Source organism: Streptomyces sp. NPDC027185 (genome assembly GCF_055567035.1).
The window spans coordinates 171,788-229,458 of sequence record NZ_JBVHRF010000002.1 but is presented as its reverse complement, the minus strand read 5'-3'; the positions used below and the strand labels follow the sequence as shown (position 1 = coordinate 229,458).

General features: G+C 72.7%; 45 protein-coding genes (2 of these 45 running past the window's edge). 29 read left to right on the top strand and 16 right to left on the bottom strand.

Annotated features, from left to right (window positions below; translation table 11 throughout):
• Both ACZ4M8_RS06265 and ACZ4M8_RS06260 read left to right on the top strand, forming a co-directional pair.
• A protein-coding gene (locus ACZ4M8_RS06265) for an LLM class F420-dependent oxidoreductase (RefSeq protein ID WP_467603782.1) crosses the window boundary here: on the top strand, positions 1 to 865 show its 3' portion. Its footprint begins 44 nt before the window's first position; 865 of the gene's 909 nt are visible here — the last part of the coding sequence; its start codon lies beyond the left edge, outside the window; the stop codon is at positions 863 to 865.
• 350 nt (positions 866 to 1,215) lie between these two features.
• Complete coding sequence (locus tag ACZ4M8_RS06260; protein ID WP_467603780.1) at positions 1,216 to 1,860, top strand: hypothetical protein; 645 nt, start codon at positions 1,216 to 1,218, stop codon at positions 1,858 to 1,860.
• Between the two features lie 254 nt (positions 1,861 to 2,114).
• Here the strand turns inward: ACZ4M8_RS06260 and ACZ4M8_RS06255 are convergent, their stop codons facing one another.
• Both ACZ4M8_RS06255 and ACZ4M8_RS06250 read right to left on the bottom strand, forming a co-directional pair.
• Positions 2,115 to 3,272 carry a PQQ-dependent sugar dehydrogenase gene (locus ACZ4M8_RS06255; protein WP_467603779.1) on the bottom strand — a complete coding sequence of 386 codons (1,158 nt, stop codon included), beginning with the start codon at positions 3,270 to 3,272 and terminating at the stop codon, positions 2,115 to 2,117.
• 485 nt (positions 3,273 to 3,757) lie between these two features.
• Positions 3,758 to 4,789 carry an aldo/keto reductase gene (locus tag ACZ4M8_RS06250; RefSeq protein ID WP_467603777.1) on the bottom strand — a complete coding sequence of 344 codons (1,032 nt, stop codon included), beginning with the start codon at positions 4,787 to 4,789 and terminating at the stop codon, positions 3,758 to 3,760.
• Positions 4,790 to 4,877: 88 nt separating this feature from the next.
• On the opposite strand from ACZ4M8_RS06250, the gene ACZ4M8_RS06245 reads away from it, so the two are divergent.
• The 7 genes from ACZ4M8_RS06245 (at position 4,878) to ACZ4M8_RS06215 (ending at position 16,088) form a co-directional block, all read left to right on the top strand.
• Complete coding sequence (locus ACZ4M8_RS06245) at positions 4,878 to 5,855, top strand: 2-hydroxyacid dehydrogenase (RefSeq protein WP_467603776.1); 978 nt, start codon at positions 4,878 to 4,880, stop codon at positions 5,853 to 5,855.
• 291 nt (positions 5,856 to 6,146) lie between these two features.
• The gene (locus ACZ4M8_RS06240) at positions 6,147 to 9,098 is read left to right on the top strand and encodes a putative bifunctional diguanylate cyclase/phosphodiesterase (protein WP_467603774.1); all 2,952 of its coding nucleotides are present in this window, start codon (positions 6,147 to 6,149) and stop codon (positions 9,096 to 9,098) included.
• A gap of 207 nt (positions 9,099 to 9,305) precedes the next feature.
• Entirely contained in the window at positions 9,306 to 11,168 is a 1,863-nt protein-coding gene (locus ACZ4M8_RS06235; protein ID WP_467603773.1) for an acetolactate synthase large subunit, read from the top strand.
• 35 nt (positions 11,169 to 11,203) lie between these two features.
• Complete coding sequence (ilvN, locus tag ACZ4M8_RS06230) at positions 11,204 to 11,728, top strand: acetolactate synthase small subunit (RefSeq protein ID WP_399085432.1); 525 nt, start codon at positions 11,204 to 11,206, stop codon at positions 11,726 to 11,728.
• Between the two features lie 122 nt (positions 11,729 to 11,850).
• The gene (gene ilvC / locus ACZ4M8_RS06225; RefSeq protein ID WP_467603771.1) at positions 11,851 to 12,849 is read left to right on the top strand and encodes a ketol-acid reductoisomerase; all 999 of its coding nucleotides are present in this window, start codon (positions 11,851 to 11,853) and stop codon (positions 12,847 to 12,849) included.
• A gap of 281 nt (positions 12,850 to 13,130) precedes the next feature.
• On the top strand, positions 13,131 to 14,729 hold the full coding sequence (gene serA / locus ACZ4M8_RS06220; protein WP_467603770.1) for a phosphoglycerate dehydrogenase: 1,599 nt from the start codon (positions 13,131 to 13,133) through the stop codon (positions 14,727 to 14,729).
• A gap of 309 nt (positions 14,730 to 15,038) precedes the next feature.
• A complete protein-coding gene (locus ACZ4M8_RS06215) occupies positions 15,039 to 16,088 on the top strand; it encodes a PRC and DUF2382 domain-containing protein (protein WP_467603767.1) in 1,050 nt (349 codons plus the stop codon).
• A 162-nt stretch (positions 16,089 to 16,250) separates the two neighbouring features.
• Here ACZ4M8_RS06215 and ACZ4M8_RS06210 read toward each other — a convergent pair whose 3' ends face one another.
• Positions 16,251 to 17,597, bottom strand: coding sequence for a helix-turn-helix domain-containing protein (locus ACZ4M8_RS06210; RefSeq protein WP_467603766.1), 1,347 nt, complete (start codon positions 17,595 to 17,597; stop codon positions 16,251 to 16,253).
• Positions 17,598 to 17,866: 269 nt separating this feature from the next.
• Between ACZ4M8_RS06210 and ACZ4M8_RS06205 the strand changes: the two genes are divergently transcribed.
• Both ACZ4M8_RS06205 and pruA read left to right on the top strand, forming a co-directional pair.
• On the top strand, positions 17,867 to 18,793 hold the full coding sequence (locus ACZ4M8_RS06205) for a proline dehydrogenase family protein (protein ID WP_467603764.1): 927 nt from the start codon (positions 17,867 to 17,869) through the stop codon (positions 18,791 to 18,793).
• Positions 18,794 to 18,935: 142 nt separating this feature from the next.
• Positions 18,936 to 20,567 (top strand): L-glutamate gamma-semialdehyde dehydrogenase, encoded by a 1,632-nt coding sequence (gene pruA, locus ACZ4M8_RS06200; RefSeq protein WP_467603763.1) that lies wholly within the window; start codon positions 18,936 to 18,938, stop codon positions 20,565 to 20,567.
• 148 nt (positions 20,568 to 20,715) lie between these two features.
• Here the strand turns inward: pruA and ACZ4M8_RS06195 are convergent, their stop codons facing one another.
• Complete coding sequence (locus ACZ4M8_RS06195; protein WP_467603762.1) at positions 20,716 to 21,342, bottom strand: Uma2 family endonuclease; 627 nt, start codon at positions 21,340 to 21,342, stop codon at positions 20,716 to 20,718.
• A gap of 438 nt (positions 21,343 to 21,780) precedes the next feature.
• Between ACZ4M8_RS06195 and ACZ4M8_RS06190 the strand changes: the two genes are divergently transcribed.
• From ACZ4M8_RS06190 to ACZ4M8_RS06175, 4 genes are all read left to right on the top strand, one after another.
• A complete protein-coding gene (locus tag ACZ4M8_RS06190) occupies positions 21,781 to 21,912 on the top strand; it encodes a hypothetical protein (RefSeq protein ID WP_467603759.1) in 132 nt (43 codons plus the stop codon).
• 143 nt (positions 21,913 to 22,055) lie between these two features.
• Positions 22,056 to 22,757, top strand: a complete 702-nt coding sequence (locus tag ACZ4M8_RS06185; protein WP_467603758.1) for a TetR/AcrR family transcriptional regulator — start codon at positions 22,056 to 22,058, stop codon at positions 22,755 to 22,757.
• Positions 22,758 to 22,796: 39 nt separating this feature from the next.
• Positions 22,797 to 23,576 carry an SDR family NAD(P)-dependent oxidoreductase gene (locus tag ACZ4M8_RS06180; RefSeq protein ID WP_467603756.1) on the top strand — a complete coding sequence of 260 codons (780 nt, stop codon included), beginning with the start codon at positions 22,797 to 22,799 and terminating at the stop codon, positions 23,574 to 23,576.
• A 72-nt stretch (positions 23,577 to 23,648) separates the two neighbouring features.
• Complete coding sequence (locus ACZ4M8_RS06175; RefSeq protein ID WP_467603754.1) at positions 23,649 to 24,689, top strand: NAD(P)-dependent alcohol dehydrogenase; 1,041 nt, start codon at positions 23,649 to 23,651, stop codon at positions 24,687 to 24,689.
• A 7-nt stretch (positions 24,690 to 24,696) separates the two neighbouring features.
• Here ACZ4M8_RS06175 and ACZ4M8_RS06170 read toward each other — a convergent pair whose 3' ends face one another.
• Positions 24,697 to 26,301, bottom strand: a complete 1,605-nt coding sequence (locus ACZ4M8_RS06170; protein ID WP_467603753.1) for a purple acid phosphatase family protein — start codon at positions 26,299 to 26,301, stop codon at positions 24,697 to 24,699.
• A gap of 129 nt (positions 26,302 to 26,430) precedes the next feature.
• On the opposite strand from ACZ4M8_RS06170, the gene ACZ4M8_RS06165 reads away from it, so the two are divergent.
• The 8 genes from ACZ4M8_RS06165 (at position 26,431) to cimA (ending at position 37,005) form a co-directional block, all read left to right on the top strand.
• Entirely contained in the window at positions 26,431 to 27,471 is a 1,041-nt protein-coding gene (locus tag ACZ4M8_RS06165) for a 3-isopropylmalate dehydrogenase (RefSeq protein WP_467603750.1), read from the top strand.
• A 349-nt stretch (positions 27,472 to 27,820) separates the two neighbouring features.
• Entirely contained in the window at positions 27,821 to 28,906 is a 1,086-nt protein-coding gene (locus ACZ4M8_RS06160; protein WP_467603748.1) for a branched-chain amino acid aminotransferase, read from the top strand.
• A 217-nt stretch (positions 28,907 to 29,123) separates the two neighbouring features.
• Positions 29,124 to 29,813 (top strand): urease subunit gamma, encoded by a 690-nt coding sequence (ureA, locus tag ACZ4M8_RS06155; protein ID WP_467603746.1) that lies wholly within the window; start codon positions 29,124 to 29,126, stop codon positions 29,811 to 29,813.
• Positions 29,814 to 29,818: 5 nt separating this feature from the next.
• Positions 29,819 to 31,510, top strand: a complete 1,692-nt coding sequence (locus ACZ4M8_RS06150) for an urease subunit alpha (protein WP_467605264.1) — start codon at positions 29,819 to 29,821, stop codon at positions 31,508 to 31,510.
• Positions 31,511 to 31,595: 85 nt separating this feature from the next.
• Positions 31,596 to 32,636: an agmatine deiminase family protein gene (locus tag ACZ4M8_RS06145; RefSeq protein WP_467603744.1), complete on the top strand. Its 1,041-nt coding sequence runs from the start codon at positions 31,596 to 31,598 to the stop codon at positions 32,634 to 32,636.
• Between the two features lie 75 nt (positions 32,637 to 32,711).
• A complete protein-coding gene (locus ACZ4M8_RS06140) occupies positions 32,712 to 33,320 on the top strand; it encodes a TetR/AcrR family transcriptional regulator (RefSeq protein ID WP_467603742.1) in 609 nt (202 codons plus the stop codon).
• A gap of 135 nt (positions 33,321 to 33,455) precedes the next feature.
• Positions 33,456 to 34,769 carry an MFS transporter gene (locus ACZ4M8_RS06135; RefSeq protein ID WP_467603741.1) on the top strand — a complete coding sequence of 438 codons (1,314 nt, stop codon included), beginning with the start codon at positions 33,456 to 33,458 and terminating at the stop codon, positions 34,767 to 34,769.
• Positions 34,770 to 35,349: 580 nt separating this feature from the next.
• Positions 35,350 to 37,005, top strand: coding sequence for a citramalate synthase (cimA, locus tag ACZ4M8_RS06130; RefSeq protein WP_399085378.1), 1,656 nt, complete (start codon positions 35,350 to 35,352; stop codon positions 37,003 to 37,005).
• An 82-nt stretch (positions 37,006 to 37,087) separates the two neighbouring features.
• Here the strand turns inward: cimA and ACZ4M8_RS06125 are convergent, their stop codons facing one another.
• Positions 37,088 to 37,699 carry a YceI family protein gene (locus ACZ4M8_RS06125; RefSeq protein ID WP_467603739.1) on the bottom strand — a complete coding sequence of 204 codons (612 nt, stop codon included), beginning with the start codon at positions 37,697 to 37,699 and terminating at the stop codon, positions 37,088 to 37,090.
• Between the two features lie 339 nt (positions 37,700 to 38,038).
• On the opposite strand from ACZ4M8_RS06125, the gene ACZ4M8_RS06120 reads away from it, so the two are divergent.
• The 3 genes from ACZ4M8_RS06120 to ACZ4M8_RS06110 all read left to right on the top strand — a co-directional run bounded on the left by ACZ4M8_RS06120 (position 38,039) and on the right by ACZ4M8_RS06110 (position 42,527).
• Positions 38,039 to 40,450 (top strand): polysaccharide lyase 8 family protein, encoded by a 2,412-nt coding sequence (locus ACZ4M8_RS06120; protein ID WP_467603737.1) that lies wholly within the window; start codon positions 38,039 to 38,041, stop codon positions 40,448 to 40,450.
• Positions 40,451 to 40,657: 207 nt separating this feature from the next.
• Entirely contained in the window at positions 40,658 to 42,241 is a 1,584-nt protein-coding gene (locus ACZ4M8_RS06115; protein WP_450959676.1) for an acyl-CoA carboxylase subunit beta, read from the top strand.
• 82 nt (positions 42,242 to 42,323) lie between these two features.
• Complete coding sequence (locus ACZ4M8_RS06110; protein ID WP_467603735.1) at positions 42,324 to 42,527, top strand: acyl-CoA carboxylase epsilon subunit; 204 nt, start codon at positions 42,324 to 42,326, stop codon at positions 42,525 to 42,527.
• Between the two features lie 69 nt (positions 42,528 to 42,596).
• Here ACZ4M8_RS06110 and ACZ4M8_RS06105 read toward each other — a convergent pair whose 3' ends face one another.
• On the bottom strand, positions 42,597 to 43,889 hold the full coding sequence (locus tag ACZ4M8_RS06105; RefSeq protein ID WP_467603733.1) for an MFS transporter: 1,293 nt from the start codon (positions 43,887 to 43,889) through the stop codon (positions 42,597 to 42,599).
• Positions 43,890 to 44,155: 266 nt separating this feature from the next.
• Between ACZ4M8_RS06105 and ACZ4M8_RS06100 the strand changes: the two genes are divergently transcribed.
• Positions 44,156 to 45,997 (top strand): dihydroxyacetone kinase family protein, encoded by a 1,842-nt coding sequence (locus ACZ4M8_RS06100; RefSeq protein ID WP_467603731.1) that lies wholly within the window; start codon positions 44,156 to 44,158, stop codon positions 45,995 to 45,997.
• A gap of 79 nt (positions 45,998 to 46,076) precedes the next feature.
• On the opposite strand, the gene ACZ4M8_RS06095 is transcribed toward ACZ4M8_RS06100, so the two are convergent.
• Complete coding sequence (locus tag ACZ4M8_RS06095) at positions 46,077 to 46,427, bottom strand: hypothetical protein (protein WP_467603728.1); 351 nt, start codon at positions 46,425 to 46,427, stop codon at positions 46,077 to 46,079.
• A 144-nt stretch (positions 46,428 to 46,571) separates the two neighbouring features.
• On the opposite strand from ACZ4M8_RS06095, the gene ACZ4M8_RS06090 reads away from it, so the two are divergent.
• Complete coding sequence (locus tag ACZ4M8_RS06090) at positions 46,572 to 47,423, top strand: helix-turn-helix domain-containing protein (protein ID WP_467603726.1); 852 nt, start codon at positions 46,572 to 46,574, stop codon at positions 47,421 to 47,423.
• 10 nt (positions 47,424 to 47,433) lie between these two features.
• Entirely contained in the window at positions 47,434 to 47,634 is a 201-nt protein-coding gene (locus ACZ4M8_RS06085; protein ID WP_467603725.1) for a DUF397 domain-containing protein, read from the top strand.
• A 93-nt stretch (positions 47,635 to 47,727) separates the two neighbouring features.
• Here the strand turns inward: ACZ4M8_RS06085 and ACZ4M8_RS06080 are convergent, their stop codons facing one another.
• From ACZ4M8_RS06080 to ACZ4M8_RS06045, 8 genes are all read right to left on the bottom strand, one after another.
• Positions 47,728 to 48,306, bottom strand: a complete 579-nt coding sequence (locus ACZ4M8_RS06080; RefSeq protein ID WP_073447656.1) for a GTP-binding protein — start codon at positions 48,304 to 48,306, stop codon at positions 47,728 to 47,730.
• On the bottom strand, positions 48,287 to 48,895 hold the full coding sequence (locus tag ACZ4M8_RS06075) for a DUF742 domain-containing protein (protein ID WP_467603723.1): 609 nt from the start codon (positions 48,893 to 48,895) through the stop codon (positions 48,287 to 48,289). Before ACZ4M8_RS06075 ends, ACZ4M8_RS06080 begins: the two co-directional genes overlap by 20 nt.
• Positions 48,896 to 48,981: 86 nt before the next feature.
• Positions 48,982 to 49,395 (bottom strand): roadblock/LC7 domain-containing protein, encoded by a 414-nt coding sequence (locus tag ACZ4M8_RS06070; protein WP_359040930.1) that lies wholly within the window; start codon positions 49,393 to 49,395, stop codon positions 48,982 to 48,984.
• A 10-nt stretch (positions 49,396 to 49,405) separates the two neighbouring features.
• Positions 49,406 to 52,498, bottom strand: coding sequence for a sensor histidine kinase (locus tag ACZ4M8_RS06065; RefSeq protein WP_467603721.1), 3,093 nt, complete (start codon positions 52,496 to 52,498; stop codon positions 49,406 to 49,408).
• A gap of 373 nt (positions 52,499 to 52,871) precedes the next feature.
• The gene (locus ACZ4M8_RS06060) at positions 52,872 to 53,468 is read right to left on the bottom strand and encodes a GTP-binding protein (RefSeq protein WP_399085342.1); all 597 of its coding nucleotides are present in this window, start codon (positions 53,466 to 53,468) and stop codon (positions 52,872 to 52,874) included.
• Positions 53,449 to 53,856, bottom strand: a complete 408-nt coding sequence (locus ACZ4M8_RS06055; protein ID WP_399085339.1) for a DUF742 domain-containing protein — start codon at positions 53,854 to 53,856, stop codon at positions 53,449 to 53,451. The genes ACZ4M8_RS06060 and ACZ4M8_RS06055 overlap by 20 nt, the downstream gene beginning before the upstream one ends.
• 94 nt (positions 53,857 to 53,950) lie before the next feature.
• Entirely contained in the window at positions 53,951 to 54,364 is a 414-nt protein-coding gene (locus ACZ4M8_RS06050; protein ID WP_359040928.1) for a roadblock/LC7 domain-containing protein, read from the bottom strand.
• A 9-nt stretch (positions 54,365 to 54,373) separates the two neighbouring features.
• Positions 54,374 to 57,671 carry the 3' portion of a sensor histidine kinase gene (locus ACZ4M8_RS06045; RefSeq protein WP_467603718.1) on the bottom strand. Its footprint extends 467 nt past the window's final position, so only the last 3,298 of its 3,765 coding nucleotides appear in the window; the start codon falls outside the window, past its right edge — the gene reads right to left on this strand; it ends in the stop codon at positions 54,374 to 54,376.

Genomic DNA, 57,671 nt, shown 5'->3' with positions numbered 1-57,671 from the left:
CTGGCACGGCGGGCTCGGCCATCTGCCGGCGGCGGTCGGCCGGGAGGCGGCGGCCGAGATCGAGCGCCTCGGATACGGCGCCCTGTGGGTGGGGGAGGGGCCGACCTCGAAGGAGGCGTTCACCCACGCCGGGCTGTTGCTCGCCGCCACCGAACGGCTCACCGTCGCCACCGGCATCGCCAACATCTGGGCCCGCGACGCCGCCGCGGCGGGCGCCGCCACCCGTACCCTCGCCGAGGCGTACGACGGCCGCTTCCTGCTCGGTCTGGGCGCCAGTCACGCCCCGCTCGTCGGGGTGCGCGGCCATACGTACACCAAGCCGCTGGCCGCGATGCGCGGCTATCTCGACGCGATCGACGGTGCGGCGTACGAGGGGCCGGAGCCGGTGCGGGAGCCCGAGCGGGTGCTGGCGGCGCTCGGCCCGAAGATGCTGGAGCTGGCCCGGGACCGCGCGAGCGGCGCTCACCCGTACTTCGTACCGGTGGAGCACACCGCCGCGGCCCGTGAGGTCCTCGGCGACGGTCCGCTCCTCGCGCCCGAGCAGGCGGTGCTGCTGGAGAGCGACCCGGCGACGGCCCGCAGGGTCGCCCGTGAGCAGCATGTGAGCCGCTATCTGACGCTGGCGAACTACGTGGGGAACCTGCGCCGGTTCGGCTTCGGCGACGAGGATTTCGCGGACGGCGGCAGTGACCGGCTGGTCGACGCGCTGGTGGCCTGGGGCGATGTGGACACGATCCGCCGCCGGGTGCGCGCCCACCTCGACGCGGGCGCCGACCACGTAGCGATCCAGCCGCTGACGGCGAACGCCACGGACCCGGGTCTCGCCCAGCTCCGGGAGCTGGCACCGGCGTTGCTGGAGGACTGACCGGTACGGGCAGCGGGCGGGGCGGTTGGCCGCGTCCGTACGGCGGGCCGGGCGGAGGCGGTCGCTCCGTGCGGCCGTGCGGGGCCGTCCGCGCGCAGTCGGTCCGGCCGAACGGCCCTGCGCGGTCCCTGCGGGGCGCCGCACGGGGCAGTCGTACGGGGCGGTCGTACGGCGCCCGCAGGACACCCTGTACGGGCCCGCGTACGGCTGCGGGGGCGCCGGGGCACGGCGTGACGGCGTGGGGCGCCGGGGCCTGCCGGGCCTTGGCCGCCCCTCATCCGTCCGTCCGCTGTCCCGGCGTTCATCGGGCTCTCATCCGGCTCTCAGACGCGGCCCCTACGGTCGCGCCCATGGGAACGACCAGGACGACGACCGACGAGCGCGACGCGACGCGAACCGACGACCCGTCCGTGGCGGACGACACCGCCACACCGACCCCGGGAACGGAGGGGAGCACCGCGGGAAAACCGACCGGTGACGCCGAGGACGCGGCAGTCCCGGGCGGGGACGCCGAGGCCGCCGCCACCGAGGGCGACGCCGACGCAGGATCCGCCGGGAGCGCGGCGGAGCAGGACGAGGAGGGCGCGGCCCCCGAGTCGTCCGGGGTGAAGCGCGGTGCGGGTGCCGTCGTCGCCGCGGGGCTCGGCCTCGCCTCCGTGACCGGCACCTGGCTCGGCACGCTGCTCGCCGAGCGGCAGACCCTGCTCGGGCAGATCAAGCTCCAGTCCGGCAAGGCCACCGACCAGATCGCCGCGGTCTACGGGGCGCCCTGGCACACCACCGCGCTGGTCAACGGCTTCTTCGCGGTGCTCGCGGTGGCCGTCGGCGCCGCGGTGCTCCTCAACCGGCCGCGCGCCACCTGGACGCGCGCCCTCGCCTGGGGCGGCCTCGCCCTCGGCGTCCTCGGGCTCCTCATCTCCGCGGGCATGTACTTCGACGTGCTGGCGAGTCTGCCCACCATCCCCAAGGCCCCGGCCCAGGCCCCCGCGGGCTGACGCCCCGGCTCCCCGCCCCGGACCCCGTCGTCACGGCGCCGAAGGCCCACCGGTCCGTTCCGGTGGGCCTTCGGGCGTGGGGGAACGGGGAGCCAGGGCCGCCGCACGACCGGCGGGCGGGCCCGGGGCGGCGTGCCCGGGGCGGACTCTGCGTTCGGCGCCGTGCCCGCCCCGTGCCCGGCGCAGGCGCCCCGTCCGGCCCCCGGGCGGCCATCGGACCGGCCCCGTGCCCGTGCCCGTCTCCGGCCCCGTCCTCAGCCGACCGCCACCCGCAGAATCCGGTCGTCGCCCTTCCGGGGGCGGCCCCGGCCGTCCGTGTTGCTCGTCACCAGCCACAGTGCGCCGTCGTCGGCGGGCAGGACGGTCCGCAGCCGGCCGAACCGCCCGGTGAAGAACGCCTGCGGGGCCGCCGCCGGCTTCGTACCGTCCAGCGGGACGCGCCACAGCCGTTCGCCGCGGAGCGCCGCCGTCCACAGGGACCCCTTGACGTACGCCAGTCCGCTGGGCGAGGCGTCGGCGGGCTTCCAGGTCAGGACCGGATCGACGGAGCCGCCGCCCGCCGGACCCTTTCCCTCCCGGGCCGGCCAGCCGTAGTTGCGGCCCGGCTCGATCAGGTTCAGCTCGTCCCAGGTGTCCTCACCGAACTCCGAGGCCCACAGCCGCTTCGCGCCGTCCCAGGCGAGCCCCTCCACGTTGCGGTGGCCGTAGGAGTACACCACCGAGCGGGGGTCGGGGTTGCCCCGCGCGGGCGCCCCGTCCGGCGTCATCCGCAGGATCTTGCCCCCGAGGGACTTCCTGTCCTGCGCCAGCTCCTCGCGGCCGGTCTCCCCGGTCGACGCGTACAGCATCCGGTCCGGCCCGAAGGCGAGCCGGCCGCCGTTGTGGATACGGCCCTTGGGGATGGCACGCAGCACCGTGCTGGGCGCCCCCAGCTGATCACCGGGGCGCCGGGTCTCGTCGTAGCCCATCCGGACGATGCGGTTGTCGGAGGCGGTGGTGACGTACGCGTAGACGAGGTGGTCACCGCGGAACGACGGGGAGAGAGCCAGGCCCAGCAGCCCGCCCTCGCCGCCCGGGGCGACGCCGGGCACCGCACCCACCTCGGTCTTCCGGCCGTCACGGGCCGAGACGCGGGTGAGGGTCCCCTTGTCGCGGGAGCCGACCAGCAGATCACCGCCCGGCAGTGCGGCCACGCCCCAGGGGGAGTCGAGTCCGGTGGCCGAGGTGCGGGTCACCTCGGCCGACCCCTTGGCCGGGGGCGGGGAGGCGTCCCGTCCCGGCCCGGTGACCGCGGCGGCGGACCGCTCCGGGGACGGCGCACCCGGGGCGGGCCGGGCCCCGCCGGCGGAGCACCCCGCCGCGAGGAGCAGCGCGGCGGCGGCCGTCACGGCGGTCGGAAGGCGGTGTGGCACGGCGGATTCCTCTCGTCGGGGGAGCGGTGCGCGGTGCGGGCCACGGCCCGGCGGCGTACACCGGGGATGGCGCGCACGCCGGTCCGTACGCCCCCGAACCCGCCGGACGCGCCGACCGGGACGGGCCCCGGAGCCGTCCCGGGGACAGACGGAGGACCGGGAGCGCCGGACCGGCACAGCACCCGTACGACGGCGCGGACACCGGACCACCCGCCCCGCCCAAGAACACCACACCCGGGCCGGACCGCCCGGCGGCCCACACCGCGATTCCCTCCGCCGCCGCAGGGACCTCCGCCACGAAGGCGCCGCGCCGACACGGCGGCGCGTGTACGGGACCGGGCGCACGGTGCGGCCGCGGGGCGCCGTCGAGCGCGTCCGGGGCACCGGGCGTGACGCCCCGCGCCGCCCGCAGGGAGCACCGTCCGGGCCCGGCAGCCACGGGTACGGGCCGGATACGGCCACGGCTGCGGCCACCGCCCCCGGCGTCAGTACCAGGACCCCCGCGCCGGCGGCAGCGCGGCGATCTCCGCCAGGTCCGCGCGGTCCAGCACCAGGTCGGCGGCCTTGGCGTTCTGCGCCGCCCACCGTTCCTTCTTCGTCCCCGGTACGGGCACCACATGGCGGCCCTGCGCCAGCACCCAGGCCAGCGCGACCTGGCCCGGCGTCGCGCCGTACCGGGCGCCGACCCGGCGCAGCCCGGCCACCACCGGCTGGTTCGCCGCCATCATCTCGGCGGTGAAACGCGGATGACGGGCCCGGATGTCCGCCGGTTCGAATCCCTGGCCCGGAGTGAGGGTGCCGGTCAGATAGCCGTTGCCCAGCGGCATCGCGGCGAGGAAGCCGACGCCCCGCGACTCGCACCACGGCACCAGCTCGTCCAGCGCCTCCGGCGACCACACCGACAACTCCGCCTGCACACTGCTGACCGGGAAGATCTGCTGGATACGCTCCAGTTGACGCATCGTCACCTGATGGGTGCGCGCCCCGGGCCGCCGCCCGCCACCGGGCACCGGCCGGTCCGTCCGCACCGGACGCAGCGCCCGCGCGCCCACCGCGCACAGCCCCAGGGAGCGCACCTTCCCCGCCGCCACCAGCTGCGCCATCGCCCCCCAGGTCTCCTCGATCGGCACCTCCGGGTCCGCCCGGTGCAACTGGTACAGATCGATGTGGTCGGTACGCAGCCGCCGCAGCGAGGCGTCACAGGCGCGCTTGACGTAACCGGGCCGCCCGTTGGCGACGATGTGCTGCTCGCCCACGAGCAGCCCGCACTTGGTCGAGACGAACGCGTCCGCACGCCGTTCCTTGAGGACCCGGCCCACCAGCAGTTCGTTGGTGAACGGCCCGTACATGTCGGCGGTGTCCAGCAGGCTGCACCCCCGGTCGAGTGCGGTGTGCACGGCCCGCAACGAACTCCCGAAATCCCGCTGCGACTCGGTGTACCCCCAGCTCATCGGCATGCAGCCGAGCCCGATCGCCCCTACTTCGAGCGTTGCCGCGCCGATCGTCCTGCGCTCCACCTGCGTCGTGCCTCCGTCCCCTCGCCCCCGGTCAAGGGCCAGACCAAACTAACGTCTGGAGGAACGGTCCTTCGCATAGCCTCGGGGCATGGCAACCGCAGATCCGCACGGCGCCCCGCACGACGTCTGGCTCCCGATTCCCCCGGAAGAGATCGACGGTCTCCCCGAGGGCCTGAACTACGTCCACTGGGACGCGGACCCCGAGTACCCCGCCGACCCGGCCCGGTGCGTGTTCTACACCGTCCCGTACATGAAGGACACGGCGACGTCGCTGCGGCCGCTCGCCCGGATGAGCGGCGTCCGGGTCGTCCAGACGCTGACCGCCGGTGTCGAGTACATCCTGCCCGCACTGGACGGGCTGCCGCCCGGCGCCCGCCTCTGCAACGCCCGCGGACTGCACGACGCCAGCACCGCCGAACTGGCGCTGACGCTCATCCTGGCCGCGCTCCGTGACATCCCCGGCTTCGTCCGCGCCCAGGACGCGGGGGAGTGGCGCCACGGATTCCGGCCCGCGCTCGCCGACAAATCCGTTCTCATCGTGGGGTACGGATCGATCGGCAGTGCCATCGAGGACCGGCTCACTCCCTTCGAGTGCGCGCGGGTGACGCGCCTCGCGCGCACCGCTCGTGAGACCGTGCGCGGTCCCGTGCATCCACTCTCCGCGCTCGGCACCCTCCTCCCGGACGCCGATGTGGTCGTCCTGGCCACGCCGCTCACCGACGACACCCGTGGCCTGGCAGGACGCGCCTTTCTGGCCCGTATGAAGGACGGCGCCCTGCTGGTGAACGTCGCCCGCGGCGGGGTCGTGGACACCGACGCGCTGCTCGCCGAGGTGACGTCCGGGCGGCTGCGGGCAGCACTCGACGTGACCGATCCGGAACCGCTCCCGGCCGGACACCCTCTGTGGCGCGCCCCCGGCGTGCTCATCACTCCACACGTCGGGGGCCCCAGCTCTGCCTTCCTGCCCCGTGCGAAACGCCTCCTGCGCGACCAGCTGACCCTTTTCGCCACCGGCCGGCCGCTGCGGAACACCGTCGCCGTGGCGGAGCGGAATGCCGAAGGGTAGCGCTACGGGTCCGTATGAAGGCGCTGCGTGTCCGCACTTCACGCATAGTTACGCTCTGTAGAGAACCTATATCCCTGAGTGACCAATCTGGTGTATCGTCCCGAGCGGGGAAGGCGCCGACGAGGCAAGCGGCGCCCGTGAAGCATCCGGAACGCGAGGGGGGCGACGGGCGATGTACGGCCGATGGGCACACCGCGACACACGCGATCCACGAGCACCGGGAGGAACGGGGCAGCAGCCCCCGGTGCGCCGACCGCGTCACAGCCGGACCACGACGTGCGGGAGGGCCCGGTGAGCGCCCCGGGCGCGGTGCTCTCCCGGCCGCCCCTCCCCGCCGACCGGCCGCCGAGCCTGCTGCCGCAGATCGTGCTCGCGGTGGTCTGCGGGGGATACGCCGTCGGCTCCGCCCTCGGCTGGGGATCCCCCCGAGTCGCGCTGGTCATGGGCGACTTCGGACTCAGCTTCGCCGCCCTGGTGGCCGCCGTCTCCTGCGCGCTGTACGCCCGCCGGGCCGAGCGCCACGCCCGCCCCGCCTGGGTGCTCTTCGCCCTCTCCTCGGCGATGGCCGCGCTCGGCAACGGCATCTGGGGCTGGTTCGAGGTCGTCCGGGGCGTGACGGTGCCCACCCCCTCCGCCGCCGACTTCTGCTTCCTGCTCTTCGCGCCGCCCGCCATCGTCGGCCTGCTGGTGCTCGCCAAGCGGCCGGTCACCCGGGCCGGCTGGGTCTGCCTGGGCCTGGACTCCTGGCTGATCGGCGGCTCGCTGCTCACCCTCTCCTGGAGCCTGGCCCTCGCCAACACCGCCCACTTCGAAGGCCGTTCGGTCGCCCGGTGCGCGCTGGCGCTGGCCTACCCGCTGCTGGACATCGTGCTGGTGAGCATGGTCCTCGCCCTGCACTTCCGGCGCTCGTGCGGCCAGCGTTCGGCGGTCAACACCGCCATCGCCGCCCTCGCCCTGACGGTGCTCTGCGACGCGCTGTTCACCTCACCGCTGCTGCGCGAGCACTACCGCTCCGGCCAGATCCTCGACGCCGGATGGTTCGCCGGGTCGGTCCTCCTCGCCTACGCCCCCTGGTTCACCCGCCGCGTCGCGGGGGACACCGCCGAGGACACCGGACGGCTGCCGTGCCCCGCCCCGTACCCCGGCGCCCGCCCGCTCGCCGGCTCGCTGGGGGCCCTCGCCCCGTACCTCGCCGCCGCGGTGTGCACCCTCGGCATCCTCACCAACGTCCTCGACGGACAGCGCCTCGACCGCGTCGTCCTCCTCACCGGCTGCACGGTCGTGCTCGCCCTCGTCGTCCGCCAGGGCATCGTGCTGCTCGACAACCTCACCCTCACCCAGGAGCTGGCGCAGAAGGAGAACCACTTCCGCTCCCTGGTGCAGGGCTCCAGCGACGTCATCATGATCGCCGCGCCCAGCGGTGTGCTGCGCTACGTCAGCCCCGCCGCCGCCGGGGTCTACGGCCGCGACGCGGAGGAGCTGGTCGGCTCCGAACTCTCCGCGCTCATCCACCCCGAGGACCTCGGCCGCTTCCTCCACGAGGTCCGCCGCTTCCTCGCCGCCGACCCCCGCGACGAGCCCACCACCCGTATCGAGTGCCGCTTCCGCGCCGGCCCCCGGCGGCCGGGCGGAGGGGGCACCTCCCGCTCGAGCGAAGCCGAGAGCGGGGGAGGCTGGCTCAACGTCGAATCCACCGTCAACCGCCACCACGGCGGCCTGATCTTCAACTCCCGGGACGTCACCGAGCGGGTCCGCCTCCAGGCGCAGCTCCAGCACAACGCCTCCCACGACGCCCTCACCGACCTGCCCAACCGCGCCCTGTTCACCGAGCGCGTCAGCAAGGCGCTGGCCGGCCGCCGTGCCGGGGACCACGGCACCGCCGTGCTCTACATCGACCTCGACGGCTTCAAGCAGGTCAACGACACCATCGGCCACCAGGCGGGCGACGAACTGCTCATCCAGGCCGCCCGGCGGCTCGGCGACTCGGTGCGCTCCGGCGACATAGCGGCCCGGCTGGGCGGTGACGAATTCGCCGCCCTGATCACCGGCGACGCCACCTGCGACCCCGCGACCCGGGAGTTCCGCATCCACGAAATCGCCGACCGGCTCCGTATCACGCTCTCCGAGCCGTACCGCATCGAGGGGCGCGATGTCCGGGTCGCCGCCAGCATCGGGGTGGCCTTCGCCGAGCCCGGGATCACCCCGGCCGGTCTGATGCGCAACGCCGACCTCGCGATGTACCGCGCCAAGCAGGCCGGGAAGGGCCGCGTCGAGCTGTACGCCCCGCAGCTGCAGGCCGAGGTGGAGCGCCGCGCCGAGCTGGCCACCCGGCTGCGCAGCGCGCTGCACGACGGCGAGTTCCTGCTGCTGCACCAGCCGGTGATCGAGCTGGCCACCGGCCGGGTCACCGCCGTCGCCGCGCACGCCCGGTGGCGCTCCGCCCAGGGCATCCTGTTCACCCCGGCGGAGTTCCTGCGGGTCGGCGAGCGCGGACGGCTCGCGGAGGACGGCGGCGACCGCACCGCGGAGCTGTGCCGCTGGCATCTGGAGGCCGCCATCGAGCAGGCCGCCGCCCGGCACCGCGCCGGCCACCGCGTCCCGGTCGGCGTCCGGCTCTCCGCCCGCCGCCTCCTCGACCACTCCCTGCCGCCCCGGACCGTCGAAACGCTCCTCGCCCGCCACGGCCTGCCCTCCGGCGCGCTCGTCCTGGAGCTGTCCGAGAGCGATGCCCGTACCCCGCTGGACGAGCTGGAGCGGCGGCTGGTGGCGCTGCGCCGACTCGGTGTCCGTATCGCCCTCGACGGCTTCGGCAGCGGGTACGCCGCGATCGGCGCGCTGCGCCGCCTCCCCATCGACGTCCTCCGGCTCGATCGCGGGCTGATCGACGGCGTGGCGGAGTCCGCCCGGCTGCACAAGATCACGTCCGGTCTGCTGCGGATCGCCTCCGACCTCGGGATGCAGTCGGTCGCCGAGGGCGTCGATCTGCCCGAGCAGGTGCTCGCCCTGCGCGCGATGGGGTGCACCCATGGCCAGGGCGCCGCCTTCTCCGGGCCGCTCGACGAGCACCGGCTCCGCCGCGTCCTGACGGCCGGTTCCACCCCGCTGCCGAGCCCGGCGGGCCCGAGCCGCTCGGTGGTGCTGACCGGCAGTGGCCTGCCCGTTCGGCACGGCGGGTCGGGTCCGGACGCCATCGTTCACCCCCCGCTCCGCTCACATAGTGAGACCTCCGTCCCACCCACTTGACACTCACGGCGCGCCGGGGGGAGGGTCAGTGCCATGCGCACCCGAATTCTCGTACTTGGACAGCGCGTCGGCTGAAGCTGGGCAACGACGAAGCCCATCTGACCGCACCGACGCGCTCCCCTCGCTTGCCTCCCGGCACGAGGGGTTTTTTGTTGCACCAGACCTCCCAAACCCCGCCAAAACCCTCAGCTTCGAGAAGAGACGCAGATGACCGAGCAGGCCACCGGGGCCCACCATCCGCAGCCGCGGACCCGCCACGCCCAAGGGACGCAGCGCGCCGCCGCCGTCGAGCACGTCACGGGTGCGCAGTCCCTCATCCGCTCTCTGGAGGAGGTCGGGGCCGACACGGTGTTCGGCATTCCCGGCGGTGCGATCCTCCCGGCGTACGACCCGATGATGGACTCTGCCAAGGTCCGGCACGTGCTGGTGCGGCACGAGCAGGGCGCGGGCCACGCCGCCGTCGGATACGCGCAGGCCACCGGCAAGGTCGGGGTCTGCATGGCCACCTCGGGCCCCGGTGCCACCAACCTCGTCACACCGATCGCCGACGCCCACATGGACTCCGTCCCGATGGTCGCGATCACCGGGCAGGTCGCCTCCGGCGCGATCGGTACGGACGCCTTCCAGGAGGCGGACATCTGCGGCATCACGATGCCGATCACCAAGCACAACTTCCTGGTCACCGACCCCGCCGAGATCCCGCGGACGATCGCCGAGGCGTTCCACATCGCCTCCACCGGCCGCCCCGGACCGGTCCTCGTCGACATCGCCAAGGACGCGATGCAGGCGCAGACGACCTTCGCCTGGCCGCCCCACACCGAACTGCCCGGCTACCGCCCGGTGACCAAGCCGCACGCCAAGCAGATCCGCGAGGCGGCCCGGCTGATCGTCGAGTCGAAGCGCCCGGTGCTCTACGTCGGCGGCGGTGTGATGAAGGCCGGGGCCACCGCGGAGCTGAAGGTGCTTGCCGAGCTGACCGGCGCACCCGTCACCACCACGCTGATGGCGCTCGGCTCGTTCCCCGACACCCACCCGCAGCACGTCGGCATGCCCGGTATGCACGGCTCGGTCACCGCCGTCACCGCGCTGCAGAAGTCCGATCTGCTGATCACCCTCGGCGCCCGCTTCGACGACCGCGTCACCGGCAAGCTGGACTCCTTCGCCCCGTACGCCAAGGTCATCCACGCCGACATCGACCCGGCGGAGATCGGCAAGAACCGCGTCGCGGACGTGCCGATCGTCGGGGACGCCCGCGAGGTCATCGCCGATCTGATCGTCGCCGTCCAGGCGGAGCACGAGGCGGGCCACCGCGGCGACCACGCCGCCTGGTGGGCCGACCTCAACCGCTGGCGCGAGACGTACCCGCTGGGCTACGAACTCCCCGAGGACGGCAGCCTCTCCCCGCAGCAGGTCATCCAGCGGATCGGCCGGCTCGCCCCGGAGGGCACCATCTACGCCGCGGGCGTCGGCCAGCACCAGATGTGGGCCGCCCACTTCATCGACTACGAACAGCCCTCGACGTGGCTGAACTCCGGCGGCGCCGGAACGATGGGCTACGCCGTCCCCGCCGCGATGGGCGCCAAGGCGGGCATGCCCGACCGCACCGTCTGGGCGATCGACGGCGACGGCTGCTTCCAGATGACCAATCAGGAACTGACCACCTGCGCGCTGAACAACATCCCGATCAAGGTCGCGATCATCAACAACGGCGCGCTCGGCATGGTCCGCCAGTGGCAGACGCTCTTCTACAACCAGCGCTACTCCAACACCGTGCTGCACAGCGGTCCGGACGCCGGGCCGGCGGACGACAAGCCGCGCGGCACCCGCGTGCCGGACTTCGTCAAGCTGTCCGAGGCGATGGGCTGTGTCGCACTGCGCTGCGAGGACCCGGCCGATCTGGACCGCGTCATCGCCGAGGCCAACGCCGTCAACGACCGCCCGGTGGTGATCGACTTCATCGTCCACGAGGACGCGCAGGTCTGGCCGATGGTGGCCGCCGGCACCTCCAACGACGAGGTCATGGCCGCCCGGGGCGTCCGCCCCGACTTCGGCGACGGCGCGGACGACTGAGCCCAGGACGTCACGGAAGATAGAGAGAAGACGACATGTCCAAGCACACCCTCTCCGTCCTGGTGGAGAACACCCCCGGCATCCTCGCCCGGATCGCCGCGCTGTTCTCCCGCCGCGGCTTCAACATCGACTCCCTCGCGGTCGGTGTCACCGAACACCCCGACATCTCCCGCGTCACCATCGTGGTGAGTGTCGAGTCGCTCCCCCTCGAACAGGTCACCAAGCAGCTCAACAAGCTCGTCAACGTCCTGAAGATCGTCGAGCTGGAGCCGGGCCACGCCATCCAGCGTGAGCTCGTCCTGGTGAAGGTCCGCGCCGACAACGAGACCCGGTCGCAGATCGTCGAGATCGTCCAGCTCTTCCGCGCCAAGACCGTCGACGTCTCGCCCGAGGCCGTCACGATCGAGGCCACCGGCTCCAGCGACAAGCTGGAGGCGATGCTCAAGATGCTGGAGCCGTTCGGCATCAAGGAGCTGGTGCAGTCCGGCACCATCGCCATAGGGCGCGGTGCCCGGTCCATCACCGACCGTTCGCTGCGGGCCCTGGACCGCACGGCCTGATCCGCGCGGGCGCCGCCCGGCCGCGGCGCCCGCCACCCGCTCGCATCGCGAGACCCGCAAACCTTCCGTATCCCGCCCGACGTACTGTGTGGGCACCCGCTAGATCCAAGGAGAGACCCCAAGTGGCCGAGCTGTTCTACGACGACGATGCCGACCTGTCCCTCATCCAGAACCGCAAGGTCGCGGTCCTCGGTTACGGCAGCCAGGGCCACGCCCACGCGCTGTCGCTGCGTGACTCGGGTGTCGACGTGCGCGTCGGCCTCCACGAGGGCTCCAAGTCCAAGGCGAAGGCCGAGGAGCAGGGCCTGCGCGTCGTCACCCCCGCCGAGGCGGCGGCCGAGGCCGACGTGATCATGATCCTGGTGCCGGACCCGATCCAGGCGAAGGTCTACGAGGAGTCCGTCAAGGACAACCTCAAGGACGGCGACGCCCTGTTCTTCGGCCACGGCCTCAACATCCGCTACGGCTTCATCAAGGCCCCGGCCGGTGTGGACGTCTGCATGGTCGCCCCCAAGGGCCCCGGCCACCTGGTCCGCCGTCAGTACGAGGAAGGCCGCGGCGTGCCCTGCATCGCCGCCGTCGAGCAGGACGCCTCCGGCAACGCCTTCGCGCTGGCCCTGTCGTACGCCAAGGGCATCGGCGGCACCCGCGCCGGTGTCATCAAGACCACCTTCACCGAGGAGACCGAGACCGACCTCTTCGGCGAGCAGGCCGTGCTGTGCGGCGGTGCCGCCGCGCTGGTCAAGGCCGGTTTCGAGACCCTGGTCGAGGCGGGCTACCAGCCCGAGATCGCGTACTTCGAGTGCCTGCACGAGCTGAAGCTCATCGTGGACCTCATGTACGAGGGCGGCCTGGAGAAGATGCGCTGGTCGATCTCCGAGACCGCCGAGTGGGGCGACTACGTCACCGGCCCGCGGATCATCACCGACCAGACCAAGGCCGAGATGAAGAAGGTCCTGGGCGAGATCCAGGACGGCACCTTCGCCAACAACTGGATGGCGGAGTACAACGCCGGTCTGCCGAAGTACAACGAGTACAAGAAGGCCGACGAGAGCCACCTCCTGGAGACCACGGGCAAGCAGCTGCGCAAGCTGATGAGCTGGGTCGACGACGAGGCGTGAGCACCGGGGTGACGGGGGCCGCGGCACGGTGCCGCGGCCCCCGTCACCCGTGCGGCCGACCTCCCGCGCCGGCGGGCCACGGCCGCCTTGTCCACCGCGTAGAACCCCGCACGGGTGATCCTTACGCTCCGGCGCAGGGCCCGCCCCGGGCCGCCACTACACTGCCAGGCACAAGCGCGTCAGGCTCACAACGTCGTGCGTCTTCACGCGGCTGCCCCCTTCACCGCCTTCGGCCGTCGGGACGGCCGTCCGCGAAGGACTCAGTGAGGACTGAAGACCACGTGAGCACCTCTCCTGCCAAACCCGTCGTACTCATCGCCGAGGAACTGTCGCCCGCGACCGTCGACGCGCTCGGCCCCGACTTCGAGATCCGGCACTGCAACGGCGCCGACCGCGCCGAGCTGCTGCCCGCCATCGCCGAGGTCGACGCGATCCTCGTGCGCTCCGCGACGAAGGTCGACGCCGAGGCGATCGCCGCCGCGACGAGGCTGAAGGTCGTCGCCCGCGCGGGCGTGGGCCTGGACAACGTCGACGTCTCCGCCGCCACCAAGGCCGGCGTGATGGTCGTCAACGCCCCCACCTCCAACATCGTCACCGCCGCCGAGCTGGCCTGTGGTCTGCTGGTGGCCACCGCGCGCAACATCCCGCAGGCCAACACCGCGCTGAAGAACGGTGAGTGGAAGCGGAGCAAGTACACCGGCGTCGAGCTGAGCGAGAAGACCCTCGGCGTCGTCGGCCTCGGCCGGATCGGTGTGCTGGTCGCGCAGCGGATGTCCGCGTTCGGCATGAAGGTCGTCGCCTACGACCCGTACGTCCAGCCGGCCCGCGCCGCGCAGATGGGCGTCAAGCTCCTCTCGCTGGACGAGCTGCTGGAGGTCTCGGACTTCATCACCGTGCACCTGCCGAAGACCCCCGAGACGGTCGGTCTGATCGGCGACGAGGCGCTGCACAAGGTCAAGCCGTCGGTCCGGATCGTCAACGCCGCGCGCGGCGGCATCGTCGACGAGACGGCCCTCGCCGCCGCCCTCAAGGAGGGCCGGGTGGCCGGCGCCGGCCTCGACGTCTACGCCTCCGAGCCCTGCACCGACTCGCCGCTGTTCGAGTTCGACCAGGTCGTGGCGACCCCGCACCTCGGTGCCTCGACGGGTGAGGCGCAGGAGAAGGCCGGTATCGCGGTGGCCCGCTCGGTGCGCCTCGCGCTCGCCGGTGAGCTGGTGCCGGACGCCGTCAACGTCCAGGGCGGGGTCATCGCCGAGGACGTCAAGCCGGGGCTGCCGCTGGCCGAGCGGCTGGGCCGGATCTTCACCGCGCTCGCCGGTGAGGTCGCGGTCCGCCTCGACGTCGAGGTGTACGGCGAGATCACCCAGCACGACGTCAAGGTGCTCGAACTCTCCGCTCTCAAGGGCGTGTTCGAGGACGTCGTCGACGAGACCGTGTCGTACGTCAACGCCCCGCTGTTCGCGCAGGAGCGCGGTGTGGAGGTGCGGCTGACGACCAGCAGCGAGTCGGCCGAGCACCGGAACGTCGTGACGGTCCGCGGCACCCTCGCCGACGGCCAGGAGGTGTCGATCTCCGGCACGCTCTCCGGCCACAAGAACGTCCAGAAGGTCGTCGCGGTCGGGGAGCACTCCATCGATCTGGCGCTCGCCGACCACATGGCGTTCCTGCACTACGGCGACCGCCCCGGCGTCGTCGGCACCGTCGGCCGGATCCTCGGTGAGGCCGGGATCAACATCGGCGGGATGCAGGTCTCGCGGGCGGACGTGGGCGGTGAGGCGCTGGTGGCGCTGACCGTCGACGACACCATCCCGGCGGGTGTGCTCGCGGAGATCGCCGCGGAGATCGGCGCCTCGTCGGCGCGTGCGGTGAACCTCGGCTGAGCCTGCCGGCCCCGGACGGGCCCGGATTCCGCTGCGGCGGGGTCCGGGCCCGTCCGCGTGTCCGGCCCTGGGGCGGGCGGCGGGACGCGAACGGTGCGCGGCCGCCCGGGTGAGCGGCCCGGTGGGGACCGGCCCGGGTCATTCACTCGAATGGAGTAGTGCCCGGGGCGGGCGGGAGCGCCGTCAGGAGCGTCCCGGGGGCCCCGGAGCCGTCGGGCGGGCCCGTTCCCGAGTCGCTGCGCGGGTCGGGGCGACGCGCAATGGGAAGTGCGCGTGCCCCCTCCGGCGCGTGCGGAAGGAGAAGACGCCATGAATGCACCCCTGGGTGGCACCCCGCAGGACCTCACCGGCCTGAACGTGGTCGATGCGGAGGGCGCCAAGGTGGGCTCGGTCCAGCAGGTCTACCGGGACGACGCCACCAACGAACCGGAGTGGATCACGGTGCGGACCGGGCTGTTCGGCATGAAGGAGACCTTCATCCCGCTCGCCGGGGCCCGGCGGGTCGACGACGAACTGCATGTTCCGCACACGAAGGAAACCATCAAGGAGGCGCCGCGGATCGACGCGGACGGGCACCTCGACCCCTCCGAGGAGGATGAGCTCTACCGCCACTACGGGCTGACCCGGCCGGGTACGACCGGCGGCCCCGCCGGCTCCGACACCGGCGGTCCGGCCGGAACGACGACCGGTACGGCGGGCACGATGAAGGGCACGACCGGGATGGCCGCCGGGACCGCCGCGGGCGGAGCCGCCGGACTCGCCGCCGCCAAGGGGCAGAGCCGCACCCGGGCCGGGGAGCGCGACCGCACGATGGCCGAGGGCGAGCACGCGGCCCGCACCGAGCACACCGGCCGGCCGATGGCCGGAGCCGGGGCCGGCGGCGGGATGGCGATGTCCCGCGGCCGCGCGGAGGGCGAGACCACGGCGACCGGCAAGACGCGCGAGCAGCACCCCGAGATCGTGCTCTCCGAGGAGCGGATCCAGATCGGCACCGAGGAACACGAGGCCGGACGGGCGCACTTGCGCAAGCACGTGGTGACCGAGGACGTGCACCGCACCGTCCCCGTCAGCCATGAGGAGGTGCGGCTGGTCCGCGAGCGGATCAGCGACGAGGAACGGATGCGCGGGCGCACCGCGCCGCGGCTCGGCGAAGGCGAGGTCGAGGTCGTCCTCCACGAGGAGGAGGCGGTGGTCACCAAGCGGACCGTGCCGGTCGAGCGCGTACGGCTGGAGACCGAACGGGTCACCGTGCAGCAGGAGATCAACACCGAACTCCGCAAGGAGGAAGTGGAGTTCGACGACGGTACGTCCACCCGGAAGGGGGGCCGCAAGGGACCGGGGCCGGAGCGCCTCCGCTGACGGGATGGGGCGTCGCACCCGGGGAACGGCGGGGGCCGGCCGACCGGCCCCCGCCCGCCCCGGATCTCCGCCCGCACCACGCCCCGTACCGCTCACCCGGGGTACCGCTCACCCGGGGTACCGCGCCCGCCGCACCGGGTACCGCACCGTGCGCCACGGCGCCTACAGCCGCGACGCCTTCAGCGCCATGTGCAGCAGCAGGCGGTCCTCGCCGTCGTCGAGATCGAGGCCGGTGAGCTTCTCCACCCGGCCCAGGCGGTAGTAGAGGGTCTGGCGGTGGATGCCGAGGACCTGGGCGGTGCGGCCCGCCTGCCCGGCGCAGTCGAGGAACGCCTCGGCGGTGCGGACCAGTTCGGTGTGGGCCGGATCCAGCAGCGGCCGCACCGCGGCGTCCGGGGTCTCCGTGGGCAACGCGGTGAGCAGCCGGTACGAGCCCAGGGCGTCCCATTCGGCGACGGTGCCCAGCCGGGGCTCGGCGCGCGCCGCGCGGGCCGCGTCCAGCGCCTCGTGCCAGGCACCCGGCAACGCGGCCAACTCCGTGGTCCCGGCGGCGATCCCGGCCACCCCGGAGCCGATCCGCGCCTCCGGCTGCGACGGTGCCCGCGCCCCGCCGCGGCTCTGCTGGGACGGCGCGACCGCGCCCGCGCGCGGCGAGCGCAGCAGATGCTCGGCGACGGTGTGCGCCGGCCCGAGCGCCCCCGTGGACCGCAGCCGCACCAGCGCGGCCAGCGCGGGCGCCGGCTGCCGGGGGCGCGGCCCGGCGGTGACCACGGGTATGCCGCGGGGCGGGGTGGTGCCGTCCAGCGGCAGCGTCCCCGGGGCGGCGGCGCCCGGCCCCTCCGGGTACATCGCGCACGCGGCCAGCAGTCCGGGCAGGCTCGGCGGCGGCGCCGCGTCGGTGTCGGTGGTGTCCCAGGGCAGCACGGCCACCAGCGTCAGCGGCGCCCCCGGGGTGAAGCGCAGGGTGTCGCGGAGCGCGTCGCGCAGCAGGACCGCACCGGCCGGGCGGTCCCCGGGGTGGGCCAGCAGCAGTTCGCGCAGCAGGTCGCCCAGTTCCGATCCGGCGCGCGCGTCCTCGGCGAGCAGCGCGCCGATCCGCGACGCGGTCTCCATGGCCTGTTCGATCCGCGGGTCCGGCGGGGTGTCCCGGCCGCCCAGCTCCAGATCGGTGAGGTGGCCGTCGTCCAGCAGCCAGACGTAGCCGTGCACGATGCCGCGGTGGCGTACGGGCAGACAGATCCGGCCTTTGAACACACCGGCCGCCGGGTCCGGGGGGATGCGCAGCGCGGACTTGGCGCGGGCGATCCCGAACGCCTCGAACCAGGCACGCACCGCGGCCGACGAACGCCGCTGGAGGATCGAGCGGGTGCGCACCGGGTCCATCACGAGGTCGTCGTCGCCCTCGTGCGCACCGAACGCGATCAGTCCGAAGTCCCGGTCCTCCAGGGTCGCGGGCGCCCCGAGCGCCGCTGAGATGTCGTCCACGAGCTGCTGGTAGTCGCCCCGCATCCGCCGGCCGTCCCCTTCCGTGTCACCTGCCGTACCTCCCCCCGTGGCCGCGCGCGGTCATCATCGGCGGTCCGGTGGTACGGCAGTCTCTCTCGCCGTTGATTCCATTCTCATACATCTGTCTGAGATCCCGGCCACGAAGGCGTGACAGCTGTCGATGGCTGAAAGGTAGCGAGATCCTTAAGTTTCAGGTGGCTCACCTTGCCGCAGCGCCCGCCCCCAAACGGCGCCCGCCCGGCATTTGTCATCCTGAATCGTGGAGGTGCCCCATGCTGGGTCCCGTGCTTCTCGCCGCCGCGCGCAGCGACAGCATCCGCCGCATCGTCGCGGCCGCTCCGATCACCCGCCCGGTGGTCGACCGATTCGTCGCCGGTGAACGGCTCGACCAGTCGATGGCCGTCGTGCGGTCGCTGGCCGCACGGGGGATGGAGGTCACCCTCGACCACCTCGGCGAGGACATCACCGACCCCTCCGAGGCGCTCCGCAACCGCGACGCCTACCTCCGGCTGACCGAGGCGCTCTCCGAGCAGAACCTCGGCACCAAGGCCGAGATGTCGGTCAAGCTCTCGGCCTTCGGCCAGGCGCTGACCGGCGGCCACGAACTGGCCCTGAAGAACGTCCTCCCGGTGGTCGAGGCCGCCGCCGAGGCCGGTACGACGGTGACCCTCGACATGGAGGACCACACCACCGTCGACTCCACCCTCGCGATCCTCGCGGAGCTGCGCGAGCGCTTCCCGCAGACCGGCGCCGTCGTCCAGTCCTACCTCTTCCGTACCGAGGACGACTGCCATGCGCTGGCCGGCGAGGGCTCCCGGGTCCGGCTGGTCAAGGGCGCCTACAAGGAGCCCGCGACCGTCGCCTTCCAGGACAAGCGTGAGGTCGACAAGGCGTATGTGCGCTGTCTGAAGATCCTCATGGCGGGCGACGGGTACCCGATGATCGGCTCCCACGACCCGCGGATGGTCGCCATCGGCCAGGACCTCGCCCAGCGCAACGGCCGCAAGCCCGGCGACTACGAGTTCCAGATGCTCTACGGCATCCGCGAGGCCGAGCAGGAGCGCCTCGTCGCCGAGGGCCACCGGATGCGCGTCTACATCCCGTACGGCACCGACTGGTACGGCTACTTCATGCGGCGCCTCGCCGAGCGCCCCGCCAACCTGGCCTTCTTCCTCCGGTCGCTCGCCACCCGCGGCTGACGGCCCCGGACGGGCCGGCGCGGGTGGATGCTGGAGGGTGGGGCAGGTGCCCCACCGCAGCGCCCGCGCCGCCCACCCGCAGCGGCCGCGCCGCTCGCACCACGATGAAAACCGACGTCGAAACGAAGGAGACACGGCCGTCATGGACGCTGTGACCCACGTCCCCGCCCCGTACAACGAGCCGGTGCACGGCTACGCCCCCGGCTCCCCCGAGCGGGCGCGCCTGGAGGCCAAGCTCAAGGAGCTCGCCGGTAACCCCATCGAGCTGCCGATGACCATCAACGGCGTCAAGCGGATGGGCGGCGGCGAGCGCTTCGACGTCGTGCAGCCGCACAACCACAAGGCCGTCATCGGCACCTACGCGAACGCCACCAAGGCCGACGCGCAGGAGGCCGTCGACGCCGCCCTGGCCGCCGCCCCGGCGTGGCGCGCGATGTCCTTCGACGACCGCGCCGCGATCCTGCTGAAGGCCGCCGACCTGCTGTCCGGCCCGTGGCGCGAGACCATCGCCGCCTCGACGATGCTGGGCCAGTCGAAGACCGCCCAGCAGGCCGAGATCGACGCGCCCTGTGAGCTCGTCGACTTCTGGCGCTTCAACGTGCACTTCGCCCGGGAACTGCTCCAGGAGCAGCCCCCCATCCAGCCGAACGGCGTGTGGAACCGTCTGGACCACCGCCCGCTGGAGGGCTTCGTCTACGCGATCACGCCCTTCAACTTCACCGCCATCGCCGGCAACCTGCCGACCGCCCCGGCGCTCATGGGCAACGTCGTCGTGTGGAAGCCGTCCCCGACGCAGACCCACTCGGCGATCCTGCTGATGGAGCTGCTGGAGGAGGCGGGTCTGCCCAAGGGCGTCATCAACCTCGTCACCGGTGACGGCAAGGAGGTCTCCGAGGTCGCGCTGCCGCACCCGGAGCTGGCCGGCGTCCACTTCACCGGCTCGACCGCCACCTTCCAGTACCTGTGGAAGGCCGTCGGCGAGAACATCACCAACTACCGCTCCTACCCGCGTCTGGTCGGCGAGACCGGCGGCAAGGACTTCATCGTCGCCCACCCGACCGCCGACCCGGCGATCCTCAAGACCGCCATCACCCGTGGCGCCTTCGAGTACCAGGGCCAGAAGTGCTCCGCGGCCTCCCGCGCCTACGTCGCCCGCTCCACCTGGGAGGGCGGTCTGAAGGACGCGCTGGTCGCCGAGGTCGACGGCCTCGCCATGGGTGACGTCACCGACCTGTCGAACTTCATCGGCGCCGTCATCGACGACCGTTCGTTCGCCAAGAACAAGGCCGCCATCGACCGCGCCAAGGCCGACCCGACCTGCGAGATCGTCGCCGGTGGCACCTACGACGACTCGGTCGGCTACTTCGTCCGCCCGACCGTCATCGCCTGCTCGGACCCGGAGAACGAGGTCTTCAAGACCGAGTACTTCGGCCCGATCATCGCCGTCCACGTCTACGAGGACGCCGACTTCGACAAGACGGTCGAGCAGATGGAGTCCGCGTCGGCCTACGCGCTGACCGGCGCCGTCCTCGCCAAGGACCGGGAGGTCGTCGCCGAGGTCTCCGAGAAGCTCCGCTTCGCGGCCGGCAACTTCTACATCAACGACCGCCCGACCGGCTCCATCGTCGGTCAGCAGCCCTTCGGCGGCGGCCGTGCCTCCGGCACCAACGACAAGGCCGGCTCGAAGTTCAACCTGCTGCGCTGGATGTCCCCGCGCGCCATCAAGGAGACGATGGTCGCCCCGACGGACTACCGCTACCCGCACATGGGCTGACTCCCCGAACACCGGGTGGTGCCCTGCACACCCCGGTGGTCACCGGCCTGCGACCTCCCCCCAGTGCGCCGGTGACCCGCGGTTTCCTGCCGCACGAAACGCCCTCGGCCCGACCGGCCGGGGGCGTTTCGCGTGGAGGGGCAGGCGGTCAGGAGACCCGCGGCGGACCGGTGACCCCGCCGCCGAGCACGAAACCCTTGGCGGGCCCTTCCGGTACGGCGACCTCGGCGCCGTAGGGCCTGCGGAACGAGTCGGCGTAGGTGCCCTTCTCCGGGCAGGGGGAGGTGAGCACGGTGACGGTGCCCTGCTCGTCGAAGTCGTCGATGAGGACGTACACGGGGATCCCGGCGCGGGCGTACGCGGCACGCTTACGGATCCGGTCCCGGGTCACACCGTCATGCCCGGGGGAGACGACCGCGGCGATCAGCGCCACGGCCGATGCCCGCAGCCCGATGCCGTCGTCGGTGACGTGCGCGTCGGCGTCCTCGGGCGCGATGACCAGGTCGGGGATCCAGACCTTGCGGCCGTGGACGATGTTGATGTCCTGATAGGCGGCGTACGGGCTCTCGGCCAGATGCACGTCCAGGGCACGGCGCAGCCGGTTGACGATCCGGGCGTGTGCGTAACGTCCGGTGGGCGACACCTCGATGAACCCTTCGATGATCTCGGCGTGGAAGCCCTCGGGGAGTTCCATGGCTTTCCATGCCTGCCACAGGACCTCGTCCAGATCGGGTCCGGGCATCGTGTCGGGCGCCCCGCGCGAGAGAGCGGTCATGGTGCAGCACCTCCTCCTGAAGTGTGGGCGGGCTCGGCCCGGTGGCACAAGCGACGCCACGACCGTTGGGCGGCGGCCGTGAGGGGCCGGCCGGAACGGACCACGTTCACCGGGCCGTGTGAACCGGTGGCCCGACCTCTGACGATCCCGCGGGGCGGCGGGGCGCCGGCAAAAGCATCCGGACGGCCTCCGCGCCCCCGCCGTCTCAGATAGTAGGAAGACCAAGTAATTGTGCAGACATCACGGCAGCGCTCGCCTAGCGTTGTAGGAGCCGAACGAATCGCTCCCATCGGGCGATGGCGGATGCGGCCCGTGCGTGAGGGCAGGTGACCCCTGCCGTGCCGGGCTCCCGCCCTTCCGGCCTTCCGATCGACGTGACCCTTTCCGCCCGGGTGTTCCGGGCCGTTTCTCGGGGCTTAGGCATTGGAGACGTGAATCATGGCCGAGACCGCTGTCCGCAGGACCCGTCACTCCGTCCGCCGTACCGATGAGGCCGACCGCAAGAACGCGGCGGCCGCCCTCCAGCGCGCCCTCGACCGCCGTGACAACGGCGGCGTGACCGGGCACTGAGCCCCCGCGGCGGGGGGTGGCCGCTCCGGTCGCGCCCCGCCGTGTGTCCGTACGGCCTCTGTGATCGGGGCCGCGTGGACACCGTTCTCGTGTCCCGTCGAGACAAATGTCCCGACGGGACACTTTGGGTGTACGGTGGCGGTATGAGCGCGGAGGAGAGCGGAAACGGGGCGCGGGACGATCGGCGGGTGCGCAGGTCGCGCCGGACCCGGGAGGCGCTGGCGCAGGCCGCCCTGGAGCTGGTGCTCGGCCGCGGGCTGCGGGAGGTCGGTGTCGAGGACATCGCCGAGCGCGCCGACGTCGCCCGGCGGACCTTCAGCCGCTACTTCACCGGCAAGGAAGAGGCCGTCGCCGACTGCATCCGTGCCGACGCCGACCGCATCAACGACGCCCTGCGCGCCCGGCCCGCGGCCGAACCGCCGCTCGCCGCCTACCGCGCCGCCGTGCGCCACTGGGTCACCGACCCCGCGCACCCCGCCTGGCACCGCCGTCCGCACGTCTTCGCCCTGCTCACCCTCGCCGAGCGGGAGCCGACGCTCTACGCCGCGCTCCAGCACGCCCGGGTCGCCGCCCAGGAGGACTCGGTGGCGATCCTGGCCGCGCGGATGGGCTGTGACCCGGCCACCGATCTGCGGCCCGCCGTACTCGTCGGCGCCGGGGCGGGCGCCCTGGTCGCCGCCCAGCACGCCTGGGTCCGCGGCGGCGAACTCGCCGCCCTGCCCGCACTCGTCGAGCGCGCCTTCGCCGCCCTGGCCGACGCGCTCGCCCCCGCCGCCCCGGCGGCACCCACCGGGGAGCCCGACCGGCTCCCGCACCATCACGAAGGACCCGACCGGGAGCCCTGAGAACCAGGGCCCGCCACGGTCCACCAAGGATCTGAGCACATGCAGCAGCACAGCGCCCCCGCCGTCGTCGCCGACGAGTTCGCCGGGAAGGCGGCGCTGATCACCGGCGGCGCCTCCGGTATCGGCCTGGCCGTCGCCCGCCGTCTGGTCCGCGGCGGCGCCGCCGTCGTCCTCGCCGACTTCGACGTGGCGAAGGCCCGCGCCGCCGCCGCGGAGCTGACCGCGGACGGCGCCCGCGCCGCGGCCGTCGCCGTCGACGTCACCGACGCGGACTCCGTCGCCGCGGCCGTCGGCTTCACCGTCGAGACGTACGGCAGCCTCGATCTGGCGGTCAACAACGCCGGGATCAGCGGGCCGTCGGCGCCCACCGGGGCGTACGACGTCGACGCGTACCACAAGGTCATCGACACCAACCTCAACGGCGTCTTCCACTCGCTCCGGCACGAGCTGCCGGTGATGGCGGCCGCGGGGCGCGGGGCGATCGTCAACATGGCCTCGATCCTGGGGACCAACGGCTTCGCCGGATCGCCCGCGTACGTCGCCGCCAAGCACGGTGTCGTCGGTCTCACCAAGACCGCCGCCCTCGAATACGCCGACCGCGGCATCCGGATCAACGCCGCGGGACCCGGCTTCATCGACACCCCGCTGCTGGCCCACACCGACCCCGAGGGCCGCGCGCACCTGGTCTCGCTGCACCCCGCGGGGCGGCTGGGCACCGCCGAGGAGGTCGCCGAGCTGACCGCCTTCCTGCTGTCCGACCGCGCGTCGTTCATCAACGGCAGCTACCACCTCGTGGACGGTGGGTACTCCGCGCGCTGACCGCGGCGCCGGCTCGGGGGAGTCGGGGGACCTCGGGGGACCTTTCGGGACACAGCGAGAGAAGAGCGTGGGATGAAGGCCGTTCAATACCGTGAAGTCGGCGGAGCGCCGCAGGTCGTCACCGTTCCCGATCCCGAGCCGGGACCGGGACAGGTGCTGCTGGAGATGACCGCCGCCGGGGTGTGCCACTCCGACATCGCCGTGATGGGGATGCCCGCCGAGGCGCTGCGCTTCCCGCTGCCGCTCACCCTCGGGCACGAGGGCGTCGGCACCGTCGCCGCGCTGGGCGCGGGCGTCGCCGGACTCACCGTCGGCGAGCCGGTCGCGGTCTACGGACCGTGGGGCTGCGGCACCTGCGCGGCGTGCGCCGAGGGCCGGGAGAACTACTGCCACCGCGCCGCCGGGCTGGGCATTTTCCCGCCCGGACTGGGCGCGCCCGGCGCCATGGCGGAGTACATGGTGGTCGACGACCCGCGCCATCTGGTGCCGCTCGGCGGGCTCGACCCGGTCGCGGCGGTGCCGCTGACCGACGCCGGGCTGACGCCGTACCACGCCGTCAAGCGGTCGCTGCCGAAGCTGGTGCCGGGCTCGACCGCGGTGGTCATCGGCGCCGGGGGGCTGGGGCACGTCGCGATCCAGCTGCTGCGGGCGATGACCGCCGCGCACGTCATCGCGCTGGACGTCACCGAGGAGAAGCTGGCGCTGGCCCGCGAGGTCGGGGCGCACGAGACGCTGCGCTCCGACGACCGTGCCGCCGCCGCGGTCCGCGAGCGGACCGGCGGGCTCGGCGCCCAGGTGGTGCTGGACTTCGTGGGGGCGCCGCCGACCGCCGCCGCTGCCGGGGCGATGGCCGCGCCGGAGGCGGACGTCACGATCGTCGGGCTGGGCGGTGGCGCGCTGCCGGTCGGCTTCGGCACCACCGCGTACGAGGTGTCGGTCTGCGCGCCGTACTGGGGCAGCCGGGCGGAGCTGGCGGAGGTGCTGGCGCTGGCCCGCGCCGGTGCGGTCACGGTCCACACCGAGACGTTCGGTATCGACGAGGCGCCGCTCGCCTACGAGCGGCTGCACCGGGGGACGATCAACGGCCGGGCGGTGATCCTCCCCCGGGGCTGAGCCGGGGCTACCGCACCACCTCGAAGTGGTCGATGCGCTCACCGGATTCGGCGAGTGCGGTGACCTTCATCGTGGGCCGGTGGCCGGGGACGACCTCGACGGCGAGGAAGGAGAAGCCGGTGTAGCGCACCCGCGACCACTCGGCGGTCTCCTTCGCCTTCGTGCGGTCCTTCGTCCAGTGGTAGGTGTCCACGTGGTCGAGGTCCTCGGTGTGGCCCTCGTAGCTGTCCGGGACGGGGAAGTCGTAGAGCGCCCGGCCCGCGCCGCCGGCGGTGACGTAGACGATGCCCTCGCGGCGCGGGTCCACCCGCTCGCCCGGGGGCATCTTCTTCGTCACCCGGCCGCCCTTGAGGGCGTCGGTGCGCTCGTAGACGTGGTTGTGGCCGTTGACGACGAGGTCGACGCGGTGTTTGTCGAAGAGCGGCAGCCAGGCGTCGCGGACCCCGCCGTCGGAGGCGTGCGCGTTGGTGGTGGAGTACGCGCAGTGGTGGAAGAAGACCACGACGAAGTCGATGCCGGGGGCAGCGCGCAGCTCGCCGAGGCGCCGGTCGAGCCAGCGGGTCTGGCGGCCACCGGTGTAGCCCTGGTTGGCGGGGATCTCGTACGAGACGTCGTTGGCGTCGAGGGCGACGACGGCGGTGTTGCCGTAGACGAAGGAGTAGACGCCGGGTGCCTGCTCGGGGTCGGGGCCGTTGTCCGGCAGGGTCCAGCGGGCGCTCTGGCCGCCGTAGCCGTGCGGGGAGTACCACGCCTCCATGTCGTGGTTGCCGGTCGTCACCATCCACGGCACGGACTTCGCCACCGACTCGGTCTGGGCGAGGAACTGATACCACACCCGCGCGTCGTAGGTGTCGTGCTCGGAGCCCTGGCCGTCCGGGTCGGCGTAGCAGATGTCGCCGGCGTGCAGGTGGAAGGCGGGGTTCTGGCCCAGGATGAGCTGGTCGTTGGCGAGCGCGTGGTAGCTGACGCCCTGGTCGCCGAAGGCGGTGAAGACGAACCGCTCGGCGCGCGCCGGGGCGGTGCGGAAGGTGCCGACGGTCGAGAAGTGGCGCGCGTCGGCCGGGTCGAAGCCGTTGTGGCCGACGCCGTAGTAGTACGTGGTCCCCGGGCGCAGCCCGTCCAGCGCCGCGTGGAGGTAGAACTGGTCGACGGCGGGCAGCTTCGCCGACAGCGACGGGGTGTGCAGGTCGCGGACCTCCGCCCGGATCTTGCGGCCCAGGTCCCAGGGCTTGAGCCCGACGCGCAGGTACGGCCGCCGCACCGCGAACGGCACCTGCCAGGAGACCCGCATCTGCGTCGTGGGATCGGCGCTGAACGCCAGGTGGCGGGCGAACGGGGCGACCAGCGCACCGTCCACCGGCGAGGTGGCGTGCGAGGTGAGCAGCGTCGGGGTGGCGGCGGGCGCGGCGTGTGCCGAGCCGGTGAGCAGTCCGCCGCCGGCGACGGCTCCGGCGGTCACCGCGGAGGAGCGCAGCAGACCGCGGCGGGTCAGCTTCGACCGCAGGTACGCGTGCTGCTCGGGCATGCTCATCCGGGCCGCGAGCCGTTCCGGGATCCCCACGCGCGGCAGGTGCGAGGGCTGGGGGGCGCTCCCCCGGGAGTCTCCAGTCATGGGGCCGAATGTCCCAGCGCGACCCGTCCGCGGCGGGTCGCGGAGGTGAACGGCGGCTGACCGGCTCCCCATCTGTCCGTATGGCGGACGGTGCGTGTCAACGGATGGGACGAAGAGTAGGGTCCAGGCATGTCTCGCAGCATTCGCCTCGCAGTGATCCCCGGTGACGGTATCGGCCAGGAGGTCGTGGCCCAGGGCCTCAAGGTCCTGACCGCCGTCCTCCCGCAGGACGTCAAGCTGGAAACCAAGGAGTACGACCTTGGTGCCAAGCGCTGGCACGCGACCGGTGACACCCTCCCCGACGAGGAGCTGGCGGCGCTCAAGGAGCACGACGCGATCCTCCTGGGCGCGATCGGCGACCCGTCCGTCCCCTCCGGGGTGCTGGAGCGCGGACTGCTGCTCAAGCTCCGCTTCGCCTTCGACCACTTCGTGAACCTGCGGCCGTCGAAGCTCTTCCCCAACACCGCGTCGCCGCTGGCCGGACGCCCCGAGATCGACTTCGTCGTGGTCCGCGAGGGCACCGAGGGCCCCTACACCGGCAACGGCGGCAGCCTGCGCACCGGCACCCCGGCCGAGGTCGCCACCGAGGTCAGTGTCAACACCGCGTACGGCGTGGAGCGGGTCGTCCGGGACGCGTTCGAGCGGGCGAACGCCCGGCCGCGCAAGAAGCTGACGCTGGTCCACAAGAACAACGTCCTGGTCCACGCCGGCCACATGTGGAAGAAGATCTTCGACAGGGTCGCCGCGGAGTACCCCGAGGTCACCACCGACTATCTGCACGTCGACGCCGCGACGATCTTCTTCGTCACGCAGCCCGAGCGGTTCGACGTCATCGTCACCGACAACCTCTTCGGCGACATCCTCACCGACCTCGCCGCGGCCGTCACCGGCGGCATCGGCCTCGCCGCCTCCGGGAACATCAACCCGACCGGTGAGTTCCCCTCGATGTTCGAGCCGGTCCACGGCTCCGCGCCGGACATCGCCGGCACCGGCAAGGCCGACCCGACCGCCACGATCCTCTCGGTCGCCCTGCTCCTGCGCCACCTCGGCCACGACGCCGAGGCCGTCCGGATCGAGGAGGCGGTCGCCGCCGACCTGGAGTCCCGCGACGGCACGGCCCGCACCACCGACGAGATCGGTGACGCGCTCGCCGCGCGAGTAGCGGGCTGACGCCCGCGCCGTACCGCACCACGGAGCGCCGGGCCGGGAAGGCCCGGCGCTTTCGTCTCTGATTTCCCGTGTACGTACCACCGGTTCGCCGGCCTCCAGGCCGGTGGCCGGTCCGCACCGGCGCGTGCCGGCCCACCGGACCCGCGCACGCCCGTTCCGCGCTCGGACACCCACGAGCGATAATCGGACATGGACCGCCGGCCGCGACGACGAGGCGCCCCTGGCGACAGGGACCACCCCCCGCCCGGGTCGCGCGGCCGTACCAACCGCACCGGTGCCGCACCCCGAGCACCCCCGGCCCCGCCCGCCGGGCCGCCCGGCTCCGGAAAACGCAGCGAAGGACACCTTCATGACGACGCCCACGATCGAACTCAAGCCCTCTGCCAACCCGCTGTCCGACGCCGAGCGGGAGCAGATCCTTTCGGCCCCCGGCTTCGGCCGGCACTTCACCGATCACATGGTGACGATCCGGTGGACGGAGGGCCGCGGCTGGCACGACGCGCAGCTCGTGCCGTACGCGCCGCTCTCCGTGGACCCGGCGAACATGACCCTGCACTACGCGCAGACGATCTTCGAGGGGCTGAAGGCGTACCGCCGTCCCGACGGCAGCGTGGCCACGTTCCGGCCGGACGCCAACGCCCGCCGTTTCCAGGACTCCGCGCGCCGGCTGGGTATGCCCGAGCTGCCGGTCGAGACGTTCATCGCCGCCTGTGACGCGCTGGTCGCCCAGGACAAGGCGTGGGTGCCCGCCTCCGGTGAGGCCTCGCTCTACCTGCGGCCCTTCATGATCGCCAGCGAGGTGGGGCTGGGGGTCCGGCCCGCCAACGAGTACCTCTTCATCATCATCGCCTCGCCTGCGGGCGCCTACTTCCCCGGTGGCGTGAAGCCGGTGTCGGTGTGGCTGTCGAAGGAGTACGTCCGCGCGGTGCCCGGCGGCACCGGCGCCGCCAAGACCGGCGGCAACTACGCCGCCTCGCTGGTCGCCCAGGCCCAGGCCGCCGAGCAGGGCTGTGACCAGGTCGTCTGGCTGGACGCGATCGAGCGCCGCTGGATCGAGGAGATGGGGGGCATGAACCTCTACTTCGTCTTCGGCAACCGCATCGTCACCCCGGAGCTGACCGGTTCGCTGCTGCCCGGCATCACCCGCGCCTCGCTGCTGACCATCGCCGCCGATCTGGGGTACGAGGTCGCCGAGGGCCGGATCAGCGTGGAGGACTGGAAGGCGGGCGCCGCCGACGGTTCGCTCACCGAGGTCTTCGCCTGCGGCACCGCCGCCGTGATCACCCCGGTCGGCTCGGTGAAGTCCGCCGACGGCGCCTGGGACGTGGCCGACGGGCAGCCCGGTGAGGTCACCATGAAGCTCCGCAAGGCGCTGCTGGACATCCAGACCGGTGCCGCCCCCGACCCGCACGGCTGGATGCACCCCCTCGGCTGATCCGCCGCCGCCCGCGTCCGCGAACGGGCCGCCACCCCGCACGGGTGGCGGCCCGTTCCGCGTTTCCGGCCCCGCCCGACGCGAGATTTTTTTAGAGCGCTGATCAATGATGCGGACCGCCGTTGTTGCTGGCCCCCGCCGCCTCGTGCACGCGGGCTCTTCCGTATCGCGCGTCCCAGAGTTAGAGTGCTGCTCAAATCGAGCTGGAGGTGTGAGGATGCGGCTGACCCCGACGGAACGCGACCGGCTGCTGCTGTTCGGCGCCGCCGAACTGGCGCGGGCGCGCCGGGCCCGCGGGGTGCGGCTGAACGTCCCCGAGGCGACCGCGCTGATCGCGGACGCGGTCTGCGAGGCGGCCCGCGACGGCCGCCGCCTCGCCGAGGCCGTCGAGGCGGGGCGCTCCGTCCTCGGGCCGGACGACGTGCTGCCCGGTGTCGCCGACGTCGTCACCGAGGTGCACGTCGAAGCGGTCTTCGACGACGGGTCCCGGCTCGCGGTGGTCAGCGACCCGATCCGCGGCGCGGTGCCCGACCCGCACGGCCCCGGCGCCGTCCTGCCCGGTCCGGCGGACCCGGAGCCGGAACCGGCGCTGCGGCTCACCGTCCGCAACACCGCGGCGGTGCCGGTCAGCGTCACCTCGCACTTCCACTTCTTCGAGGCCAACCCCCGGCTCGACTTCGACCGCGCCGCCGCCTACGGCATGCGGCTCTGCGTCCCCGCCGGATCGTCGGTGCGGTTCGACCCCGGCGCCGCCGCCGAGGTCGCGCTGGTGCCGATCGGCGGCGACCGCGTCGCGATCGGCTTCGCCGGACTCGTCGACGGGCCGCTGGACGCGCCGGGGGCGAAGGGCGAAGCGCTGCGGCGGGCGCGGGCCTGCGGCTACCTGGGAGCGGAAGGACGGCGATGACCGCCATGACCGGTATGGACCCCCACGAGTACGCGTCGGTGCACGGCCCGCGCGCCGGCGACCGCGTCGTTCTCGGCGACACCGGGCTCGTCGTCCGGGTCACCTCCGACGCCCAGAAGCCCGGCGACGAATTCCTCGCCGGCTTCGGCAAGACCGCCCGCGACGGACTCCACCTCAAGGCCGCGGCCGTCCGCGACACCTGCGACATCGTGATCAGCAACGTCCTGGTCATCGACGCCGTCCAGGGCATCCGCAAGGTGTCCATCGGCATCCGCGAGGGACGGATCGCCGCCATCGGACGGGCCGGGAACCCGGACACCCTCGACGGGGTGGACGTCGTCGTCGGCACCGGCACCACCATCGTCTCCGGCGAGGGGCTGATCGCCACCGCCGGCGCCGTCGACACCCACGTCCACCTGCTCTCGCCGCGGGTGATGGAAGCCTCCCTCGCCTCCGGCGTCACCACCATCATCGGCCAGGAGTTCGGGCCGGTCTGGGGCGTCGGCGTCAACTCACCGTGGGCGCTGGGCCGGGCGTTCGGCGCGTTCGACGCCTGGCCGGTCAACATCGGCTTCCTGGGCCGCGGTTCGTCCTCCGGCGCGGCGCCGCTGGTCGAGGCGCTGGCCGAGGGCGGCGCCTGCGGCTTCAAGGTCCACGAGGACATGGGCGCCCACACCCGCGCCCTGGACACCGCGCTGCGCGTCGCCGAGGAACACGACGTGCAGGTCGCGCTGCACAGCGACGGGCTGAACGAATGTCTCTCCGTCGAGGACACCCTCGCCGTCCTGGAGGGCCGCACCATCCACGCCTTCCACATCGAGGGCTGCGGCGGCGGACACGTCCCCAACGTCCTGAAGATGGCGGGCGTACCGAACGTCATCGGCTCCTCCACCAACCCCACGCTGCCCTTCGGACGGGACGCCGTCGCCGAGCACTACGGCATGATCGTCTCCGTCCATGACCTCAAGACCGACCTGCCCGGCGACGCCGCCATGGCCCGCGACCGCATCCGCGCCGGGACGATGGGCGCCGAGGACGTCCTCCACGACCTCGGCGCGATCGGCATCACCTCCTCCGACGCGCAGGGCATGGGGCGCGCCGGGGAGACCGTCCGCCGCACCTTCGCGATGGCCGGGAAGATGAAGGCGGAGCTGGGCCCCCTCGACGGCGACGGACCGCACGACGACAACGCCCGCGTCCTGCGCTACATCGCCAAACTGACCCTCAACCCCGCCATCGCCCACGGTCTGGCACACGAGATCGGGTCGATCGAGACCGGCAAGATGGCGGACATCGTGCTCTGGCAGCCGCGGTTCTTCGGCGCCAAACCGCAGCTCGTCCTGAAGTCCGGCTTCCCCGCGTACGGCGTCACCGGCGATCCGAACGCCGCCACCGACACCTGCGAACCGCTCGTGCTGGGCCCGCAGTTCGGCGCGCACGGCGCCGCACCCGCGGAGCTGTCCGTCGCCTTCGTCTCCGCCGCCGCGGCCGAGGCGGGCGGCGACCATCTGCCCACCCGCCGCCGCCGGGTCGCCGTCCGCGGCACCCGCGGCATCGGCCCCGCCGACCTCGTCCACAACTCCCGGATCGGTCAGGTGCAGGTCGACGCCGGCTCCGGTCTGGTCACCCTCGACGGCGAGACGATGCGCTCCGATCCGGCCGACTCCGTCTCCCTCTCCCGCCTGTACTTCCTGTGAGCCGCCGGGGCGGACGCCGCGCCCCGGCGCCCGCCCCGGGGACGTCCGCGAGGCACCGCCCGCCCCCGAACACCGAGGACCCCGTATGAACACCCCCGCCGCCGACGGCTTCCGTATGCCTCCCGAGTGGGCGCCGCACGCGCGCACCTGGATGGCCTGGCCCGGCGCCAACGCCACCTTCGGCGAGGAGGGCGGCGACACGCTCCGCGCCGCGCGCCACGCCTGGGCCGAGGTCGCCCGCGCCGTACGCCGCTTCGAGCCGGTCACCGTCGTCGCCGCGCCCGCCGCCGCCCCCGGCGCCCGCGCCCTGCTCGGCCCGGACATCGACGTCACCGAGGCGGAGCTGGACGACGCCTGGATGCGCGACATCGGCCCCACCTTCCTCACCGACGGCGCGGGCCGCCTCGGCGCCACCGACTGGACCTTCAACGGCTGGGGCGCCCAGGACTGGGCCCGCTGGGAGCGCGACGCGCGGATCGGCGCCCGCGTCGCGGACCTGGCCGGCGCGCGTACATACCCGTCGTCGCTGGTCAACGAGGGCGGTGGGCTGCACGTCGACGGTGCGGGCACCGTCCTGCTCACCGAGACCGTGCAGCTCGACCCGGACCGCAACCCCGGCCGCACGAAGGAGGACGTGGAGGCGGAGATCCACGCCCATCTCGGCACCACGAAGGCGATCTGGCTGCCGCGCGGACTGACCGCCGACTACGGCCGGTTCGGCACCCGCGGCCATGTCGACATCGTCGCCGCGTTCGCCCGCCCCGGCACCGTCCTCGTCCACAGCCAGCCCGACCCGGCCCACCCCGACCACACCGTCGGCAAGGAGATCGCCGAACTGCTGCGCGCGGCCACCGACGCCCGCGGGCGCCGCCTGGAGGTCATCGAGGTCGACGCGCCGACCGTCATCGAGGAGGACGGCGCACTCGTCGATCACTCCTACCTCAACCACTACCTCTGCAACGACGGCGTCGTCCTCTGTGCCTTCGACGACCCGCGCGACGAGGAGGCCGCCGCCCTCTTCCGGCGCCTCTTCCCCGACCGCACCGTCACCCTCGTCGACGCCCGCACCATCTTCGCGGCGGGGGGCGGCATCCACTGCATCACCCAGCAGCAGCCGCGCCCCTGACCGACGCCGCGGGGACGGCGGACCGCCGCCGTCCCTTAGGGTCCTTCCGTCACCCCGCCGACCCCGGAGGCCCCCGTGTCCGACGCCGCCCGCCGCCCCCGGCGCCGGCTCAGCCGACCCCGCGAACAGGTCCTCGCCGCCGCGATGGCCACCATCGCCGCCCGGGGCCTCGCGGGCCTGACGATGGCGGGGCTGGGCCGCGAGGTCGGCATGAGCAGCGGCCACATCCTGTACTACTTCGGCACCAAGGACGAGCTGCTGCTCCAGACCCTGAGCTGGAGCGAGGAGCAGCTCGGCGCCGAGCGCCGCGCCGCCCTCGCCCGCCGCGTCCCGGTCCGCGAACGCCTCGACGCGCTCGTGGACCTCTACCTCCCCGACGGCCCCGGCGATCCGCGCTGGACGCTCTGGCTGGAGGTCTGGAACCGCACCCGTACCGCCGACGACGCGGCCCGCGAGCGCCAGCTCGACCTCGAACTGGCCTGGCACCGCGACCTCGTCGCCCTCCTCGTCGAAGGCGTCTGTGACGGCACCTTCCGCCCCGTCGACGCCGAACGCCTCGCCACCCGGATCCGCGCCCTCCTCGACGGCTTCGCCACCCACCTCGTCGTCGGCCTGCCGGGCACCGGCCTCGCCGCCGTCCGCGCGCACGTGGCGGAATTCCTCGACGAGGCGCTCACCCCGTAGCCGACGGCCCCGGCTCCACCCCCGCCGGGTGCGCCCGGCCGCCCGGCGCCTGTGACCACAACGTACTCAAGTACGCGGGATCGTTGCGGCCGCCGCTCTTGCCGAGCGGCCGCCGGTCGGCGACCGTGATCGGCTATGGGGTCAGCACAGTGGAAGAAGATCTGGGTCGGCTCGGCCGGGAACATGGTCGAGTGGTTCGACTGGTTCGTGTACGCCAGCTTCGCGGTGTACTTCGCGGACGCGTTCTTCCCCAAGGGGAACGACACCGCCAACCTCATGAACACCATGGGGATCTTCGCGGTCGGCTTCTTCCTGCGCCCCGTCGGCGGCTGGCTGCTCGGCCGGGTCGGTGACCGCAAGGGCCGCAAGGCGGCGCTCACCCTGACCGTCACCCTGATGTCCGCCTCCGCCGTCCTCATCGCGGTGGCCCCCACCTACGCCACCGCCGGCTACGGCGGCGTCGCCGTCCTGCTGCTCGCCCGGATGCTCCAGGGCCTCTCCGTCGGCGGCGAGTACGCGGCCAGCGCCACCTACCTCACCGAGGCGTCCGCCCCCGGCCGCCGCGGCTTCGCCTCCAGCTTCCAGTACGTGTCGATGACCGCCGGCCAGCTCCTCGGCCTCGGCCTCCAGATCGTCCTCCAGCGCACCATGTCCGACGCGGCGCTGCACAGCTGGGCCTGGCGGATCCCGTTCATCATCGGTGCGCTCGGCGCCGGCATCGTCTTCTACCTGCGCCGCAACATGCTGGAGACCGAGGTCTACGCCGCCGACGAGGACGCCGCCGCCGACCCCGACCGCGGCACCCTCAAGGCGCTGCTGGCCCACAAGCGCGAGGCGTTCCTCGTCATCGCGCTGACCATGGGCGGTACCGTGGCGTACTACACGTACACGACGTACCTCACCAAGTACCTCTCGGGCAGCGCCGGGATGGAGAAGTCCACGGCGTCGCTGGTGAGTTTCTGCGCGCTCTTCCTCTTCATGTGTCTGCAGCCGTTCGCCGGGTGGCTCTCCGACCGGATCGGCCGCCGCCCGCTGCTGATCACCTTCGCGGTCGGTTCGACGTTCCTGACCGTGCCGATCATGACGCTGCTGCGGCACGCCGGTTCCTTCTGGCCCGCGCTCGGCCTGTCGCTGCTGGCACTGGTCATCGTCACCGGCTACACCTCCATCAACGCCTGTGTGAAGGCCGAGCTGTTCCCCACCGGCATCCGCGCCCTCGGCGTCGCCCTGCCGTACGCCATCGCCAACGCCCTCTTCGGCGGCACCGCGGAGTACGTCGCCCTCTGGTTCAAGAACGCCGGCCGGGAGTCCGGCTTCTACTGGTACGTCGCCGGGTGCGCCGCGGTCTCCCTCGTCGTCTACCTGACGATGCGCGAGACCCGCACCATCGACCTGCACCGCGTCGGCAAGGACGACGCGGCGGACGAACCGGCCACCGCTCCCGCCTGACCCGCCCCACCGGGCCGGACCCAGCCGTCCGGCCCGCCCCGCACCACGGCGCCCGTACGACCCCCTGAGCGGCGGACGCCCTGCCCCGACGCACCCGGGGCCGGTCCCCCCGAGCCGGCCCCACGCCGTCGGCCGGCCGGCGGCGGCCCCCTCCCCGGGCCGCCGCCGGACCGCGGTACGCGGGGGCGGCGCCGGCCGGCTCCGGAGCCCGGACCCGCGCCCGGCCCGCGCGGAGCGGCCCGCCCCGCGCCCGCATCGTGAGACCGCTTACCCCGCGCCGCCCGCCTCGTGCCAGACTGCCCCCGTGCTCTCGTTCGCCACCCAGCAGGGGCTCGGGGATCGTTCCCCGGAATGTCTCAGCATTGGCAGCAGGCGCGCCGGTCCGCAGTGACCGCCCCGTACCTACCGTGTACGGCGCGGCCCTCGTCGTCCCAGACCCGCGCGCAGACCTCTCGCACCCGCGAGGGGTTTTTTCGTTTCCGGCCCCACCCGGCCCGGAAGGCGGAGCGCGAGGGAACATGGAGGGGCGGTGGAGCCGGTCATTCCGGTAGACCGAGATCCCGACAGGAGCCAGACCAGCATGACGGACGCACCCTCAGCCCCGGCGTCACCCGGACCCCGCCCCGCGGGCGCGGTCCCCGACGACTTCCACGTCTTCGACACCACGCTGCGCGACGGCGCCCAGCGCGAGGGCATCAACCTCACCGTCGCCGACAAGCTCACCCTCGCCCGCCACCTGGACGACTACGGCGTCGGCTTCATCGAGGGCGGCTGGCCCGGCGCCAACCCCCGCGACACCGAGTTCTTCCAGCGCGCCCGCGCCGAGATCGACTTCCGCCACGCCCAGCTCGTCGCGTTCGGCGCCACCCGTAAGGCCGGGGTCCGCGTCGAGGACGACCCGCAGGTCGCCGCCCTCCTGGAGTCCGGCGCCCCGGTCGTCACGCTGGTCGCCAAGTCCCACCTCGGCCATGTCGAACTGGCGCTGCGCACCACGCCCGAGGAGAACCTCGCGATGGTCGCGGACACCGTCCGGTACCTGCGCGCGCAGGGCCGCCGGGTCTTCCTCGACTGCGAGCACTTCTTCGACGGCTACGCCCTGGACGCCGCCTACGCCAAGCAGGTCGTCAAGACCGCGAGCGAGGCGGGCGCGGACGTCGTCGTCCTCTGCGACACCAACGGCGGGATGCTGCCCGCGCAGGTCGCCGCCGTCGTCCGCACCGTCCTCGCCGACACCGGCGCGCGGCTGGGCATCCACGCCCAGGACGACACCGGCTGCGCCGTCGCCAACACCCTCGCCGCGGTGGACGCCGGCGCCACCCACGTCCAGTGCACCGCCAACGGCTACGGCGAGCGGGTCGGCAACTCCAACCTCTTCCCCGTCGTCGCCGCGCTGGAGCTGAAGTACGGCCGCGCCGTGCTGCCGCCCGGCAAGCTCGCCGAGACCACCCGGATCTCGCACGCCGTCGCCGAGGTCGTCAACCTCACGCCCGGCACCCACCAGCCGTACGTCGGTGTCTCGGCCTTCGCGCACAAGGCGGGGCTGCACGCCTCCGCGATCAAGGTCGATCCGGACCTGTACCAGCACATCGACCCGGCGCTGGTCGGCAACACCATGCGGATGCTCGTCTCCGACATGGCCGGCCGCGCCTCGATCGAGCTGAAGGGCAAGGAGCTGGGGATCGACCTCGGCGGCGACCGGGAGCTGGTCGGCCGGGTCGTCGAGCGGGTCAAGGAACGCGAACTGGCGGGCTACACCTACGAAGCCGCCGACGCCTCCTTCGAGCTGCTGCTCCGCGACGAACTGGCGCGCGGCGGGGCGCGGGGGAGGGCCGCGCGGTTCTTCCGTACCGAGTCCTGGCGGGCGATCGTCGAGGACCGCCCGGACGGCTCGCACGCCAACGAGGCGACGGTGAAGCTGTGGGCGAAGGGCGAGCGGATCGTCGCCACCGCCGAGGGCAACGGCCCGGTCAACGCCCTGGACCGGGCGCTCCGCGTCGGTCTGGAGCGGATCTACCCGCAGCTCGCCCGGATCGAGCTGGTCGACTACAAGGTCCGCATCCTGGAGGGCCGTCAGGGCACCGGCTCCATCACCCGTGTGCTGATCTCCTCCACCGACGGCAACGGCGAGTGGTCCACGGTCGGCGTCGCCGAGAACGTCATCGCCGCCTCCTGGCAGGCGCTCGACGACGCCTACGCGTACGGGCTGCTGCGCGCCGGGGTGGAGCCGCAGGAGTAATCCGCCGCACCCGCGCCGCGGCCCCGCGTCCGGCCCTCGCAAGGGGCCGCGCGCGGGGCCGTGGGGTGCGGGGGAGCGGCGCTCAGGCGGCGTTCTTGACCGCGGAGATGTCGAAGGTGAGCTTGACCTTGTCGCTGACCATCACGCCACCCGCCTCCAGCGCGGCGTTCCAGGTCAGGCCCCACTCGGAGCGCAGGATCTCGGTGGCGCCCTCGAAGCCGACGCGCTCGGCGCCGTAGACGTCGGTGGCGGCGCCCTGGAACTCCAGGTCGAGGCTGAGCGACCGGGTGACGTCCTTGATCGTCAGGTCGCCGGTGACGCGGAAGCGGTCGGCGGCACTCTGCTCGACGGCGGTGGAGCGGAAGGTCATCAGGGGGAACGCCGCGGAGTCGAAGAAGTCCCCGCCGCGCAGGTGGGCGTCGCGGTCGCCGATGCCGGTGTCGACGCTCTCCGTCCGGATGTCCAGCGCCGCGGTGGAGCGGCCCGGCTCGGAACCGTCGAGGTGCAGCCGCCCCTCGTACGCGCCGAACGCGCCGCGGACGTTGGTGACCATGGCGTGGCGCACCGCGAAACCGATGCGGCTGTGGGCCGGGTCGATGGTGTAGTCGCCGGTCAGCGCGGCGAGGGCCGGGTCCGCCGGGACGAGGGCGGGGGCGGCGGGGGCTTCGGCGCGCTTGCGGGTGAACAGAGCCATGGCTCCTCCTCGAAGAAGTTGTTTAACGTTCAACGAGAGTGACTGTAGCCCGGTCTTGTTCAATATTCAACATGTTGGGTCCGAGGGTGCGGATGCGGGGCGGGGCGGGTCCGGCGGCGCGGATGCGGGCGCGGGCTCGGGGCGGGGTGCGGGGGTCCGCCCCGCCTCTTCCTTCTCGCCCGTCCCGCCCGTTACCTCCCGTTCCGTGGTGTTCTTGTCGTCTCCCTCGCCTCGTGCTAGACCGACGCTCCACCCGTCAACTGGACCGCACCGCACGCCGGTTGAACGGACTCGGGCCCCCGCGCTGCCTTCGGCCGCCCGCCACCGAGAGGAACGACCGTGCCGCACCCCTCCGCCTGGTCCCGCCGCGCCTTCCTCACCGCCACCGCCGCCTCAGCGGCCGCCCTCGGCGCCGCCACCCCCGCCGCACCGGCCCCGGTACCCGCCGGCCCCGTCGACGTCTTCGCCGCCCTGTCCCGCCGCTGGGCGGAGCTGATCCTCGGCACCGGCTACGACCCGGCCGCCGAGCCGTACGCCCGCGCGCTGCGGGAGACCGGTGAGCTGGCCGGACGGTTCGCCGCCGCCATGCGGCCCGCCGCCACCTCCCTCTGGCCCGACCAGCCCTTCGACCCGCCCGCCGGGATCACCCGCAGCTACACCCGGCTGCACACCATGGCCGAGGCGTACGCCCAGCCCGCCACCGGGCTCACCGGGGACGCCGCCCTCGCAGCCGCCGTCCTGACCGGCCTCGACCACCTCGAAGCCGCCGTCTACCACGCCGGGGCCGACCGCTACGGCAACTGGTGGGAGTGGCAGATCGGCAGTCCCCAGCACCTCCTCGACACCCTCGCGATCCTCGACACCCACCTGCCCGGCGGCCCGCTCCCCGACGGCGCGCGTGCCCGCCACCTCGCCGCCGTCGACCACTTCGTCCCGGACGCGATGCTCGGTCCGTACACCGGCACCAGTACCGGCGCCAACCGCGTCGACCTCTGCCGCGTCGTCGCCCTCCGCGGCGTCCTCGGCCGCGCCCCCGCCAAGATCGCCCTCGCCCGCGACGCCCTCTCCCCGGTCTTCCCCTACGTCACCCACGGCGACGGGCTCCACGCCGACGGCTCCTTCCTCCAGCACACCGCCGTCGCCTACTCCGGCACCTACGGCTCCGTCCTCCTCGACGGCATCGGACGGCTCTTCGCCCTGCTCGGCGGCACCGCGTGGGAGGTCACCGACCCGGCCCGCCACACCGTCCTGGCCAGCGTCACCCACGCCTACGCACCGCTGCTCCACGACGGACTGATGATGGACATGGTCAGCGGACGGGCCGTCAGCCGCGGCGCGCTGCTCACCGACGACCGGCGCGTCCCGCGCAGCGACCACTACCACGGGCACGCCCTCCTCGCCGCCGTCACCCTCCTCGCCGAGAGCGCGTCACCGGCCGACCGCGACCGCTGGCACGCCCTGGTCAAGGGCCACATCGTCCGCGACCGCGTGCTGGCCGTCCGCACCGACCGCCAGTACTCCGTCGCCGACCTCGCCCGCCTCGCCGCCGTCGCCGACGGACCCGCCGCGCCCGCCCCCGAACCGTCCGGCCACCGCCTCTTCCCCGCCATGGACCGCGCCGTCCACCGCCGCCCCGGCTGGACCGCCGGACTCGCCATGGCCTCCGACCGCATCGCCCACTACGAGAACGGCAACGGCGAGAACCCGCACGGCTGGCACACCGGCGCCGGGATGCTCTCCTGGTGGGCCGGGGAGAGCGGCGGCGCGCAGTACACCGACGCCTACTGGCCCACCGTCGACCCCTACCGGCTGCCCGGCACCACCGTCTCCACCAAGCGCCTCGCCGACAACGAGGGCGGCGCCTTCGGCAGGCCCCGCCCCGACGTCCGCTGGGTCGGCGGCACCACCGACGGCACCTACGCCGCCGTCGGCCAGCACCTGCGCGGCCTCGGCGTAACCCTCACCGCCCGCAAGTCGTGGTTCTTCCTCGACGACACCGTCGTCTGCCTCGGCGCCGGTATCACCGCCCGCGACGGCGCCCGCGTCGAGACGGTCGTCGACAACCGCGCCCTCGGCGCCGCACCCCGCGCCCCGCTCACCGTCGACGGCCGCCCGCAGCCCACCGGACCCGGCACCGCCCGCGCCTTCCCCGCCGCCCGCTGGGCCCACCTCGCCGGACACGGCGGCTACGTCTTCCCCGGCGGCGCCGCGCTGCACACCCTCCGCGAGGACCGCACCGGCTCCTGGCACGACATCAACACCGGCTCCGACCCCGCCCCGCTCACCCGCGCCTACCTGACCCTCTGGCACGACCACGGCACCGACCCGGACGGCGCCCGCTACCTGTACCTGCTGATGCCCGGCGCCCCGCTCCGCGCCGTCGCCGCCCGCGCCGCCGACCCCCGGTGGCTCACCGTCCTCGCCCACACCGCCGGCCGGCAGGCCGTCACCGTCCCCTCCCTCGGTCTGACCGCCGCGAACTTCTTCTCGCCCGGCACCGCCGGACCGCTCACCGCCGACGGCCCGGTCAGCCTCCTGATCCGCCGCACCGGGCCGCGCACCGCCACCCTGCACGCCGCCGCGCCCGAACGGACGGGCGCCCCGGTGGAGATCGTCTGGGCCCGGCCGGCCGCCGCCGTGCCGTACCACGACCCCGGCTTCGAGGTGCTCGCCACCGGCCGCGCCTTGCGCCTGCGGCTCACCCCGGGCACCCTCTGCGCCACCCACGCGGCCACCGTCACACTGCGCTGACCGGCGCGGACACCGCCTGACGGCCCTGCCGCACCCGCCCGCGGATTTGTCGGCCCCATACAGCACACGGCCCGCACTCCACCCGAACGGAGCAGCGGGCCGACCTCACGTACAGGAGGCTTCTGTACTGCTTGCCCACCAAATCGCATCCGACGTTGTACGAAACTGACATCGGCGCCCGGGGCCTCGCCCACGTACCGTCGATGCATGACCACTGTCGAAGAGGTGCCCGCGGGCGCGACCGACGCCCGCGGGCGCGTCGCCGAGTTGCACGCGATCCGCGAGCAGGCGTACCGAGGCCCCAGCGAGCGGGCGACCGAGGCCCAGCGGGCGAAGGGCAAGCTGACCGCACGCGAGCGGATCGAGCTGCTGCTCGACGAGGGTTCGTTCAACGAGGTGGAGCCGCTGCGCCGGCACCGGGCGACCGGTTTCGGCCTGGAGGCGAAGAAGCCCTACACCGATGGTGTGATCACCGGCTGGGGCACGGTCCACGGCCGGACGGTCTTCGTCTACGCCCACGACTTCAGGATCTTCGGCGGTGCCCTCGGCGAGGCGCACGCCACCAAGATCCACAAGATCATGGACATGGCGATCCAGGCGGGCGCGCCGCTGGTCTCGCTGAACGACGGTGCCGGCGCCCGTATCCAGGAGGGCGTCTCCGCGCTCGCCGGCTACGGCGGCATCTTCCAGCGCAACACCAAGGCCTCCGGCGTCATCCCGCAGATCTCCGTGATGCTCGGCCCCTGCGCGGGCGGCGCGGCCTACAGCCCGGCGCTGACCGACTTCGTCTTCATGGTCCGCGACACCTCGCAGATGTTCATCACCGGCCCGGACGTCGTCCGCGCGGTGACCGGCGAGGAGATCACCCAGAACGGTCTGGGCGGCGCCGACGTCCACGCCGAGACCTCCGGTGTGGCGCACTTCGCCTACGACGACGAGACCACCTGCCTCGAAGAGGTCCGCTACCTCCTCTCGCTGCTCCCGGCCAACAACCGCGAGAACCCGCCGGCCGTCGAGTGCGAGGACCCCGCCGACCGCAGCGGCGACGCCCTCCTCGACCTGGTCCCCGCGGACGGCAACCGCCCGTACGACATGCGCAAGGTCATCGAGGAGATCGTCGACGACGGCGAGTACCTGGAGATCCACGAGCGCTGGGCCACCAACATCATCTGCGCGCTGGCCCGGCTCGACGGCCGCGTCGTCGGCCTCGTCGCCAACCAGCCGCAGTCGCTCGCCGGCGTCCTCGACATCGAGGCGTCCGAGAAGGCCGCCCGCTTCGTGCAGCTCTGCGACGCCTTCAACATCCCGATCGTCACGCTGCTGGACGTCCCCGGCTTCCTGCCCGGCGTCGACCAGGAGCACGGCGGCATCATCCGCCACGGCGCCAAGCTGCTCTACGCGTACTGCAACGCCACCGTGCCGCGCATCTCGATCGTGCTGCGCAAGGCGTACGGCGGCGCGTACATCGTCATGGACTCGCAGTCCATCGGCGCGGACCTCACCTACGCCTGGCCGACCAACGAGATCGCCGTCATGGGCGCGGAGGGCGCCGCCGGCGTCATCTTCCGCCGCCAGATCGCCGACGCCGAGGACCCCGAGGCGATGCGCGCGCGGATGGTCAAGGAGTACAAGTCCGAGCTGATGCACCCCTACTACGCCGCCGAGCGCGGTCTGGTGGACGACGTCATCGACCCGGCCGAGACGCGCCACACCCTCATCCGCTCGCTGGAGATGCTGCGCACCAAGCACGCGGACCTGCCCGCCCGCAAGCACGGCAACCCGCCGCAGTAGCCGCACCCCGGCCCACCGGCGCCCCCCCCCGCACGCAGACGACGAAGACCCCGCAGACAACGAAGATCACGGAGACGAAGAGATGAACGCCGCAGCCCCGGCCGATGCGATCCGCGTGGAGAAGGGCGAGGCCAGCGAGGAGGAGCTGGCGGCCCTGACCGCGGTCCTCCTGGCCCGCGCCGCCCACCGGCCCGCCGCCCCGGCCCGCCCCCGCGCCACCGCCGCGCGCTGGCGCCGCCTGGAGCGCCAGTACGGCTTCCACGGCGCCACCAGCTGGCAGCGCTGACACCTCGCGCACACGCCTCGGGCCCCGCACCGTCCACCGGTGCGGGGCCCGAGGCGTATCCGGAAGGGCTCAGGCGCGCACCGGCTCCGGCGCGGTGTCCGGACCGGCCGCGGCTCGGGCCGCCCCCTTCTCCTCCTCCGGCGTCTTCAGATACAGCGTCAGCAGCGCCGAGACGACGTACAGCGCGGCGAAGATGATGACGACGCCGGACGGGCCCAGCGGCTCCAGGAAGATGCTCACGATCGCCGGACCGACGAACGCCGCGCCGCCCGCACCGAGGTTGAGCAGCGCCATCGCCCCGCCCTTGTTGTCGGGGGCGAGAGCCGGGATCAGCGCCGAGATGGAGACGAACCCGGCGAGCGTCACGCCGTAGAGCATGCCGACGACGAGCGCGACGGTGTAGTTGCTGCCGACCGCCTTCGGGACGAAGTACAGCGCCAGCGTGGTGATCGCACAGCCGATGCCGCCGAACGACGCGATCGTCTTCCGCCAGCCGATCTTGTCGCCGATCACCCCGAAGAGCAGGTTGCAGAAGACGTTGGTGCCGTAGATGACGGCGAGCAGCGTCAGCCAGCGGCCCTCACCGAAGTGCAGTTCCTTGGCGAAGAACGTCGGCAGGAACACCAGGAAGCCGAACTCCGGCGCGGTGTTGATGATCCGCACCACACAGCCGACGGCGACCTTCGGGTGCGTCCAGGCGATGGAGAGGCTGGAGAGCAGCGACTGCACCGGCCGCACCTCCGGCGGCGCCAGCCGCGCGAACCCGGTGCGCTCGCGCACCCCCAGCAGACAGAACGCCCCGCCGACCGCGATGATCGCCAGCGCCACCCACAGCGTCCCCAGGTGCCCGAAGAGCGGGTTGGTGACGCCCGCGACGAGCGAACCGAGCGTCGGCAGACCGCCGGTGAAGGCGACGTAGAACCAGCCCACGGCGGTGCCCATCCGCGCCTTCGGGGCGGTCGCGGTGATCCAGACCAGGAATCCGAAGGCGAAGAGCGGGTAGCCGAAGCCCCGCAGACCGTAGAAGACGAGCATCAGCGGGTAGTTCTGCGGGCCGATCGCGAGGGTGAGGAAGAGGACGTCGAAGACGATCCACACCGCGAGGCCCAGCTGCATCACGCGCCGCGGCCCCCACAGGTCCGACAGCGCGCCGGAGAGCCAGGAGGCGAGCATGACGGTCACGCCGTACGCGGTGATCACGTAGGAGGCGTGCACCTCGGTCCCGGCGCCGTGGTCCGCCATGAACGGGGCGATGAAACCGGACTCGACGCCGTCGCCCACCATGAACAGCAGAACGCCGAGGTAGCCGAAGACCAGCGGCTTCGGGATGCCGATCCGGTCGAAAAGGGTGGGTGGTGCCATGTCACGCCTCCGTGGGGCGGTTGCCGCCGCGCGGCGGCCGGGTTTCGGGGCAAGGGGCCGGGTCGCTTCATCCGGCCGGGGCGCCGCCGGGCGGCGCGCACGATGCGAGCATCATCAATCCTGAGAACTTCACATGCAAGATGTGATGCAAGGGATTTTGGGCGGTCATTCTCACAACAGACCTGGTGATTTCCGGGGTGAGGGATGACGAGTCTGTGATGTAGGTGTTAAATCAAACAGGGACGAAACAAAGGAGTGTGCCCCTGATGACCACCACCCCCGCCGGCCCGGACCACCACGCCGAGACCTTCCGCGAGGACTGGCTGGAGGGTCTCGCCGACGCCTACGCCCGCACCGTCCGCCGGGTACCGGGCGCCTTCGGCGTCGTCGGACGGCACGCGCCCCGCCCCGGCAAGGTGGCCGTCGTCATCGGAGGCGGCTCCGGCCACTACCCGGCCTTCGCCGGACTCGTCGGCCCCGGACTCGCCGACGCCGCCGCCATCGGCGACGTCTTCGCCAGCCCCAGCGCCGAGCAGGTCTACCGCACCGCCCGCGCCGCCGACGGCGGCGCCGGCGTCCTGATGACCTACGGCAACTACGCCGGCGACGTGATGCACTTCGGCCTCGCCGCCCGCCGCCTCGCCGCCGAGGGCACCGATGTCCGCACCGTCCTCGTCACCGACGACGTCGCCAGCGGGCCGCCGCCCGTCGAGGGCCGGGAGATCGACCCCTCCCGCGACCGCCGCGGCGTCGCCGGTGACTTCTTCGTCTTCAAGATCGCCGGAGCCGCCGCCGACCGCGGCGACGACCTCGACACCGTCGCCCGCCTCGCCGCCCGCGCCAACGCGATGACCCGCACCTTCGGCGCCGCCTTCGCCGGCTGCACCCTGCCCGGCGCCGCGGAACCCCTCTTCACCGTCGCCCCCGGCACCACCGAACTCGGCATGGGCATCCACGGCGAGCCCGGACTGCGCACCACCCACGGCCTGAGCGCCGCCGAACTCGCCGACGCCCTCGTCGACAACCTCCTCGCCGACCTGCCCCGGCCCGCGGAGGCCACCGGCCGCGTCGCCGTCCTCCTCAACGGCCTCGGCAGCACCAAGTACGAGGAGATGTTCGTCGTCTACCGCCACGTCAACCGCCGTCTGCGGGCCGCCGGACTCCAGCCGTACCGCCCCGAGGTGGGCGAGTTCGTCACCTCCTTCGACATGGCCGGCGTCTCCCTCTCCCTGATGGTCCTCGACGACGAACTCACCGCCCTCTACGACGCCCCCTGCGACACCCCCGCCTTCCGCAGCCTGCCCGGCGTCCACACGCCCGCCGACGACGACCGGACGGACGGCACGGCGGCGACGGACACCGCGCGGGTCCCGGCCGCCCGGACCGCGTCCGGCCCGGCCACCGGGGACGCACCGGCCACCGGGGACGCACCGCACGCGGCCGATCTGCCCGTCCCCGCGCCGGACGCCCCCGACCTGCCCGCCACCGCCGCCCTCCAGGCCGCCCTCGACGCCGTCGCCGCCCAGGAGGACGAGTTGGGCCGTCTCGACGCCGTCGCCGGCGACGGCGACCACGGCATCGGCATCGTCCGCGGACTGCGCGCCGCCGTCGCCGCCGCCCGCGCCACCGAGACCGGCCCGGCCACCCCGCACACCGCCGGCGCCGCCCTGCTGAGCGCCGGACTCGCCCTCGCCGACGCGTCCGGCGGCGCCTCCGGCGCGCTCTACGGCGCCCTCCTCGCCGAAACCGGCGCCGTCCTGACCCGGGCGTCCGGGAACACCTGCACCACCGCGCTGTTCGCCGACGCCGCTGACGCCGCCCAGCGCGCCGTCACCGAACTCGGCGGCGCCCAGGTCGGCGAGAAGACCCTCCTCGACGCCCTCGACCCGTTCCGCCGCCACCTGCGCGACCACACCGCCGACGGCCCCGCCAAGTCCTGGCGCGCCGCCGCCGAGGCCGCCACCCGCGCCGCCGCCGCCACCGCCGGCCTCGTCCCCGCCCGCGGCCGAGCCGCCCGCATGGGCGACCTCGGCCACGGCCACCCCGACGCCGGCGCCACCTCCCTCGCCCTGCTCCTCACCGCCGTCGGCGAGACCCTGCGCGACTGACCACCCACCGGCGAAGGGCCTGGGGAGAACGTCTCTCCCCAGGCCCTTCGCCATGCGCCGTACGACCCGCCCCCCACCGTCAGGCGGACAGCTTCCCGGCGGCGTCCTCCGCCCCCGGCCAGATCAGCCACGCCTGCGTCTGCGCGGGCCGCCCGAACCACCGCACCGCACTCTCCGGCGACCGAAGACTGAAATACGTCCGCCCGGCAGCACTGACCACATCCGCCTCCCCGTCCTCGTACGCCAACCCCCACGCGGCGATACACCCGTCGAACTCCCCACCCCCGACGGGGTACTGCTGCACGACGGCGAACAGACGCGGCGCCAACTCGTTGGCCATAGCGGTGAGTTCGGGGTGGAGCGAGCCGACGGGCGGCAGTGCGTTCTCGCTGTGCTCGGGGGTGCTGTCCTGTGGCGATACGGTGGTCATGGAGTCCTCCAACTCAAGGAGTTCAGAAAGCCATTGGGGTGGCCCGGGTCACACCGTAGCGAAGTTCATGTAAATGTTGTCACTGATCGCGCGAGAAATTACCAAACCCTTCGTGTGGGTGACGGCGGGAAGAGGGAGGACCAGATGGCGTCGCGCAAGGCATCCGTCATGCGCCAACAGCGACTCGGGGTTGAGCTGCGCAAACTCCGGGAGCGGGCGGGGCTCTCCTCCACCGAGGCAGCGAAGCGTCTCGGTGGCACCCCGGCCCAGATCAGCAACATCGAAGCGGGCCGATACGCGGTGAGCGCCGACCGGGTACGCACGCTGGCAGCCAACTACAGCTGTGCCGACCAGGCATACGTCGACGCCCTCGCCGGGATGACCGGGCCTCGGCCGCGCGGTTGGTGGGAGGAGTACCGCGAGATCCTTCCCGCCGGGCTGGTGGATGTGGCAGAGCTTGAACACACGGCGACAGCGATGCGCGTGGCGGTCATGCTCCAGATGCCCGGTCTGTTGCAGACGGCGGAGTACGCACGCGCGATCTTCCGGGGGATCGTTCCGCGACTACCGGCCTACGAGGTGGAGCATCGCGTTTCGTTCCGCATCAGGAGACAGGCGGTTCTCTACGGCGATGAGCCGACCCCGCTCACGGTGATCATTCATGAGGCTGCGCTGCGGATGGGCATCGGCGGCCCCGAAATCACGCGAGCGCAGCTCGACTATCTGGTCGAGATGAGCGAGCACGATCACATCTCCGTTGTGGTGATCCCCTTCGGCGAGCCGGCTGCTCCCGTCTCCGGCCATCCCATCGTCTACGCTTCCGGACCGGTACCTCAGCTCGACACCGTGGAACTCGACACGGAATACGGGTGTGAATTCCTGGACGCTGAGGCGCAGTTGGAGAAGTACCGGACAGTGCTGGACCAGATGGAGTCCTGCGCGCTGAAGCCGGGCAAGTCGCGTGATTTGATCCGTCGGATCGCAAAGAACGTCTGAGAGGAACGCCATGCTCCCGCATGAGTGGCAGAAGTCTTCGTACAGCGGCGAGGGCGCCAACTGCCTTCATGTCTCTGCCCCCGACAGCGACACCATCAAGCTGTGCGAGAGCGACGACCCGGAGGTGGTCGTCACCACCACCCCCGCCAACCTCAAGGCGTTCATCCTCGGCGTGAAGGCGGGCGAGTTCGACCACTTCGTCGAGGACTGAAACGGCCACCGATACGGCGAAGGCCCCCGGGCACCTGGTACTTCAGGTGACCGGGGGCCTTTCCGTACGTCGGAAGAACCGCGCCGCCAGGCGCTACCGCAGCCGGGCCATGAGCGCGTGCTCCACGAGTGTGATGAGCGCGCTCTTCGCCTCGCTGCGGTGGCGGGCGTCGGTGGTGATGATCGGGGCGTCCGGGCCGATCTGGAGCGCCTCGCGGACCTCGTCCGGGGTGTACGGCTGGTGGCCGTCGAATCCGTTGAGGGCGATGACGAAGGGGAGTCCGGAGTTCTCGAAGTAGTCGACGGCGGGGAAGCAGTCGGCGAGGCGGCGGGTGTCGACGAGGACGACGGCGCCGATGGCGCCGCGTACGAGGTCGTCCCACATGAACCAGAAGCGGTCCTGTCCGGGGGTGCCGAAGAGGTAGAGGATCAGGTCCTGGTCCAGGGTGATGCGGCCGAAGTCCATCGCCACGGTCGTCGTCGTCTTGTCCGGCGCGTGCGTGAGATCGTCGATCCCCGCGGACGCTGAGGTCATGACGGCTTCGGTGCGCAGCGGGTTGATCTCTGAAACGGCCCCGACGAACGTGGTCTTACCCACGCCGAAGCCGCCCGCCACCACGATTTTCGCGGAGGTGGTGGAGCGGGCTGCACCGCTAGAGCTTGCGAAGTCCACTGAGCACCCTTTCGAGCAGTGTCACATCTGGCTGTCCGCCGGCGGTCTCGTCCCCGCCGGGCTGATGGATGGCGACGAGTCCGGCCTCCGCCAGGTCGGCGACGAGGATCCGGGCGACGCCGAGGGGGATGGAGAGAAGCGCGGAGATCTCGGCAACTGATTTGATCTCGCGGCAGAGGTGGCAGATGCGCTGGTGCTCCGGCAGCTGGCCCTGTAGCTGGGACGGGTCGGCCGTGGTGCTGACCAGCGCCTCGATGGCGAGCTGGTAGCGCGGCCTGGTCCGGCCCCCGGTCATGGCGTACGGACGCACCAACGGATTGTGCGCACCGCCCGCGGGCGCCTCGGGCGCCTGCGGGCGCACCGGCCGGATGTCCGGCGCCTGCGGCGGTTCGTACGCCGACGGCTCGTACGGCTGGGCGTCGTACGGGCCGGGCGGGGACTGCTGGGGCTGCTGCTGCCGCGGCGGTTGGGACCGCTGCGGCCGACGGCTCGGCGTGGACGGGAAGTTGAAGCGGTTCTGCGGGGTCTCGCCCTGGGCTCCGGACTGCTGTCCGGGACCGTACGGGTACCCACCGGGGGGCGTTGCCACGTCTCCTCCTCCAACTTGCCTGTCTGAACGCCGGTCGCGCCCTCGAACCCTAATGGGCCGGTGGCCAGAAACGCACTGCCTGTCTGCTAGTTGAGCAGGCTGCCTTGGAGTTCGGCGCGTAGGTCGGGGGTGAGGACGTTGCCTGCGCGGTCGACCAGGAGGGCCATTTCGTAGCCGACGAGGCCGATGTCGCATTCGGGGTGGGCGAGGACGGCGAGGGAGGAGCCGTCGGAGACGGACATGATGAAGAGGAAGCCGCGTTCCATCTCCACGACGGTTTGGTTGACGTTGCCGCCTTCGAAGATGCGGGAGGCGCCGGAGGTCAGCGAGGTGAGGCCGGAGGCCACTGCTGCCAGTTGGTCGGCTCGGTCCCGTGGGAAGCCTTCGGACATGGCGAGGAGGAGACCGTCCGCGGAGACCACGACCGTGTGGGAGACACCGGGGGTGTTGTCCACGAAGTTGGTGATCAACCAGTTCAGGTTCTGCGCCGCCTGGCTCATCGGGCTCACACTAACGCTCCTGATCGTAGGTGCTGCCGGGGCCGAAGCCCTGTTGGTCATTGTGGGGGTGATCCGAGCGGTCCGCCCCCGCGCTGCGGCCCTGCTGGACACCGCGGCGCAGATTGCTCAGCCTGCCGCGGATGTCCTCCGGGGCCCGGGAGACCTGGGGGCCACCCTGCGGGCTCTGCTCCGCCGAACCCTCGACCAAATTGGCCTTGGGCACCCGTCGCGGCAGACCGGACGAGGTGACCCCGCCAGCCTTGGGCTCACGCAGTCGCTCCGCCCGCTCCCACCGTTCGTCGTTGGAGCTGCGCCATTCGGAGCCGTCCAGGACCTGATCCGACGCCTCCCACCGCTGCGGGGGCACCGCCGACTCCCCGGGCTGGGCCCACTCCTGCTGGACAGGCTGCGCCTGCTCGGTGTGGCCTCCGCGGCGCGGAAGGCCGGCATCGGTCAGCGAGTGGGAGTCGCTCGGGGCCGGGCCCGGACGGTCGAATGGTACGCGCTCGGACGCCTGGGCGGGAGCGGCGGGTGTATTCCGGTCAGATTCCGCTTCGGCCCCGAAGTGCCCATCGTACGCGGCGGGTTCGAACCCACCGCCGCTGACCGGCGCTTCGGGAGCGGCGTACGGATGCTGGTCCGCGGGGTGCGGGTCGGGTACCGGCCGGAATGCTCCGGTGGCGGGCCCGCCGTCGTCGTACCGCGGTTGATCGGCTTCCGCATATGCCTGCTGCCCGGACTGCGCGGCGTATCCGGAGGCATCCGGCGCCACACCGCTCAACAAGGGGTCCACACCGGCCTGTTGGGCGCCGTGCGCCTCCTCCAGGGTCGCGCGGCGCTCCTCGCGCAGCAGTGAACGGCTCGCGCCGTCCGTACCGGCTTCCGCCGCGTGGGGGGTGGGGAACGCGGTGTCGCCGGTGGTCGGGGTGGCGGGACGCGGCGCGGGCGGCCGGCCGGGCGCGGTCCGGGGGACGGTGAAGTCCTCCTCGAACCGGCCGTTGCCGCCACCGCCATGGGTGATCGCGTCGGGCAGCATCACCAGCGAGGTGGTGCCCGCCTGCTCGCCCGAGGGACGGAGCTGGACACGGATACCGTGCCGCTCGGCGAGGCGGCCGACCACGAACAGGCCCATGCGCTGGGAGACCGCGGCGTCCACGCTCGGCGGGTTCGCCAGCTTGTGGTTGATGTCCGCGAAGTCCTCGGCGGTCAGCCCGATGCCCTTGTCGTGGATCTCGACCATGACGCGCCCGTCGGACATCCGGGTCGCCGAGACACGCACCTTGGTCTGCGGCGAGGAGAACGTCGTGGCGTTCTCCAGCAGCTCCGACAGCAGGTGGACGAGGTCGGTCACGGCCTGCCCGTGGATCTCGCTCTCCGCGACCCCGGACAGCTCGATGCGCTCGTACGACTCGACCTCGGAGGTCGCCGCGCGCAGCACGTCCACGAGGGGGACCGGCTGGTCCCAGCGACGGCCGGGCTCCTCGCCCGCGAGGATGAGGAGGTTCTCGCCGTTGCGCCGCATGCGGGTGGCGAGGTGGTCCATCCGGAACAGGTGCTCCAGCTGGTCCGGATCGGCCTCGTTGTTCTCCAGCTCGGTGATGAGCGTCAGCTGGCGCTCGATGAGGCCCTGGTTGCGGCGCGAGAGGTTGGTGAAGATCGCGTTGACGTTGCCGCGCAGCATCGCCTGCTCGGACGCGAGCCGCACCGCCTCGCGGTGCACCTGGTCGAAGGCGCGGGCGACCTCGCCGATCTCGTCCGTCGTCGCGATCGGGATCGGCTGCACCCGGGTGTCGACCCGGCCCGGCTCGGCGCGCGAGAGCTGATCGACGAGCATCGGCAGCTTCTGCTCGGCGACGGAGAACGCCGCGGTCCGCAGCGCCCGCATGTTGCGGCTCATCCGGCGCGCCATCAGACCGGCCACCAGGAAGGCGGCGATCAGGGCGGCCAGCACGACGGTGGCGTCGGTGATCGTGGTGCGCCTGGCGTCGGCGGAGATCTGCGCGGCCTCGGCGACGGCCTTGTCCGCGAGGTCCTTCTCGATGGACCGGTACATGTCGAAGCCGCCGGTCGCCGCCGTGAACCAGGCGTCGGGCGTGACACCCCGGCCCGCCAGTTCCTGCGGCGAGGCGCCGGAACCGATCGCGGTGGCCATGGCGTCCAGGGAGGGGGAGGCACGGAACGGCCGGCCGGCCGCCGCGGCCTCCCGCCGGGCCTTCGCGTTCTTCTCCTTGACGGACTTCTTGAGCGCGGCGGTGTCCGTCTTCAGCCGCGCGACGTCCTCGGGCGTACCGCCGGAGGTGTACTCGCCGATGGCGATGGTCTCCAGGTAGCGGTACGACGCGAAGGCGGTCAGCTGCCGCTTGTACGCGGAGCCGGTGGCCGGGTCGACGAGGAGGTGGACGCCGATCGAGCGCTCCAGCGACGCGGCGGCCTTGGCGAGCGAGAGGGCGTAGACGGTGCGGCCGTAGGAGGTGATGTTGCCGGTGCCCAGGCCCAGCTCGTTGGCGAACTCCATCAGCGGGTGCTGGATGGCGACGTACCCCTCTTCGGTACGTACGCCGGGCAGCGCCGAGGTGTACGCAGAGCCGCGCAGGGCGCCGAGGCCCTTCTCGGCGGTGGTGAACGCGTCGAGGCGGCGCCCCAGGCCCGGCTTGTCGGGCATCGACGCCGCGGCGGCGCGGAAGTCGGCACCGGCCCGGTCGGTGGCGGCGCGCGCCCCGTCGACGGCCGGATCGTCCTTCTTGCCGTTCAGGAGGGGTTCGGCGGTGCGGTCCCGCTCGTCGATGAGCGCGTTGCCGTAGGTGAGGGCGGCGCGGACGAGCTTCGCGGTGCTCTCGGCGTCCTGCGCCTCCTGCCAGGTGGCGAAGGAGGTGTTGACCCGCAGCCCGCCGAAGACCAGCGCGAGGAGGACGGGGATCAGCAGAATGGCGTTGAGGCGGGTCGCCACCCGCCAGTTACGGGGGGAGTAGGGCTTCCCACCGGAAACGGGCGGTGCGGGCGTGGTCTCGGGCGCCCCGGGAGCCGGACCGGTACCGCGCGACGGCGGGGTGAAGTTGCCCCGCCGGGCCTCCCGCGGCTCGGGGCTCGCCTTGCTTCGCCTCACTCGACCAACAACCTCTCGGCGCGGCACGTCGTGCTGTGCCGTTTCTTCTGGGCGTCTCTCCTTCGGAGTTCAGCGAATTTCAGCACGTCGGACGGGTGCCTTCCAAACACTGAGCAAAGCTTGGAGGAGTACGGAGGGACCTCAGATAAAAGGGGCGTTAAGGGCGAGCTCCGGCAAAATGCGGGGGAATTGTGTGCGCAGTGGAGCCAGATGTGCGCGTGGTGTGTTTGTGGCGAGGCAATTGCCTGCCGAAACGTTATGAACACAATCGACGGCGTGTTCAATGCCACAACTCATGACGCAACCGCCGGCACACCCGGACACCGCGCCGTACGGGCGGGTCCGCCCGGAGAGCCTCCGGACGGACCCGGCGTCAGCGCAGGCGCGCCATGAGCGCGTGCTCGACGAGCGTGATCAGCGCGCTCTTCGCCTCGCCGCGCTGCCGCGCGTCGGTCGTGATGATCGGCGTACCCGGCCCGATCTGCAGCGCCTCCCGCACCTCTTCGGGCGTGTGCGGCTGCTGCCCCTCGAAGCCGTTGAGGGCGATGACGAAGGGGAGTCCGGAGTTCTCGAAGTAGTCGACGGCGGGGAAGCAGTCGGCGAGGCGGCGGGTGTCGACGAGGACGACGGCGCCGATGGCGCCGCGTACGAGGTCGTCCCACATGAACCAGAAGCGGTCCTGTCCGGGGGTGCCGAAGAGGTAGAGGATCAGGTCCTGGTCCAGGGTGATGCGGCCGAAGTCCATCGCCACGGTCGTCGTCGTCTTGTCCTGGACGTGGCTGAGGTCGTCGATCCCCGCCGACGCGGAGGTCATCACGGCCTCCGTACGCAGCGGGTTGATCTCCGAGACGGCGCCGACGAAGGTCGTCTTGCCCACACCGAAGCCGCCCGCCACCACGATCTTCGCCGAGGTGGTCGAACGGGCCGGGGCGCCTTCCCCGAACGCGGCGTCAGAGCTTGCGAAGTCCACTGAGCACCCTCTCCAGCAGCGTCACGTCCGGCGTACCGCCGGCCTCACCGCTGCCACCCGGCTGATGGATCGCCACCATCCCGGCCTCCGCCAGGTCGGCGACGAGAATGCGCGCCACCCCCAGCGGTATGTGCAGCAGCGCGGAGACCTCGGCGACCGACTTGACCTCACGGCACAGGTGGCAGATCCGCTGGTGCTCCGGCAGCAGGCCGGGTACCTGGGACGGGTCGGCCGTGGTGCTGACCAGCGCCTCGATGGCGAGCTGGTAGCGCGGCCGGGTGCGGCCGCCCGTCATGGCGTAGGGACGCACCAGGGGCTGGTCGCCCTCGCCGCCGTACGACGCCTGACTGTAGGAATCGTAGGGGTCCGACGTGGGTGGCGGGGTCATGGGTCCTCCGGGCGAAACGGCTGTCGTGTGCGGGACAGCCGTCGGGTTGGGCCGGTGGCTGCTCGGCGGTGTACGGGACAGGTACTACGGCGGTTCAGTGCAACAGGCTGCCTTGGAGTTCGGCGCGTAGGTCGGGGGTGAGGACGTTGCCTGCGCGGTCGACCAGGAGGGCCATTTCGTAGCCGACGAGGCCGATGTCGCATTCGGGGTGGGCGAGGACGGCGAGGGAGGAGCCGTCGGAGACGGACATGATGAAGAGGAAGCCGCGTTCCATCTCCACGACGGTTTGGTTGACGTTGCCGCCTTCGAAGATGCGGGAGGCGCCGGAGGTCAGCGAGGTGAGGCCGGAGGCCACTGCTGCCAGTTGGTCGGCTCGGTCCCGTGGGAAGCCTTCGGACATGGCGAGGAGGAGACCGTCCGCGGAGACCACGACCGTGTGGGAGACACCGGGGGTGTTGTCCACGAAGTTGGTGATCAACCAGTTCAGGTTCTGCGCCGCCTGGCTCATCGGACTCAACTAACGCTCCTGCTGGTGAGTGGGGTCCACGGTGCCGTGCTGCCCGGTGTCGCCACCGGCCTGCCGGCCCTGCTGGATACCCCGGCGAAGACTGGTCAGCCGGCCACGCACGTCACTGGGGGCGCGCGAGACCTGCGGACCGCTCTGGGCGGGCTGCTGCTGTGCGGTACCGGCGACGAGGTTGGCGCGCGGCACCCGGCGGGGCAGCCCCGACGTGGTCACCCCGCCCGCCGCGGGCTGACGGATCTGCTCCGCCTGCCGCCATGTCTCGTCGTTCGGCGAATTGCGCCAGCCGGTGGTGTCGAAGCCGCCGGCGGGGGTGTCGCCCAGGGCGTCCGCGGGCTCGGGAGCCTGCTGCGGAAGCGGTGCCTCGGCGTCGGCGGAGGAGTGCGGCGGCACCCCGGCGGCGGCCGCCGCCGGAGTCTGGAACCAGTCCGACTCGATGGTGTCGAAGATCGGCGTCCGTCCGTCGCCGGAGCCGGCGGGCGACGCGTCGCCCAGCCAGTCCGCCGACGGCTCGGGCTCCGGCTGCGCCGGGACCTGGCCGGTGGTGTGCGGCGCCTCGGGGGCGGAGCCGAAGAGGCTGCCCGCCTGGGACGGGGCACCGGTCTCCCGCGGCGCGGCGGCCTCGGACCGGCCCGCGCCGGTGTCCCGCACGGGGAGACCGGACGGGGTCTGCCCGAACCGCTCCGGAGCGGCGGGGCCGCCGGACGCCGGGAACTGACCGGTGTCGCCGGGCGCGAGGGCGTCGCCCCCGGGCGGCGGACCGTTGAAGTCGGGACGGGTGAAGGCCGTGGTGTCACCGGGACCGCCGGTCGCCTCCGGCACCGGCCGCTCGAACGCGCCGGTGGTCTCGGGGGAGACCGGACGCTCGAAGGCGCCGGTGGTCTCCGGGGCCGCCGGACGCGGGAAGGCGCCCGTGGTCTCCGGCGCGGCGGGCCGCTCGAAGGTGCCTGTCGTCTCCGGCGCCGCCGGACGCTCGAAGGTGCCGGTGGTCTCCGGCTCCTCGTGGCCGCGCGGGGCGTCCTGGTTCTCGCGGGGGGCCAGCGGCCAGTCGTCGGTCGCACCGCGGTCCCGGCGCACGCCCCAACTGGTGCCCGGCTGCGGGGAGTCGGCGGCCGGGGCGGACGGCTCGGCGGGGGAGACGCCCGGCTCCGCGGCCGGACCGCGGGCCGGCAGCTGCGGACGCGCGTCCCGCTCCGGCGCGCCGGTGGGCGGCGCCATCGTCGGCGTCGCCTCGGCGGCGGGCGCCTCGCCGCGGTTCACGTGACGGGTGGGCAGCGCGGGACGGCCGCCGTCGGCGGGGGCGTTCGCCGCCCGCGCGCCGGAGCGCGAGGCGTCGGGAGCCGCGGGCGGCTGCGGAGAGGGGCCGCCGGAAGGCACCGGCCCGCCGAAGCCGCCCGGTCCGCCGAGGCCACCGGGGGCGGTGCGCCCGGGACCGCCGCGGCCCGGCAGCGCGGGCCGCCCGGTGCCGCCGGGGCCCGAACCGACCTGCCCGCGCGGCTGGAGCCCCGCGAGCCGGCTCGTACCGCCGGAGCCGGAACCGCCGCCGTGACCCGTACCGGGGCCGGACCCCGTACCGCCCTCGGGCGCCTGGCCCTTGGCGGTGGACGGCGCGGGCTTCTTGCCGCCCTGCGCGACATCGACGGGCAGCATGACCAGCGCGGTCGTGCCGCCGGAGTCGGAGGGCCGCAGCTGGATACGGATGCCGTGGCGCAGCGAGAGGCGGCCGACCACGAACAGGCCCATCCGGCGGGAGACCGAGACGTCCACGGTCGGCGGGCTGGCCAGCCGCTCGTTGATGGACGACAGGTCCTCCGGGGAGAGACCGATACCGGTGTCGTGGATCTCGACCAGCACCCGCCCGTCGGGCAGCGCGTGACCGGTCACCTTCACCTTGGTCTGCGGGGAGGAGAACGACGTCGCGTTCTCCAGCAGCTCCGCGAGCAGGTGGACGAGGTCGTTGACGACGCGGCCGGCGACCTCGGTCTGCGGTACGGAGCTCAGCTCGATGCGCTCGTACTGCTCCACCTCGGAGGCGGCGGCGCGGAGCACGTCGACCAGCGGCACCGGACGCGTCCAGCGGCGGCCCGGCTCCTCACCGGCGAGCACGAGGAGGTTCTCGCCGTTACGGCGCATACGCGTGGCGAGGTGGTCGAGCTTGAAGAGGGAGGACAGCTGGTCCGGGTCGGCCTCGCGGGACTCCAGCTCGGAGATGAGCGAGAGCTGGCGCTGGATCAGGCCCTGGGAGCGGCGCGAGAGGTTGGTGAACATCGCGTTGACGTTGCCCCGCAGCAGCGCCTGCTCGGACGCGAGCCGGACCGCCTCGCGGTGCACGTCGTCGAAGGCCGCGGCCACCCGGCCGATCTCGTCCCGGCTGTGCACACCGACCGACTCGACGGAGGTGTCGACGTCCTGCGGGTCGGTGTCGGACAGCTGCTTGACCAGCTCCGGCAGCCGCTCCTGGGCCACCTTCTGCGCGGTGTCCTGGAGCCGGCGCAGCGAGCGGACCATGGACCGCGCCACGACGAACGCGCCGACCAGCGAGACACCGAGGACGAGGAAGATCAGCGCACCGTTGATGATCGCTTCCTGCGTCGCCGCGTTGCGCAGCTCGCGGGACTTCTGCTCCATCTCGGTCAGCAGAGATGTCTCGATCCGGGACATCTCTTCGATCTTGACGGTGTCGGAGTCGTACCAGTCCAGGTACTTGTACTCCTGGCTGCGGATGCCGCTGCTGCTGGCGAAGGCGCGGTGCGCGAAGGCGACCGCCGCCTTGATCTCGTCGTTGTTGCCGTCCAGACCGCGCGTGAGCGTGCCGGAGTTGCCCGCGTAGATCTGCGAGAAGCGGTCGCGTGCCGCCTTCTCGTCGTCCTCGGCGGTACGGCCGGCGAGCCGGTCGTTGGCGGAGAGCTGGGGGCCGCCCTTGTGCGCGAGACCGGCGCTGACCAGGGCACGCTGCATCGACGCGTACTCCTTGGCCGAGGAGAACGCCGCCAGCGCACGGGTCGACCGGATCATCTCCGGGTTGCTGGTCGCCTGCGCCATGTCCTGGGAGAGGGAGAGCAGCGACTCGATCAGCTGGTTGTAGTTGCTGATGGTGCGCGCCGCGTTGCCGTCGTCCTTGTAGGCGCTGTTGCGGATCTCGTTGAGGGTGTTGAGCTGGCGGCCGATCTCCAGGACCGTCGCCCGCACACCGGTCATGTTGGCGTCGACGCCCTGGATGTTGCCGCTGTCCTGGTCGAACGCGATCCGCGCGCGGTCGGTGGCCTCCCGCGGCGCGACGACGTTGGCGTCG

Coding starts and splice junctions, on each gene's coding strand:
- ilvN (WP_399085432.1), top strand. CDS start 11,204: ATGTCCAAGCACACCCTCTCCGTCCTGGTGGAGAACACCCCCGGCATC.
- ACZ4M8_RS06150 (WP_467605264.1), top strand. CDS start 29,819: ATGACCGGTATGGACCCCCACGAGTACGCGTCGGTGCACGGCCCGCGC.
- ACZ4M8_RS06135 (WP_467603741.1), top strand. CDS start 33,456: ATGGGGTCAGCACAGTGGAAGAAGATCTGGGTCGGCTCGGCCGGGAAC.
- pruA (WP_467603763.1), top strand. CDS start 18,936: ATGGACGCTGTGACCCACGTCCCCGCCCCGTACAACGAGCCGGTGCAC.
- cimA (WP_399085378.1), top strand. CDS start 35,350: ATGACGGACGCACCCTCAGCCCCGGCGTCACCCGGACCCCGCCCCGCG.
- ACZ4M8_RS06235 (WP_467603773.1), top strand. CDS start 9,306: ATGACCGAGCAGGCCACCGGGGCCCACCATCCGCAGCCGCGGACCCGC.
- ACZ4M8_RS06055 (WP_399085339.1), bottom strand. CDS start 53,856: ATGACCCCGCCACCCACGTCGGACCCCTACGATTCCTACAGTCAGGCG.
- ACZ4M8_RS06105 (WP_467603733.1), bottom strand. CDS start 43,889: ATGGCACCACCCACCCTTTTCGACCGGATCGGCATCCCGAAGCCGCTG.
- ACZ4M8_RS06090 (WP_467603726.1), top strand. CDS start 46,572: ATGGCGTCGCGCAAGGCATCCGTCATGCGCCAACAGCGACTCGGGGTT.
- ACZ4M8_RS06070 (WP_359040930.1), bottom strand. CDS start 49,395: ATGAGCCAGGCGGCGCAGAACCTGAACTGGTTGATCACCAACTTCGTG.
- ureA (WP_467603746.1), top strand. CDS start 29,124: ATGCGGCTGACCCCGACGGAACGCGACCGGCTGCTGCTGTTCGGCGCC.
- ACZ4M8_RS06180 (WP_467603756.1), top strand. CDS start 22,797: ATGCAGCAGCACAGCGCCCCCGCCGTCGTCGCCGACGAGTTCGCCGGG.
- ACZ4M8_RS06165 (WP_467603750.1), top strand. CDS start 26,431: ATGTCTCGCAGCATTCGCCTCGCAGTGATCCCCGGTGACGGTATCGGC.
- ACZ4M8_RS06095 (WP_467603728.1), bottom strand. CDS start 46,427: ATGACCACCGTATCGCCACAGGACAGCACCCCCGAGCACAGCGAGAAC.
- ACZ4M8_RS06260 (WP_467603780.1), top strand. CDS start 1,216: ATGGGAACGACCAGGACGACGACCGACGAGCGCGACGCGACGCGAACC.
- ACZ4M8_RS06125 (WP_467603739.1), bottom strand. CDS start 37,699: ATGGCTCTGTTCACCCGCAAGCGCGCCGAAGCCCCCGCCGCCCCCGCC.
- ACZ4M8_RS06145 (WP_467603744.1), top strand. CDS start 31,596: ATGAACACCCCCGCCGCCGACGGCTTCCGTATGCCTCCCGAGTGGGCG.
- ACZ4M8_RS06085 (WP_467603725.1), top strand. CDS start 47,434: ATGCTCCCGCATGAGTGGCAGAAGTCTTCGTACAGCGGCGAGGGCGCC.
- ACZ4M8_RS06210 (WP_467603766.1), bottom strand. CDS start 17,597: ATGCGGGGCGACTACCAGCAGCTCGTGGACGACATCTCAGCGGCGCTC.
- ACZ4M8_RS06205 (WP_467603764.1), top strand. CDS start 17,867: ATGCTGGGTCCCGTGCTTCTCGCCGCCGCGCGCAGCGACAGCATCCGC.
- ACZ4M8_RS06110 (WP_467603735.1), top strand. CDS start 42,324: ATGAACGCCGCAGCCCCGGCCGATGCGATCCGCGTGGAGAAGGGCGAG.
- ACZ4M8_RS06190 (WP_467603759.1), top strand. CDS start 21,781: ATGGCCGAGACCGCTGTCCGCAGGACCCGTCACTCCGTCCGCCGTACC.
- ACZ4M8_RS06175 (WP_467603754.1), top strand. CDS start 23,649: ATGAAGGCCGTTCAATACCGTGAAGTCGGCGGAGCGCCGCAGGTCGTC.
- ACZ4M8_RS06160 (WP_467603748.1), top strand. CDS start 27,821: ATGACGACGCCCACGATCGAACTCAAGCCCTCTGCCAACCCGCTGTCC.
- ACZ4M8_RS06215 (WP_467603767.1), top strand. CDS start 15,039: ATGAATGCACCCCTGGGTGGCACCCCGCAGGACCTCACCGGCCTGAAC.
- ACZ4M8_RS06185 (WP_467603758.1), top strand. CDS start 22,056: ATGAGCGCGGAGGAGAGCGGAAACGGGGCGCGGGACGATCGGCGGGTG.
- ACZ4M8_RS06170 (WP_467603753.1), bottom strand. CDS start 26,301: ATGACTGGAGACTCCCGGGGGAGCGCCCCCCAGCCCTCGCACCTGCCG.
- ACZ4M8_RS06195 (WP_467603762.1), bottom strand. CDS start 21,342: ATGACCGCTCTCTCGCGCGGGGCGCCCGACACGATGCCCGGACCCGAT.
- ACZ4M8_RS06100 (WP_467603731.1), top strand. CDS start 44,156: ATGACCACCACCCCCGCCGGCCCGGACCACCACGCCGAGACCTTCCGC.
- ACZ4M8_RS06245 (WP_467603776.1), top strand. CDS start 4,878: ATGGCAACCGCAGATCCGCACGGCGCCCCGCACGACGTCTGGCTCCCG.
- ACZ4M8_RS06115 (WP_450959676.1), top strand. CDS start 40,658: ATGACCACTGTCGAAGAGGTGCCCGCGGGCGCGACCGACGCCCGCGGG.
- ACZ4M8_RS06050 (WP_359040928.1), bottom strand. CDS start 54,364: ATGAGCCAGGCGGCGCAGAACCTGAACTGGTTGATCACCAACTTCGTG.